We start from the raw sequence: 57,671 nt of genomic DNA on the forward strand, positions 1-57,671 counted from the left end.
TAACAAGGGAATGCAGCCTGAACCCATATGAATGGTGCTGCGCCTTGTTTTGGCCCGACTCCTCGCTAATTGCTTTGCCAACAAAACGTTAATGCGGGCACGCGCGCGAGCCTGTTGCCGGCATATCTATTGAGGGTGCCGATCAATTTGACTCACGGCTTTGAAAGTTGCACACCTTCGCCTGAAGTTTCTGGAGAGCGCATGACCCACGGGGCACAGCTAGTATGACTGCGGATCGCAACGTGATCCGGTCGCTAGGCACGGAACCGCCAATTCTGGCGGAAGGGCGCCGTGCACCCGATCGCCGTGAGATTTCGCTCAGATGGCTTTCCGGCACGTTCCTTACCGGCATTACCTCTTCCATATTGATGGGTGTTGCGCTGTTTGCAGCTCTCGATGGCCGCCAGCAGCTTGCCATTCCGGCCGAGGCCTTCGCCAAGGCGGATATGGGCAACAATACCGCGGAAGCGGCACGCCGCGGCACACGCCTCATTGCGCCCAATATTGCGGCCCGGCCCTCGGACCGCTCGATCATGGAAGTCTCCACCGTTATCAACGAGGGCGACAAGGAAGTGGTCCGCAAGGTTCCCTTTTCCCACGTCAAAATTCCGCTGGCGTCCAACTACGCCAAACAGGACGATTATCCCGCCTTCGATCCCCTGAATATTTTCGCAAGCGGTGACGACAAGGACGCCCCGGCGCCGGCGCCAAGCCGAACGGGCACAATCTACGGCTCCGAGGTCGAATCCGAAGTCAGCCTGAAAACGGTCGCCTTTCCGATCCAGCACTCCAAGTATCCCTTCGCCGGCTCCCTGAGTTTCGACGAGGTGGAGGAGGCAGTGCGCTCGAACGGCTCGATCCTGACAGACGGTAACGAGCAGCTTGCAGCGCTCTATTACATCGACCCCCGTCGTTTCGATAATGATGAGGGTGATGTCGATATCACCGCCGGTCTTGCCGCCCGTGTCGTCGAACAGAATATGTCGGTTTCGACCCCTCAATCGCCCTCGGTTCCGGTCAAGGAATATGCCGACGACGTTATCCCTGCCCGCCAGACCGAAACCATCGAAGCCGCTTTATTCGGCGCGGGTTATTCGAAGGCGCAATCCTCCGAAATCGCTGGCCTGTTGTCACCGCAACTCCAGTCGAACAATGTCGAAAGCGGCGATGTGCTCCGCGTCGGCATTATTCAGGAAGACGACAAAAGCGACATCGTACGCGTAAGCCTTTACCGCAAGGGTCGCCACATGGTCACCATGGCCGTAGACGATCGCAAGAATTTCATCAAGGCCAGCGAACCGCCGAAGCTCGACGCGGTGGCGACGGCCTTTGACAGCACCCCGGCACCGGCCGCCGGCCGCGATCTGCCCAGCGTCTACGATGGCGTTTACCGGGCGGCTCTGGCCTATGGCATGAATCAGGGCATGGTCTCCCAGCTCATCAAGCTTTTGGCCAGTAGCGTTGATTTTCAGGCGCAGTTGAAACCGGCAGATACGCTGGAGGCATTCTTCTCCGTGGAAGATGCGGATGGCAAGGCGACGGACAAGTCCGAGCTGCTCTACGTCAACGCCAAGTTCGGCGATAACGAGACGCGTTTTTACCGGTTCCAGAACCCGGACGATAACAGCATCGACTATTTCGACGAGAACGGTAAGAGCATCCGGCAGTTCCTGTTGCGCAACCCGGTTCCGAACGGCCGTATGACATCAGGTTTCGGCATGCGCCGCCACCCCGTTTTGAAATTCAGCCGCATGCATACCGGCACCGACTGGGCGGCAGCCCGCGGCACGCCGATCATCGCGACAGGCAACGGCACTGTCGAAAAGGCCGGCTGGGCCTCGGGTTACGGCAACCAGACCCTGATCCGCCACGCCAATGGCTACGTCTCCTCCTATAACCACCAGAGCGCCATCGCCAAGGGTGTCACCGAGGGTTCAAAGGTCCGGCAGGGCCAGGTAATCGGTTATGTCGGTTCGACCGGCCTTTCGACCGGCGCGCATCTGCATTACGAGCTGATCGTTAACGGCACGAAAGTGGACGCGATGAAAGTGCGTCTGCCGGGCGGCAAATCGCTTTCCGGCGTAGCGCTCGCGCGGTTCTCCGACGAGAGAAAGCGGATCGACAATCTACTCAACATCGAAGAAAAACCCAATCAGGTGGCGAGCCGTTAGTCCGCCGGGCCTCGTGACCAGAGGGACCGCTATACGAAAAAGGGCTCCGTTACCGGAGCCCTTTCGTTTTATGCCGCATCGGCGGTTTCAGTCTCGGCCTCACCCTTTGGGGGCTTGACCTTGAAAAGCAGCCGGTCGGTGCCAGAGGTCACCTTGACCCGCGATCCGTCCGGGATCTCGCCGCCGAGAATCATTTCGGCGAGCCTGTCCTGAACGGTCTTCTGGATCACACGCTTCAGCGGACGTGCGCCATAGGCCGGATCGTAACCCTTATTGGCAAGCCAGTTGCGGGCATCCTCATCCAGTTCGAGCGTGATCTTGCGATCACCAAGAAGCGAGACGAGGCGCTTGAGCTGGATCTCCACGATTGCACCCATCTCGTCGCGCCGCAGGCGATGGAAGAGGATGATATCGTCGATACGGTTGAGGAATTCCGGCCGGAAATGCGACCGGACCCGTTCCATCACCAGATCGCGAACCGAATCCACATCGTCATTGTCGCCCATCTGCGTCATGAATTCCGAACCGAGGTTCGAGGTCATGATGATGATGGTGTTCTTGAAATCGACGGTGCGGCCCTGACCATCCGTAAGGCGGCCATCATCCAGCACCTGCAACAGGACGTTGAACACATCCGGATGCGCTTTCTCGATCTCGTCAAACAGCACGACCTGATAGGGCCGGCGGCGAACCGCTTCCGTCAACGCACCGCCCTCTTCGTAACCGACATAGCCGGGAGGCGCACCGATAAGCCGGGCAACGGAGTGTTTCTCCATGAATTCCGACATGTCGAGGCGAACCATCGCGGTCTCGTCGTCGAACAGGAACCGGGCGAGCGACTTGGTCAGCTCGGTCTTGCCCACGCCCGTCGGGCCGAGAAAGATGAACGAGCCGATCGGCCGGTTCGGATCCTGAAGACCCGCGCGCGAACGGCGAACCGCCTTGGAAACGGCCTGCACGGCCTCGCCCTGCCCGACCACGGACTTGGCAAGATCGTCTTCCATGCGCAGCAGCTTCTCGCGCTGGCCTTCCAGCATCTTGTCGACAGGAATGCCGGTCCAGCGGGAAACGATGTGGGCGATATTGTCCGCCGTCACCACTTCCTGAACCATCGAGCCAGCACCGGTGCTGTCACGCGCTTCCGCTGCAGCCAGTTCCTTTTCGAGGCCCGGAATGATGCCATAGGTCAATTCACCGGCGCGCTGGAACTGGCCGTTACGCTGGGCACTTGCCAGTTCGTTGCGGGCATCGTCCAGCCGCTTCTTGAGGTCTGCGGCATGGCCCAGCTTCTGCTTTTCCGCCTGCCAGCGGGCCGTCAGGGCATCGGCCTTTTCTTCGGTATCGGCCAGTTCGTCCTCGAGCTTCTTCAGGCGGTCGACGGATGACTGATCCGTCTCCTGCTTCAAGGCTTCTCGTTCGATCTTGAGCTGAATGATCCGGCGATCCAGTTCGTCCAGTTCTTCCGGCTTGGAATCCACCTGCATGCGAAGGCGCGAAGCGGCTTCGTCCATCAAGTCGATTGCCTTGTCGGGCAGGAACCGGTCGGTAATGTAGCGGTTGGAAAGCGTTGCAGCTGCAACCAGGGCCGAATCCGAAATGCGGACCTTGTGGTGCTGTTCGTATTTTTCCTTCAGGCCGCGCAGGATCGAGATCGTGTCCTCAACGGTCGGCTCATCTACGAGCACCGGCTGGAAACGACGGGCAAGGGCGGGATCCTTTTCCACGTGCTTGCGATATTCATCCAGCGTGGTGGCGCCAACGCAGTGCAGTTCACCTCGGGCAAGAGCGGGCTTCAGCAGATTGGACGCATCCATGGCGCCATCGGCCTTGCCGGCACCGACCAGCGTGTGCATCTCGTCGATGAACAGGATAATGCCGCCATTTTCCGCCTGCACTTCGTTCAGGACCGCCTTCAGGCGCTCCTCGAACTCGCCGCGATACTTCGCGCCAGCGATCAGCGCACCCATATCCAGCGCCATAAGCTTCTTGTCTTTAAGGCTTTCGGGCACATCGCCATTGACGATGCGTAGAGCAAGACCTTCGGCAATCGCCGTTTTACCGACGCCGGGTTCACCGATCAGCACGGGATTGTTCTTGGTGCGGCGTGAAAGCACCTGAATTGTCCGGCGGATTTCGTCATCACGGCCAATCACCGGGTCGAGCCTGCCTTCGCGGGCTTCCTCCGTCAGGTCGCGCGCGAACTTCTTCAGAGCGTCGAAGCCCTGTTCGGCATTGGCGCTGTCAGCCGTGCGGCCCTTGCGGATTTCATTGATGACCTGATTGAGCGCCTGCGCCGTCACGCCGCCCTTTTTCAGGGACGCCGAGGTGGAAGCAGAGTTTTCGATCGCCAGCGCCTGCAAAAGACGCTCGACGGTGACGAAACTGTCACCAGCCTTCTTCGCGAGTTCTTCCGCAGTCGAGAACACTTTCGCAAGTGGAGCCGTGAGGGAAAGGCCGCCATTGCCGCCGGAAACCTTGGGCAATTTCGCCAGTGCCGCATCGTTGGCCAGACGCACTTCCTTGGCGTCGCCGCCAGCCCGCTCGATCAGCGATGCCGCCATGCCCTGCTCGTCATCAAGCAGAACTTTCAGCACATGTTCGGCAGAAAATTGCTGGTGATTTTCCGCAAGCGCAAACGTCTGCGCCGATTGCAGAAAACCGCGAACGCGCTCGGAGTATTTTTCAATATTCATAGTCGAACCTCCATATACCGGCCCGCCCGCTTTCGGCACGGATCCGGGTGTTTGGGTTGAGGCTCCCTCAAAGGCAAGCCCCGCTACGGCAGTCGCGTTATACAGATTTCACGATTGCCGCCTCTTGATGGGCGGTTACCGCTGCATGCGGCATCCGTCCTTACTGCACGAATATGGGAGGCATTTTCATCGGTTTAAAGGGGAGGAAAACGACTGCCGGGGAAATTTTAGCCGGACTTGATAAACGTCACGCCTGTTTGCCGCGATTGCCCCCTTCGAACAGCGCCCAAGCTTTTACACCCGACCCCAAAAACAAAAAAAACTCCGGCAAGCCGGAGTTTTTTCAATCGCGTGATATTTTGAAAACCCTGCTTATTCAGCAGCGTTTTCGAGCGTGGCAGGTGTTGCCTCATCACCGGCTGGCGTATCTTCGCCTTCAGCACCCTCAGCACCTTCCGCGGTTGCGGCGCGGCGCGGGCGACGCGGGCGTGGGCCGGTGGCGCGGCGGGCCTTTGGTGCGCGTTCAGTCGCTGGTGCTTCCGTCTGCTGCTGCTGTTCCTCGACGGCCACTTCCATAGGCGTGCCTTCGATGACGGGCTGAGGCGCCTGGCTGGCGTCGTATACCGGCTGCTGCCGTTCGTCCGAAGCCTGCGGCTGGCGCGGCTGGCGCTCCTGCCGTTCACGGCGGTCCGGGCGCTCACGGCGTTCCTGACGCGGCTCGGAACGCTCGGTGCGCTCCTGCCGTTCCTGGCGCTCCGGCTGCTGAACCCGTTCCGGCTGTTCGAACTGCTGCTGCGGTGCACCATCGTCACCGTCGTTCATATCCATATCGTCGGCATCCGAAGCATTGTATTCGCCACGGTCGTCGCGCTGGAAACGCTCCTGCATCTGGGCCTGAGCGGTGGCGATGATACGATTGTAGTGTTCAGCGTGCTGCAGATAGTTTTCAGCGATCACACGGTCGCCAGCACTCTGCGCGTCCCGCGCAAGGGTGGCGTATTTTTCCGCTATGTGCTGGGCTGTGCCACGAATTTTAACATCGGGACCGGAGCTGTCATAAGTCCTGGTGAGCGGGTTACCGCCCTTGCGGTTGAAGTTGTTGTTGTTACCGCCACCATTGTTATTGTTGTTGTTGCTTCCACGCCCCCGGCCGCGCTTGTTTTGCTGTCCTGGCCTCATCAATTGCTCACCTGAATTCTGTTTTGCTGACAATCTGGTTATTTTCATGCAATTCCGGGCGGAAAACCGCTGGAAACTTTTCCTGAAATTGCTCCATTACGCGCCCTGCTGGAGATAACCCCAGACAAGACCCCGCGTATGACGACCGGTCGCGCAAAATGCTGCAACGAGCCACCTGCGAACAAAGTTTACTGATTCACATGCCGGAAACGCCCAGCCTTCAGGGTTCTCAAAAGAACCCGCTTCGGGACTGACCCATACCCTGACGAATCTAAATTCGTCCTCAGCCACCCGGCATGTGGCGGCAAACTATCCCGCTTCATGCGGAAATCCAAGCCTTTTCTTTTGCTGTGCAAAATATCCTTGCAAATAATCCGCAGACGTATCGCGAACAACTATCTCCGGAAGGTCAAAACTCTGTCGTTGCCGCCATAATCCTTCACGGCGTCGAGAAGAGAGAAGCCGTGGGAAGCAAATATAGCGGAAACATCAAGCCTTTGATCGAAACCGATCTCCACACCGACAATCCCGTTTTCCACAAGAAAGCGGCCTGCGTCGGCAGCGATGAGGCGGTACGGTGCAAGGCCGTCCTGACCTCCGTCCAGCGCCGCCATCGGATCGTGATGGCGAACCTCTCGGTCTAGCGTTGTGACGATGTCACTTCTTATATAAGGCGGATTCGACACAATTATGTCAAACCTGCCAGAGATTTTTTTGAACCAGTCGCTACGCATGGTTTCAAAACGCGAGGCGAGACCATTTCGGGCAGCGTTTTTCGCTGCGGTTTCCAGCGCATCGGCGGAGATATCGCTGCCGACGCCAGTTGCTTCCGGACATTCCTTGAGAAGCGCCAGACAGATCGCACCCGTGCCCGTACCCAGATCCAGAATGCGCGCACTGCCCTTGTCGGCAACAATTTTTTTCAACGCAGGCAACAGCGTATCGACGAGAACTTCCGTATCCGGGCGGGGTTCGAGCGTCTCCGTCGATAAAAGAAGATCGAGCCCGTGAAATTCGCGGTGGCCGAGAATACGATGGACTGGCTCTCCGCCTGCGCGTCTTTCGACCATGGCGGCAATGCGGGCGCTTTCTTCCCGAGTGACGGGATGGTCCGGTTTCATCACGAAATCGGTCAGTGAAAAACCGGTAACTTCAGCAACCAGCAGGCGCGCATCAAGCAGCGGATCGGCGATGCCCGCCGCCTGCAGCCGTTTGCGGGCTGCGGCAAGCTCGGTCGAAACGGTCCCGTCAGCGTCGCCACTCAAAGCTGTTGTTCGCCAAGCTGGGCAAGCTGACCGGCCTGATAATCAGCAATCAGCGCGTCCACAAGCTCGTCGATCTCGCCTTCGATCATCCGGTCGAGCTTGTAGAGGGTCAGGTTGATGCGGTGATCAGTGACCCGCCCCTGCGGAAAATTGTAAGTGCGGATGCGCTCGGAACGGTCGCCGGAACCGACCTGGCTCTTGCGGTCGGCTGAACGCTCGCTTTCCACCTTCTGTCGCTCGATGTCGTAAAGACGCGAACGCAGAACCTGCATGGCCTTGGCGCGGTTCTGGTGCTGCGACTTTTCAGAACTGGTAACGATCAAACCCGTCGGAAGATGGGTGATGCGAACGGCGGAGTCAGTGGTATTGACGTGCTGGCCGCCTGCGCCCGAAGCGCGCATCGTGTCGATACGAATGTCTTCCGGGCGAATTTCGACATCGATATCCTCCGCCTCCGGCAGCACGGCAACAGTGGCTGCCGAGGTGTGGATGCGGCCGCTCGCTTCTGTTTCCGGCACGCGCTGCACCCGGTGCACGCCGGATTCGAATTTCAGCTTGGAAAACACCCCTCGCCCGCTGATCGTGGCGATGATTTCCTTGTAACCGCCCGCCTCGCCTTCGCTTGCGGAAAGAACTTCAACTTTCCAGCCCTTGGCTGAAGCGAAGCGCTCATACATGCGAAACAGATCGCCGGCGAAAAGTGCCGCTTCGGATCCGCCCGTGCCGGCGCGGAGTTCGAGGATGGCGCTTTTTTCGTCCGCCGCATCCTTGGGAAGCAGCAGGACCTGCATTTCCTTCTCAAGCTCGCCAATTCGGGCCTCGACCTCCGGCAGCTCCATTTCCGCCAGATCGCGCATGTCCTTGTCGGTTGTCTTGTCGGCAAGCAGCGCCTGCAGATCGGCGGCCTCGGAAACCGCCTTTTCGTATTCGCGGACTTTTTTCACCACCGGCTCAAGTTCGGAATATTCCGAAGCCAGCTTCACATAGACATCCGCTGCCGGACCAGCCGACATCCGCGCTTCGATCTCTCCGAAACGCCTTTCCAACTCGCGCATTTTTTCGACGGGAAGCTTCGCCACCAGTCACTCCGATTATGAAACAGGTCTTTTAAATGGGAATGGAATGCGTCGCGGCAAAGCGTAACAACACCTCGCGCGCGCTTTCCAGCGAATTATGATCGTCGAGCGCAGCGTTCAGCTCATCCGCAAGGCTCGCGGCATCAAGCCCGAGAAGCATGGCCTTGACGGGGCCAATCGCCGTCGGCGACATGGAAACCGAACGGAAACCAAGGCCGATCAAAGCCATGGCCGAAAGTGGCTTGCTTGCCATTTCGCCGCAAAGCGTGACCGAGGTGTGGTGCTTTTCGCCAGCGCGCACGATATCGCGCAGAATGCGAAGGAACGGCTTGCCAAGATTGTCGAAACGATCCGAAACCCTTGCATTGCCGCGATCGACCGCCATCGAAAACTGGAACAGGTCGTTCGAACCGACGGAGACGAAATCCACTTCCTGCATCAGCTCATCGAGCTGCCACATCAGCGAAGGTACTTCCAGCATCGCACCAAATTGCAGCTTTTTCGGAAGCGCATGGCTGAATTTCGAAAGATGCTGCACTTCCTTCTGAAGCAGATCGCGAGCCGCGCGGATTTCGGAAACCTCCGTCACCATCGGCAACATCATGCGTAGTTCAGCACCTGAGGCAGCACGCAGAAGCGCGCGCATCTGCGTGCGCATCAGACCTGGGCGGTCGAGCGACAAGCGGATCGCCCGCCAGCCGAGCGCCGGGTTTTCCTCTTCCTGGCCGCGCATATAGGAAACGACCTTGTCGCCGCCAATATCCAGCGTGCGGAAGGTAACGCTCTTGCCCTTGGCCTGCCGCAAGACGGACCTATAGAACGCTTCCTGCTCCTCGCCCTTGGGCATGTTGGAGGCGATCATGAACTGCAGCTCGGTGCGGAACAGGCCGATGCCATCGGCGCCGGATTCCTCGAGCTGCGGCAGGTCTACGAGAAGACCCGCATTCATCTTGAGGTTGACCTTCTGGCCATCCTTGGTGATCGGCTCGACATTGCGAAGCGCGCGGAACTGCTCCTGGCGCTTGGCACGCAGGCGCACCTTTTCCTCATAGGCGCGCTGCAAATCCGACATCGGGCGCAAATGCACCTGGCCGTCATCGCCGTCGATGATGATGGGATCGTTATTTTCAGCGAGGGCGACGATGCCTGTCGCCTGCCCGATGATCGGAATGCCCATGGCGCGCGCCACGATGACGACGTGGCTCGTCACCGCACCGTCTTCGAGCACCAGGCCGCGCAATTTCTCACGCGGGTAATCCAGCAATTCGGCGGCACCCATGGCGCGCGCCAGAACGATGGCGTCCAGCGGGAAATCATGCTCGGGGCTTCGACCGCCGAAACCGATCAGCTGGCGCAGCAGCCGGTTGGCAAGATCGTCGAAATCATGCATGCGCTCGCGAAGATAGGGATCAGTCAGGCGCATCATGCGCGCCTTTGTGTCGCTCTGCACTTTCTCGACCGCAGCTTCCGCCGTCAGGCCGTTGCGGATAGCTTCTTCCATGCGCCGCACCCAGCCCTGATCGTGGGCGAACATGCGGTAGGTCTCGAGAACCTCGCGATGCTCGCCTTCGGTCGGGACGTCGCGGCGCTGCAACATGTCGTCGATCGACAGGCGCAGCGAACCGATCGCGTCGGCAAGACGCAGGATTTCGGTATCGGCATCCTCATTCAGCAGATTGGTGACAACGATTCGGGGGTCGTGCAGCACGACATGACCAAGACCGATGCCTTCGCCATAAGCATCGCCATCAATGGAAACGGCACGCGTCAGGTCCAGCTCCACACCGGGGCGGGTGATCTTTTTCAATTCACCGCTCGCCACTATTTCAGCGATGAGCATCGCGGTTGTCTCGAGCGCTTCAACTTCATCCTCCCGGTATGTTCGGCTGACCTTGTTCTGGACCACAAGAACGCCAAGAGTGCGACCGGAGCGCAAAATCGGCACGCCGAGGAAGGAATGATAAATTTCCTCACCGGTTTCAGGAAGATAGCGGAAAGCCGGATGCGCCTGCGCATCGGAAAGATTGAGAGGTTGGGCGGAAGCGGCAATGGTACCGACAAGACCCTGCCCCATTTTCAGCTGGGCAAGATGCACGGCATCCTTGTTGAGACCTTCGGTAGCGTAAAGCTCCAGCACGCTGTCGGAACGCAGCACGTAGACCGAGCAAACCTCCGCCACCATGTTGCTGGCTATCTGACGGACGATCTGGTCCAGACGGTCCTGCGGCTCAAGGTGCTCCGCCATCATTTCGCGCAGCCGCTTTAGCAGGACGCGCGGACCTGCAGAAAGGTCTCTCATCGCGTTTGCTCCCCGACGCTTCCGATCCGAATGTCATAATATTCGAGAATCAAAACGTCATTTAAAAAATTTATAGCGCGAGAAGCGCGTCCCGCAAGGGACACGCTTTCATGAAACGCCACATCGGAAAAACGCAACCCCGAAGAATCGGAGCATCGGGAACCGATGTCTCGAACTTAGTTCTTATCGAGACCGTAAGCAGAATGCAAAGTGCGAACGGCCAGTTCGGCATAGGCACCGTCGATCAGGATCGAAATCTTGATCTCGGAGGTGGTGATGGCCTTGATGTTGATGTTCTTCTCGGCAAGCGCCTTGAAGGCGCTGGCAGCAACGCCGGCATGGCTGCGCATGCCGATACCGATGACCGAAACCTTGGCAAGGCCGGTCTCGTTCTGCGCAACGTCAAAGCCGATCTGGGCCTTGTTCTCGTCCAGAACGCGCAGAGCCTTGGCAACGTCGCCAGAAGGAACGGTGAAGGTCATGTCGGTGCGCGACCCATCTTCGGAGATGTTCTGCACGATCATGTCGACATTGATATGCGCTTCGGCCAGTGGCCCGAAGATCGCGGCGGAGACGCCCGGACGGTCGGCCACGCGGCGCAGCGAGATCTGTGCTTCATCCTTGGCATAGGCGATGCCGGTTACGACTTCCTGTTCCACGATTTCTTCCTCGTCACAAATCAAAGTACCGGGCGGGTTGATGAGGTCGCCCATGCCCGGCGCATCGGGATCCTCGAAGCTGGAGCGAACGAAGGTGCGCACCTTGTGTACCATGGCAAGCTCGACGGAGCGAACCTGCAGAACCTTCGCACCGAGAGACGCCATTTCGAGCATTTCCTCGAAAGCGATCTTCTTCATGCGGCGAGCCTTGGGCTCGATGCGCGGATCGGTGGTATAGACGCCATCGACATCGGTATAGATATCGCAACGGTCCGCCTTGACGGCGGCGGCGATGGCAACGGCTGATGTGTCCGAACCGCCGCGACCGAGCGTCGCAATGCGGTTATCCGGGCCGATGCCCTGGAAACCGGCAACAACGGCAACCTGGCCCTCGCCCATGCGGTGAACGATATCCGAACCGTCAATCTCCAGAATGCGGGCGGCACCATGTGCGTTGTCTGTGCGGATCGGAATCTGCCAGCCCTGCCATGAGCGCGCATTGATGCCCATGGATTGCAGCGTTATCGCCAGAAGACCCGATGTCACCTGCTCGCCGGATGCAACGACCGCGTCATATTCGCGTGCATCGTAAAAGGAGGCGGCGTTGGCGCCAGCCACCTTCGCAGCATTCTGCACCCAGTCCACCAACTCGTTGGTTTTACCGGACATGGCGGAAACGACCACGGCCACTTCATGGCCGGCATCCACTTCGCGTTTCACATGCCGTGCGACATTGTGAATGCGTTCGAGGTTCGCGACGGACGTGCCGCCGAATTTCATGACAATGCGAGCCATAGCCTTGACCAGTACCATCCCTTTTTTCCGCCAGCCGTTTTTCAGGTGCGGACAAGAACAAACCCAGTCGGCTCTTTTTGATAAAGAGCCTCAAGTTGCGGGTCTCTTAGCGAAAAGGCGGGGGGCACGCAATGCCGTTTATGAACCATGCGGTACGCCTTTTTTTATAGCCCCGGCGAAAGAAGATGTCGGGATGGAATGGGCGACCGCATGCGGCGCTGTGAAAGAGCGTACCGCAGTGCACTGTACAAACGGGCCTATTCGCAGTATGGAGCGCGGCAATGCAACCGGCCAAATGGCCGTAATGGCCTGCATCGGCTGCCCCGGAGACTTTAGGACCTATTGGTTTCGGGCGGATGCAGGCAGCTTCATATCCGAAAGACGGTAGATGACAGACACCCAGGGTATCGCCCCGGCGATCGCGCAGGCGTTGGAAAAACGCGGCTACAAAGATTTGACCCCCGTGCAGAAGGCCATGCTTTCGCCGGAACTCGCCGACAAGGACGCGCTGGTTTCCGCGCAGACCGGCTCCGGCAAGACAGTTGCCTTCGGCATTGCGCTCGCGACCACGCTACTGTCGGAAAACACCCGTTTCGGCCAGGCTTCCGCGCCGCTGGCACTCGCCATTGCGCCTACCCGCGAACTGGCCATGCAGGTCAAGCGCGAGCTGGAATGGCTTTATGAATTCGCCGGCGTATCGATTGCGTCCTGTGTTGGCGGGATGGATATCCGCAGCGAACGACGCGCACTGGAGCGAGGCGCGCATATTATCGTCGGCACCCCCGGCCGCCTCTGCGACCACATCAAGCGCGGCGCGCTCGATCTGTCGTCGCTACGCGCCGTGGTACTGGACGAGGCCGACGAGATGCTCGATCTCGGCTTCCGCGAAGATCTGGAATTCATTCTGGAAGAATCGCCGGATAACCGCCGCACGCTGATGTTCTCGGCCACCGTTCCGCGCAGCATCGCCAAGCTTGCCGAAAGCTACCAGAAGAACGCCGTTCGCATCGCCACCGCCTCAGAACAGAAGCAGCATGTGGACATCGAATACCGCGCCTTGCTGGTGACCGGCTCCGACCGCGAAAACGCCATCATCAATGCGCTGCGCTTTTACGAAGCCCGCAACGCCATCGTTTTCTGCTCCACACGTGCGGCCGTAAACCATCTGACGGCCCGTCTGAACAATCGCGGCTTTTCCGTCGTGGCGCTTTCAGGCGAACTGACCCAGAACGAACGCACGCATGCGCTTCAGGCAATGCGTGACGGTCGCGCCCGGGTTTGCGTGGCGACTGACGTTGCTGCACGCGGCATCGACCTGCCTGGTCTCGAACTGGTTATCCACGCCGACCTGCCGACCAATTCGGAAACGCTTCTCCACCGTTCCGGCCGTACCGGCCGCGCCGGGCAAAAGGGCGTCAGCGCCATCGTGGTGCCTGTCAACCAGCGCCGCAAGGCCGAACGCCTTCTGGAAGGTGCCAAGGTCAGCGCAGCATGGGTTCGCCCGCCTTCGGTCGAAGAGATCGTTGAACGCGACGGTGCCCGTCTCCTGGCCGATCCGGCTCTCACCGAGGCCGTGGCCGATGACGAGCGTGATTTCGTCAAGCAGCTGCTCGAGCAGCATGGCGCGGAAAAAGTAGCAGCCGCCTTCGTGCGCCTTTATCACGCCGGACGTTCCGCCCCGGAAGACATCACCGAAGTCGCGTTGGACAATACCCGCAAACCGCGCCGCGACAGCTTCGAAACCCCTGAAAACGACGCGCCGCGCCGCGAACGTTCCGACTTTTCCGACAGCGCTTGGTTTTCGCTTTCGGTGGGCCGCAAGCAGAGCGCCGAACCGCGCTGGCTCATCCCCATGCTCTGCCGCTTCGGCAAGATCACCCGTCAGGATATCGGCGCCATCCGCATGCAGCAGACGGAGACCTTCGTGGAACTGGCGGCCGATGCCGTTGATCGTTTCACCTCCGCCATCGGCAAGGACATGATGCTCGAAAAGGGCATTCGTCTGAAGGCGCTGGAAGGCAAGCCGGAAATGACCGGCAGTGTTCGTGAGGACACCCGCCCGGCCACGGCTCAGCGGAAGTTCAACAAACCCAATAATGCTGGCGGCGCAGCCGACGACCGCAAGGGCGACGACAAGCCCTGGAAAAAGAAAAAGACCTTCGGCGACAAGCCCAAATTCGAAGGCAAGAAGGACCGGCCTTTCGAAAAGCGCGGACCGAAGCCGGCAAAGGGCTGATGCGCGGGTCAGTACCGTGCGGTAAATCCTCGGCTTAAGGCCGAGGATGATGCCAAGTAACTGGCAAACTTCATCACAAAAAAAGCCCCGCTTTTGCGGGGCTTTTTATTGTCTTGATGGATCAGAACGTCAGGGCGCGGTCGCCGTTTTCGTCCTTGATACGGCTTGGAAGGCCAATCTTGTTCAGAAGGTTCAGGAAAGGCTGCGGTGGCAGTTCTTCCACATTGGCCATCTGCTTCACATCCCACTCGCCGGTGGCAATCAGCATGGCGGCGGCGACCGGAGGAACGCCGGCGGTGTAGGAAATGCCCTGCGATCCAACTTCCTCGTAGGCTTCCTTGTGGTCGGCCACGTTGTAGATGAAGACTTCGCGTTCCTTGCCATCCTTGATGCCCTTGACGACATCGCCGATGCAGGTCTTGCCGACATAGTCGGGTGCAAGCGAAGACGGATCCGGCAATACGGCCTTGACCACCTTCAACGGCACGACTTCCAGACCTTCGGCAGTCTTGACCGGCTTTTCGGAGAGAAGACCGAGGTTCTTCAGCACGGTAAAGACGTTGATGTAGTGATCGCCGAAGCCCATCCAGAAGCGCACATCGGCGCCATCCATGTTTTTGGATAGCGAATGCACTTCGTCATGGCCGGTCATATAGGCCTTCTGCTTGCCGACAACCGGCAGATCGAATTCCTGGCCGACCTCGAACATCTGGTTCGTCTGCCACTGGCCATTCTGCCAGGAATAGACGACACCGGTGAATTCGCGGAAGTTGATTTCCGGATCGAAGTTGGTGGAGAACCAGCGGCCATGGCTGCCGGCATTGATATCGACGATATCGACCGAAGTGACCTTGTCGAAATATTCATCCTTGGCAAGGCGGGCATAGGCATTGACCACGCCGGGATCGAAACCGACGCCGAGCAGTGCCGTTACGCCCTTTTCCTTGCATTCGGCAGCGCGCTTCCACTCGTAGTTTCCGTACCACGGCGGCGCCTCGCAAATCTTGGTGGGATCCTCGTGGATCGCCGTATCCATATAAGCAACACCCGTGTCCATGCAGGCACGAAGAACGGACATGTTGACGAAAGCCGAACCGACGTTGATGACGATCTCTACGCCGGTTTTCGTAATCAAGGCTTTCGTCGCCTCGATATCCATCGCGTCAAGCGCATGGGCCTCAAGTTTCACATCTGTCTTGAGGCTCTTCTTTTCGCGTACGGACTCGACAATCTTGCGGCACTTTTCAAAAGTCCGTGACGCAATATGAATGTCTCCCAATACATCGCTGTTCTGGGCGCATTTATGCGCCACGACCTGTGCTACGCCACCGGCGCCGATGATCAGAACGTTCTTCTTCATTTCAGGTGATGCCTCCTTTTCCCCGCAGGGATCAGCTTCGTTTCATGTTAAAACAGGGTTTAAGACAGGCTTTGCTCGAAATCGGCAAAGTCGAATTCGCGAACGGCACGCACGCTGCCGTCGAGTTCCTTGATGGCAATCGCCGGCATCTTCACGCCATTGAACCAGTTCTTCTTGACCATGGTGTAGCCGGCCGCATCCTCAAAGGAGATACGATCACCGACCTTCAGCTCCTTGTCGAACCGGAAGTCGCCGAAAATATCGCCGGCAAGGCAGGATTTACCGCAGACCATGTAGGGATGTTCGCCCTCGTTCGGCAAAACCTTGGCGGTTTCGCGGTAGATCAGGAGGTCAAGCATATGCGCTTCGATGGAGCTGTCGACGATGGCGAGGTTCTTGCCATTGAACAGCGTGTCGAGAACCGTCACTTCAAGCGTCGTGCTCTTGGTGATCGACGCTTCGCCGGGCTCAAGATAGACCTGAACGCCGTATTTTTCCGAAAAGGCCGCCAGGCGATCGCAGAACTGGTCGAGCGGATAGTTGTCGCCGGTAAAATGGATGCCGCCGCCGAGGCTGACCCATTCCGCACGCGACAGGAGCGATCCGAATTTCTCTTCGATCTGCGTCAACATGCGGTCGAACAACGAAAAATCGCCGTTTTCGCAATTGTTGTGGATCATGAAGCCAGAAATCCGGTCCATGACCTTGTCGACCTTGGCGACATCCCATTCGCCGAGACGGCTGAAGGGACGTGCGGGATCGGCAAGATCGAAGCTCGAAGAGCTGACCTGCGGATTGAGGCGCAGACCCCGGGTGATACCGGAGGCCTTTTCTGCAAAGCGCTCAAGCTGGCTGATGGAATTGAAGATGATCTTGTCCGCGTTCGAAATCACCTCGTCGATTTCGTAGTCGGCATAAGCGACGGAATAGGCGTGGGTTTCGCCACTGAATTTCTCGCGGCCCAGACGTACTTCATAAAGCGACGACGAGGTGGTGCCGTCCATATATTGCGACATGAAATCGAAAACGGACCATGTTGCAAAGCACTTCAGCGCCAGAAGCGCCTTGGCGCCGGATTTTTCCCGCACATAGGCAATCTTCTCCATGTTGCGAAGAAGTTTTGTCTTGTCGATGAGGTAATAGGGCGTCTGAAGCATGGCGTTTCACATATTGATTGAAGTCAAGGTCCGTCTGGATGATGGGCCTTATATGATGCTTGTTACAGGAAAACAAATGTCCGGCACCGAATTCCCGGAAAATTGCCCCCGCCGCAAAATCCGCGGGAGAAAACTCGCCAAGCCGCGGAACCAAGCGGGCATCGGCGCGTTTGAATGGCGGACAATCGGGTTTACGGCTGCCGCAACGAAAGTTCGTAAGCGTCGGCATTCATCCGCGGCGGCAGTCTTTTTGACCTGACGCCATTTCCATCAACGATGTTCCAGGAAGGACTTCACCCATGGCAAGCGTGCGTAGCAGCGTCAACGACAAGATCCAGCAATCCCTCGAAAACGGCGATGCAGCCGATGTGGCAGCACAGCTTGCCCAACTTCGCGAAGATCTGGCAAATCTTGCCAAGAGCGTTAAGGCGCTGGGCGTTGGAGCCTCGCATGAACTGAAGGCGCAGGCCGCCCGCGTGGCCGACGACGCACTGACCGCTTCCGGCGAGATGGCCGACAGCGTTCGCAACGAAATTTCCTCGCTGAACGACAATCTGACGGATCAGGTCCAGAAGAACCCGCTGCAGTCCCTCGGCATCGCCGTTGGTGTCGGTTTCGTGCTCGCCCTCCTCACACGTCGATAAGGCCGCATCATGCTTGAGGCATTGCTGGTCTATCTGGGAGACACCCAGCGTGAAGGACGCGTCGTGACGCGGCGCCTGCGCGCCACGATAATCCTTTGGGTGCTGACCGGGATATTCTTCCTGATCGCCTTCGTAGCGGCTGTCGTGGCGGGGTCCATCTATCTTGCCCGGCATGTCGGCGCGGGGCCGGCCGCGCTTGTGGTAGCCGGTACGGCGTTTCTGCTTGGTGTCATCATGCTGGTGGCGCTTGCGATCGTCAAACGTCCGAGAGCCTATGCCGCAAGACGACCCGTCGCATCCTTGACGGCGGCTCCCTTGACCGCAGCACCTCTGGCGCTGCAATCACTGCTGACGCTGGCGATCCAGGCGCGCCCCTACGCGACGCTCGCCGTTGCCATGGCTGCCGGCTTTCTGGCAACCAGAGCCAACACCAGGAAAAAGAAATAGGCACGCCTTCGGGCGCGTTTAAGGCTCTTCGTCAAACTCTCATTTGCTGCTGCGCATCCAGACCATGGATGCGCAGTTTTTTTTATGTTACCCGCGATGGATAGACTGGTTGATGGTGCTCAGTGCCACGCCGCCCTTATTTGAACAAAGTGAAATACAGTCTCCCGCACGTCCCGTTTTTTCTGAAAGGCGATTGATGAAGAAGAAAGTCCTTGTCGTCGGCGGTGCCGGCTATATCGGTTCGCATACCTGCCTTCTCCTGTCTGAGCGGGGATATGAACCGGTCGTTTTCGACAATCTGTCCAATGGACATGAGGAATTCGTCCGCTGGGGACCCTTCGAGCAGGGCGATATTCGCGACCGCGCGCGGCTGGACGAGGTTTTCGCCAGGCACCAGCCGGAGGCCGTACTCCACTTTGCGGCGCTGATTGAAGTCGGCGAATCGGTAAAGCAACCCGTGGCCTTCTACGACAACAACGTCATCGGTTCGCTCAACCTGCTGTCTGCCGCCATCGATGCCGGGGTCACGGCATTTGTTTTCTCCTCCACCTGCGCCACCTACGGTTTGCCGGAACAGGTGCCGATTGACGAGACGCACCGCCAGGCGCCGATCAACCCTTACGGCCGCACCAAATGGGTAGTCGAGCAGGCGCTGAAGGATTACAGCACCTATAAGGGGCTGCGCTCGGTGATGCTGCGCTATTTCAACGCCGCAGGTGCAGATTTCGAAGGCCGCATCGGCGAATGGCACAAGCCGGAAACCCACGCAATCCCGCTCGCCATCGAGGCGGCACTCGGTCGGCGTCAGGGCTTCAAGGTGTTCGGCACGGATTATGACACCCGCGACGGCACCTGCGTGCGTGACTACATCCATATTCTCGATCTTGCCGACGCCCATGTGCGGGCAGTGGACTATCTGCTGGCGGGCGGTGAAACGGTTGAACTCAACCTTGGCACCGGCACCGGCACGACTGTGAAAGAGTTGCTGGCGGCGATTTCGGACGTATCCGGCCGCCCCTTCCCGGTGGAATATACCGACCGCCGCGATGGCGATTCCACCACCCTTGTCGCCAATAACGACAAGGCAAAGGCGGTGTTGGGCTGGGAGCCGCGTTATTCCCTGTCTGATATCATCAAATCCGCCTGGGCCTGGCATTCCTCGCGCAACGCCGGGGACTGAGCGAACGCAATTTAAAACAAAAAGACACCGGCCAATGGCCGGTGTCTCTCGCGGGACGCCTGTTGAGGTCGATCCCGCTCCTGCCTCCCAGGTAAGGGGATCAGGGCTTGGTGGCGGACGTGGTGGTGCTGTCCGGAGCTGCAGGCGTTGCCGCGCTCTTTTCGCTGGCCTGCTGTTCCAGCGTCTTGAATTCCGGAGCAGCCTTCAGCGTTTCCGCCGTTTCGGTCGTCGTCAGGCGAATGGTGCCGTCCTGCGTGTTGCGGGTCATCGTTACCTTGTCCATAGGCACCGCGACATCCTTGGCACCGATACCGAGGAAACCGCCGACACCAATCACGGCTGCGACGAGACCACCGTCTTTTTCCATGATGAGGTTGGTGACGTTACCGATGCTCTCGTCGGCTGCGGTATAAACCGACTTGCCGATGTAATCATTGGCGCTGATCTGCGTTTCGCCCTGCTGGGTGATGTAAGCACCGCCCGTCGTCGCGGCCGCGCTATCATTGGCCAGAGGAGCCGCCGGCGCCATCGGGGTGGCGGGAGGCGTTGCCGGTTCGGTCTGAGCACTCGGATTTGCCGGTGCTGGCTGGGTTGTACCCTGGGCGATGGCAAGCGGCGCGAAAGCCGTCGTGCCCATCAGGGCGGCGGTGACGAGTATCGTAAGTTTCTTTGCCATTTTCGTACCTTCCTTTCATCGTTTTCGACTGGCCGGGCGGTGACGAATTTCGCTTTCCACTCCATGACCGGTTCGCTTTGCAAACGGGCTGACCATTGAAATGGTTCCGATTTTTTCAGTCGCATAGACGCGATTGCGACATTTTGCGGCTCCCGAACGAAAAAATCAGGCATTGCTAAAGGAGGATGGCGCGGTATTATCCTTGACGTAACAATGCCGTAACTGCCGGAGTTTTTGCATGCCTCAACCCGGCAAAAAACTGAAAAACACGTTCTCGGCTTTACGTCGACGCAGTGCGAATTTTTTTCCGACGGCCTCCATCGGCACCTATCTGGTGGTGATGGCAACCGTCATCACCCTGCCGCTTATCCTTTTCGGCGGCTACTTGATGCTGCGCCTTGAAAGCGAAAAGCGCGACGACCTGCAACGGGAGACGATCGAGGATGTCAGGGTCGTCAGCCGCAACATCGATAGGCGCCTGCAGGAAATCGCCACCTCCCTCAATCTGCTGTCGCAATTCCCGGAACTCGAGAATGGCAATCTCGCCGCTTTTCAGGGACGTGTTGCCGAAAGCCTGAAACGGGAGGGCCTGTACGCCATTCTGGCTACCAAGGAAGGCGAACAGTATCTCAATACCCGGGTGTCATTTGGCCAGCCTCTCAGCAAGGTGCCGGCCGAGGCCAATCTGGCCAAGGCAATCGAATCCCGTCGGATCACCGTTTCGGACATGTTTTTCGGCGCGACGAGCAAGGAGTGGGTGTTCAACGTTACCTTGCCGCTCGACCCCAATCTGGGGTCCGCCGGAGATGCCCTGATCCTGACGCAGAATACAAGTGACCTGAGCCGGCTCATTCCCACGGAAAACCTGCCGCGCAACTGGGCGGTCGCCATTATCGACGGTAACAATCGTGTTGTCGTTTCCAGTGCGCAGAATGGGGTGGAAGTGGGCAAGCCATTTGCCAGCCCCGCCATTCTTTCAGAAATGCAGGCCTTCAGCGGCAATTTCTTCGACGACAAGGGCAACCTCTTTGCCTATGCCCAATTGCCGGGCTGGCAATGGCGAACCGTGATGTGGGGGCCACTTGCCGCAAGTCAGGCAGCATTGGTCGACACGTGGCGGCAAATGATGATCGGCAGCACGATGCTGGTGCTCATCGCCATCGGCGGCGCCTATCTGGTCGGCCGGCAATTGCGCAGTTCCATTCGCGATCTCACGCTCATGGCTGAACGCATCGGTGAAGGCGAGATCGTGGCGCCCGTCGATACCAAGATCAAGGAAGCCAACCAGGTCGCCGTCGCGCTCTCCAATGCTTCCTTCGACAGAAGCCAGTCGGAAGAACGGCTGCAACTTCTGCTGCACGAACTGGTTCACCGCTCCAAGAATATTCTGACGCTGGTTCAGGCAATGATCCGGCAATTGGGGCGGGAAAACAAAAGCATCCCGGAATTCCAGAAAGAGGTGGACCACCGCCTGCGCGGTCTCGGAATGTCGATCCGGGCATTGGCGGAGGTTCAATGGCAGGGCTTGCCGATCCGTAAGCTGATCGAGACCCACCTCGACGTTTTCGGCACCGTTTCGGAACGCTTCGAGCTGTCTGGGGACGATTTCATGCTTTCTCCGGAAGCGGCGCAAAATTTCGGGCTCGTGGTGCATGAGCTGACGACAAATTCCATCAAATATGGCGCCCTGTCGGTTGCGCTCGGAAAAATCACGGTGAGCTGGAAGCCGCTCGAAAAAGATGGACGTCAGATGATTTATATCGTCTGGACCGAAACGGGCGGGCCGCCGGCGAAGGAACCAAGCCGCAAGGGCTTTGGTACCACGGTAATCAAAAGGCATGCGGAAGGCGCATTCGGCGGACAGGTGGTGACGGAGTATCGCGAAACCGGGTTCGAATGGTCGCTTGAAGCGCCGATGCGCTATTTTATACCCAAGCGACCCGATCAGGCAGGCCCGATTTGAAAAATGGCGTGCTGGATCCCCGTACCTGCAGACGAAAAGCAGCTAATTTCGCCCTCCGCAAAAAAAATACGTTTTAGTGGAACCGAATTAGGGCGGATGCATTTTTACTGCAGGCCAAGCAATTCCCCCGTCCCCGCCTGAAGCTTGGCTGACAATAAACAGGTTTCACCCCTGAAAACCTGTCATATAAAAAAAGCACGGCTCTTTCATGGGCCGTGCTTTTTTATTGCGTTCTCGCAAAAATGGCCGAAGTACTGCCTATGAGGCAGGTCTCCAGCCGAGGGCCATTATTTCGAAATTTCAAATGTCGGTGACGTCCCCGGAAGGAAATTTCAGCCGGTAGACGATCCGCTCCGGCGTGAGGTGATATTCGGCACTCCCGCCCAGTGCGGATGGAACGACCTTTTCCAGCACGACGCTGCCGAAACTGCCGCGCCTCGCCTGCGCCGGCTCTTTCGATGGCATGATCGGCTCTATCCACTCAACGATACAAAAATCGCCTTCCTGTCGGCATTGCAGCGAGATTGGCGGATGATAGGCGAGATTGCCGCTGTGGCTGACCGTATTGACGACCAGCTCATGGAAAGCCAGACCGATATAAAGCGCTCCATTCGGATTGAGCAGCAGGTTTTCACCTTCCATGTGGATGAGATTAGGATATTCCGGCACATAGAGATCGAATTGCTGGCGAAGAAGCTCGAATATGCGAGCACCTCTCCAGTCGGAATCCGTGATGAGATCCTGACTTTGGGCAAGAGCGTGTAACCGGCCCCGAAACTTGCGCAGAAAATCATCCTTGGTGAGGCTGAAACGGGCCGTCTGGCCCGCAAGGCTCTGGATGATCGCCAGGAGGTTCTTGGAACGGTGGCTGACCTCGCGCAGCAGCGAGCGCAAAAGCTGCTCGCGCCGCCGTTCCGCCGTCACCTCGCGAATGGTGGTTTTCATCACCGCCTGCTTCGCCTGGTTGAAGGTGGAATGGATCTGGAACTGGAAAACCCGGTCATTGCCGGCATTAACTTCCAGCATGCCCCGACTGCCCACCACATTCATATCTTTTTTAAGTTCGGCAAGCCGCTCTGAAAGATCGGTGCCAAACACATTTTCATCCGTGGGATGGCTATCGGTCGGCAGACGCCACACATCCGGCAGATTGGCCACGAATATATACTCGCGGTTCCAGTCTTGTAACATGACTGTCTCGCCCGAATCGAGCAAAGCGAGGACGAGCGAATCGTGTAGCTCGCTCTCGTTCCTCTCCGCGTTATGCCATGCCAGCCGATGCAAATTCATCTCCCTGCAAAAAGCCGTGAGATCACCTCACGACCGTAACCGCGAACGTCCGGGTACCGTAGTTGTTCCCGGACAGTCTACGGTTTCGGCAAATTTCACGCCGCGACGCGAGAGCTTTCGTTGAAAAACAGCGCCTGGCTGATAAGCGCTTTCACCATGTCCGGGTTGAACGGCTTCGTAACGAGGAATGTCGGCTCGGGCCGCTCACCCGTCAAAAGACGCTCAGGGAAGGCTGTAATGAAGATCACCGGCAGAGACGTCATCTGAAGGATCTCCTTCATGGCATCAAGCCCGGAGCTACCGTCTGCAAGCTGGATGTCGGCAAGGATCATCTTCGGCTGCGTGCGGTTGAAGAGATCGATCGCCTCCGCATGCGTGCGGGCAATACCCGTAACGCGATGGCCGAGATCGGTGACCATCTGCTCGATATCCATGGCGATCAGAGGTTCGTCCTCGATAATCATGATATCGGTGGCAACCTGACGGGCGATTTCAGAGGCCGCCTCATCGATCAGCTGGCCGATCTGGGCTTCAGTTACCCTCAGAACCTCTGCTGCTTCCGAAGCTGTGAACTCTTCGACCGTGGTCAGAAGGAAAGCCTGGCGGGCGAGCGCTGGTACCGCAGAGAGGTTGGCGGAAGCGCGCTTTTCCCAACCTGACAGGTTTTCATCGGCCTTTATATTGATCGTGACGGAACTAAAAATCGATACGAACAATTGATAAAGCGAAACCCGATCGTTGCTTGTCGGCGGGAAGATGCTGATATCGGCGATCAGAGCTTCAAGTGTTGCTGCAACATAGGCATCGCCAGTGGATTGAGAGCCGCAAACGGCACGCGCGAACCTGCGCAGATATGGCAGGTGCGGTGCGATGCGTGTAGAAACTGACATGGAATTCTCCCCTTTCATGCGGTCTGCAACGCAAACCCACGATAGCAACGTGCGCATCATAAAAAAAGTTCCGGATCGCCGGAACTATTTTTTTCATCGCGCATTCTTGCCACGACACAAAAGGAATACCGGACGTTATGAACATATTTCAATCGGACCAAGATTCTCCGGACAATCCGGCCAACCCTCAGGTCCCGCACTCTGGACGTGCGGTGATTTCCCGCAAGCTCAGGGAACTCTACGATGCTGTTCAGGAAGAAGGCATCCCTGACAAATTCCTCGATCTTCTCGAGAAACTCGATGAAGCCGAAAACAGAGCCAAAGACAAGGCTTCGGGGGAATGATGGCGAAAGAGCCGGAGCAGACAGAATACAATTTCAAACGGGAAATGCTGGCGGCACTGCCAAACCTGCGCGCATTCGCGATCTCACTCATCCGTTCGAGGGATCGCGCTGACGACCTCGTGCAGGATACGATCATGAAGGCCTGGGCGAAACAGGAGAGTTTCCAGCCCGGAACCAACATGCGCGCATGGCTGGTGACGATCCTGCGTAACGAATTCTACAGCCAGATTCGCAAGTCCGGCCGCGAAGTACAGGATACCGACGGGGTTTACACCTCGCGCCTGTCGGTGCCGCCAGAACAGCATGGTTCGGTAGATCTTCAGGATTTTCGTACGGCACTTGCAAAATTGCCCGACGATCAGCGCGAAGCGATATTGCTGATTGGCGCCTCCGGCTTTGCTTACGAAGAAGCAGCCGAGATTTGCGGTTGCCCGGTTGGCACGATCAAGAGCCGTGTCAGCCGCGCGCGATTGCGCCTGCAGGAACTTCTCGGCATCGAAAACGAAAACGAGTTCGGTCCTGACGCGCAGATGAGCGCCGTTACCGCCGCAGCCACCGCGCGCTGAGCTGGCAGAATTCGCAAAGCATTAGACGGGTAGGCTCGTGCCTGCCCGTTTTTCTTCGCCGCTTTGTCAGATACCGGTCTCCTTGACCGACTGCATCACGACGAATGTCGAAGTGTTGGAAACCGATGGAAGGCTGGAGATTTTTTCGCCGAGCACCCTTCGGTATTTGCGGATATCGCTGGTGCGCACCTTCAGTAGATAATCGAAGGCGCCGGCGATCATGTGGCATTCCTCCACCTCCTTGATCTTGCGCACCGCCGTGTTGAATTCCTCAAGTGCCTTTTCGCGTGTGTCGGAAAGCTTGACCTCGGCGAAGGCGATATGGTCGACGCCCAGTTTCTGCGGATTGAGCACCGCACGGAAGCCCAGAATATAACCTTCATCCACCAACCGCTTGAGCCGTGTCTGGCACGGCGTCTTGGAGAGGCCGACCCTTTTCGACAGTTGCAGCACCGACATGCGCCCGTCTTCGCTGAGGGCCTCGAGAATCTTGAGATCGAAGTGGTCCAGATCGTCTGTTTTATGACTATTTGCCATGTGATTTAACGCCAATTTTGAATAATAAAAGTTCATATGGCCTGTTCTATCCTCAAAATAGGACCATAGCAATTTTTACGGCAATGATATTGTACGCAGCAGAATGACAAGCGGCGAGCGGAGGACATGCTGCCGCTGACAGTCTGTCTTCAACAGCTTTTTCAGGATTTTCAGAATGGCCGATGGTGCAAGCAAAGCCGATGTAAACCCGCAGCAGACGGTGAACGGTATTTTCCAGAATTTTGCACCGCCCGTGCGCGAGCAGAGCCCGTTGCGCAAAGCAATTACCGCCGCTTACCGCCGCCCAGAGGAAGAGTGCCTGGCGCCTCTGATCGATGCTGCGACCGTCACGCCCGAGCAGGCCGCAGCCATTCGCACCACGGCAACCAAGCTGATCGAGGCGTTGCGCGCCAAGACGAAAGGCACCGGCGTCGAGGGGCTGGTGCAGGAATATTCGCTGTCCAGCCATGAGGGCGTGGCCCTGATGTGCCTTGCCGAAGCACTGCTGCGCATTCCCGACACCGCCACCCGCGACGCGCTGATCCGCGACAAGATTGCCCGCGGCGACTGGAAGTCCCACATTGGCGGCGGGCGCTCGCTGTTCGTCAACGCCGCAACCTGGGGTCTCGTCATCACCGGCAAGCTGACCTCGACGGTCAATGACAGCGGCCTTTCGGCGGCGCTGACCAAGCTGATCGCCAGGGCTGGCGAACCCGTCATTCGCCGCGGCGTCGATATGGCGATGCGCATGATGGGCGAGCAATTCGTGACCGGCGAAACGATTGGGGAAGCGATCAAGCGCTCGAAACCGCTGGAGGAACAGGGTTTCCAATATTCCTACGACATGCTCGGCGAAGCGGCGACCACCGCCAAGGATGCAGAGCGTTATTACAAGGACTACGAAAACGCGATCCACGCCATCGGCAAGGCCTCCGCCGGGCGTGGCATCTATGGTGGCCCCGGAATTTCCATCAAGCTTTCGGCCCTGCATCCGCGTTATGCCCGTGCGCAGGCAGAGCGGGTAATGGCGGAGCTTCTGCCGCGTGTGAAATCCCTGATGCTGCTCAGCAAGAAATACGATATCGGCCTCAACATTGACGCCGAGGAAGCTGACCGGCTGGAACTGTCGCTCGATCTTCTGGAGGAACTGGCGCTCGACAAGGATCTTGCCGGTTGGAACGGCCTAGGCTTCGTTGTGCAGGCCTATGGCCGCCGCTGCCCCTTTGTTCTCGACTACATCATCGATCTCGCCCGACGTGCCGGTCGCCGCATCATGGTGCGTCTTGTCAAGGGCGCCTACTGGGATGCGGAGATCAAGCGCGCACAGGTGGACGGGCTGGAAGACTTCCCCGTCTTCACCCGCAAAGTGCACACGGATGTCTCCTATATCGCCTGCGCCCGCAAGCTGCTTGCCGCGCGTGACGTCGTGTTCCCGCAATTTGCGACCCACAACGCCCAGTCCATGGCGACCATCTACCATCTCGCCGGTCCGGACTTCAAACTCGGCGATTATGAGTTCCAGTGCCTGCACGGCATGGGCGAACCGCTTTACAGCGAAGTCGTCGGCAAGAAGAAGCTCGATCGTCCCTGCCGCTTTTATGCGCCTGTTGGCACCCACGAGACGCTGCTAGCATATCTTGTCCGCCGTCTGCTGGAAAACGGCGCGAACTCCTCCTTCGTCAACCGCATAGCGGATCCCGCCGTGCCGGTGGCTTCCCTGCTGGAAGATCCGGTCACCGTGGTCAAGGCTTACCCCGTTCCCGGCGCACGGCACGACCGCATTGCTGCACCCGCTGGTCTCTTCGGCCCCGAACGGGCAAATTCCGCCGGCCTCGATCTTTCGAATGAAACGGCACTTGCCGCGCTGGACAACGTCCTTAAGGCAGGTGCGACGACGGAATGGAAAGCCGCAGCACCGCACGCAGGCGGAAAGACACGCCCGGTCCTCAATCCCGGCGACCACAATGATGTCGTCGGTTATGTAACCGAACCCACAGAGGCCGATGTCGAGGCGGCAATGCAACGGGCCGCAGCCTCCAACTGGTCTTCCACGCCGGTCGAGGAGCGCGCCGCCTGCCTGGAGCGCGCTGCCGACCGGATGCAGGCCGAAATGCCGGCCCTGCTTGGCCTCATCATGCGCGAGGCCGGAAAATCCATGCCGAACGCCATTGCCGAGGTGCGCGAGGCGATTGACTTCCTGCGTTATTACGCAGCGGAAGCCCGGAAGACCTTCAAGGCCAACGAGACACCGCTCGGCCCGGTCGTCTGCATCAGCCCGTGGAACTTCCCGCTTGCCATCTTCATCGGCCAGGTAACGGCAGCACTGGTTGCCGGTAATCCGGTACTGGCAAAGCCCGCCGAAGAAACCCCGTTGATCGCAGCGCAGGGTGTGCGCCTGCTGCATGAGGCAGGCGTTCCGCAGGACGCCGTGCAACTTCTGCCAGGTGACGGCAAGACCGGTGCGGCACTTGTCGGCTCAGCGCTCACGGCGGGTGTGATGTTCACCGGATCCACGGAAGTGGCGCGGCTCATCCAGGGTCAACTCGCAGGCCGGGTTCTCGCAAACGGCCAGCCCGTTCCCCTGATTGCCGAGACCGGCGGCCAGAACGCCATGATCGTCGATTCCTCAGCGCTTGCCGAGCAGGTCGTCGCCGACGTCATCGCCTCTGCCTTCGACAGTGCCGGCCAGCGTTGCTCGGCGCTTCGCATTCTCTGCCTGCAGGAAGATGTGGCCGACCGCACCCTGACGATGCTGAAAGGCGCGCTGCACGAACTGCGCATCGGGCGCACCGATAGCCTTTCCGTCGATGTCGGCCCCGTGATCACCGCTGAAGCTAAAGGCATCATCGAAAAACACGTCGACCACATGCGGGCACTCGGCCACCGGATCGAGCAGATTTCGCTTGCCGGCGAAACCGGCAAGGGCACCTTCGTGCCACCGACAATCATCGAGATGAAATCGCTCGCCGATCTGAAGAAAGAGGTCTTCGGGCCGGTGCTGCACGTCATCCGGTTCAAGCGCGACAATCTCGACCGGCTGATCGACGAGATCAACGCCACCGGCTATGGCCTGACCTTCGGCCTGCATACGCGTCTTGACGATACCATCCAGCATGTCCTGTCGCGCGTCGCGGCCGGTAATCTCTATGTGAACCGCAACATCATCGGCGCCGTGGTCGGCGTCCAGCCCTTTGGCGGGCGTGGCCTCTCCGGCACCGGCCCCAAGGCGGGCGGCCCGCTCTATCTCGGCCGCGTCACACAAACCGCGCCGAAGATCGACCGCGTTGCCAGCCAGCAGGACCAGGCGGCTATCGATCTCGCCCGCTGGCTGGATGAAAACGGCCAGAGCGTTGCAGCCGAAGCCGCAAGACAGGCCGCAGCCCTCTCCGGCCTCGGTTTCGAAACCGAACTGGCAGGCCCAGTCGGCGAACGCAACGTCTATGCGCTGCATCCGCGCGGCAAGGTGCTGCTTATTCCGGCCACCGAGCAAGGGCTCTATCGCCAGCTTGCGGCAGCGCTTGCCACCGGCAACTCGGTCGTTATCGATAATGCGTCGGGGCTGGAAAAGTCGATCTACGGATTGCCGGCAACCGTCACCTCGCGCATCACCTGGGCTGACAGCTGGGAAAAATCCGCCCCCTTCGCCGGCGCGCTGATCGAGGGCGATGCGGAACGTGTCGTTGCGATCAACAAGAAAATCGCCGCCCTGCCCGGTCCTCTGGTTCTGGTTCAGGCCGCCACGACGGAAGCGCTTGACCGTGAAACCCAGCCCTACAATCTCGACTGGCTGGTGGAAGAAGTCTCCGTCAGCGTCAACACAACGGCTGCCGGCGGCAATGCCAGCCTGATGAGCATCGGCTGATTATCTGGTTCCGGCAGGGTCTCGACCCTGCCGGTCCATCACATCACCCACCGATTTCACCACGACCGAAAAGCTGGTTCAGAACCTGCTCTTCAAGCCGCGCGAATTCCGGGGTGCCGTGTCGGCGCGGACGCGGCAGTTTCACATCGAGATCAAGGGCGATGCGCCCCTCATCAATCACGACGATGCGGTCTGCAAGTGCGACGGCTTCCGAAACATCGTGCGTAACGAGAACGGCGGTGAATTTCTGCTTGCGCCAGATGCGCTCCAGCAGAAGCTGCATTTCGATGCGGGTGAGCGCATCGAGCGCCCCGAGGGGTTCATCCAACGCCAGAATTTGCGGATGCGCCACCAGCGCGCGTGCCAGCGCCACGCGCTGCTTCTGGCCTCCAGACAGGACATAGGGCCACTCGCCCGCCCGGTCCTTTAGCCCAACCTCTTCGAGAATGGCAAGCGCCTGCTCGTTGGCCGCCTCACCTTTGGCGATGCCGGTCAGGCCCACGGATACATTGTTTGCGATGCGCTCCCATGGCAGAAGGCGCGGCTCCTGAAACATCATGCGAGTGCGGCTCGATGCGTCTTTCGAAACGGTGCCGCTTGTGGGCGCATCAAGACCGGCCAAGATACGCAAAAGCGTGCTCTTGCCGCATCCACTCTTGCCGATAATAGCCAGAAACTCGCCTTCCCGCACATCGAGATCGATGCCGCGCAGAACCGGTTTATCGCCAAAGGTCTTGGTCACATTGCGGAAGCTGAAAGCGACCTTGCTGTCGTCCTGCTTGCCGCGCTGTTCAACCTTGGTCTCTGCCCCGGAAGGGGAGGATGATGGGGCATCGGGGCGTCTCAACGTCGTAACATTGCTGGTCGACATGGGTTACCTCAGACTTTCTTGAAGGCTGGATGCCACTGCAGGAAGATGCTTTCGAGGAAGCGGGCGAAACTGTCCGCCAGCTTGCCAAGAAGCGCGTAAATAAGGATCGACAGCACGACGACATCGATAAGCAGGAACTCGCGCGCCTGCATGGCCATGTAGCCGAGGCCGGAAGAGGAGGAAATCGTTTCCGCCACGATAAGCGTCAGCCACATGATGCCGAGCGCATAACGCAGGCCGGTGAAAATGGACGGCAGCGCGCCGGGCAGGATCACCCGCCGGAACAGGGTGAAGGGCGACATGCCATAGGTACGCCCCATCTCCACCAGTTGCGGATCGACCCCCTGAATGCCGAGCAGCGTGTTGATGTAGATGGGGAAAAACACTCCGAGTGCCACGAGGAAAAGCTTTGCCTCCTCGTCGATGCCGAACCAGAGGATGACGAGCGGAATGAGCGCCAGATGCGGGATGTTGCGGATCATCTGCAGCGTCGTGTCGGTAAAGCTGCGGGAAAACCGCGACAGTCCGTTGGCCAGCCCGAAGATGAAGCCAATCGCGCCGCCAACGGCGAAACCGGCCAGAGCGCGAGCGGAGCTGACGCCGATATTGGCGATGAGTTCCCCCGAAAGCAAAAGCCGCCAGAAGGCTTCCGCGACGGCAGAGGGAGCCGGCAGGACGTTTGCCGAAATGAGGCCGACGCGGGCAGCAAGCTCCCAGCCGGCAAGAATGATGGCAGGAAGCAACCAGCCCGTGATGCTTCCTGCCTCGATACGCCTTCTGATGCTCATCGCGAAGCCCTCCGTATCCGGGATCAGTTGGTGGCGCCTGACCAGACGGCATCCTTGATGCTGATCTGCTTAGGGATCAGGCCCAGGCGATAAAAGCGGTCGGCAGTTTCCTGCTGGCTGGCAATGATCTTGTCATCGATTTTCGAAATACCGAATTCCGAACGGTTCGCAGCCAACGTCTGCGCTTCCAGCGGTACACCTGTCACCTCATGCAGGGCTGCTGCAACCTTGTCGCGGTTGGCGGCGGACCATTTGGCCGCCTCGCCCAGGGCATCAAGCGTGATATTGATGGTGTCGGCATGGGATTTGGCATAGTCGCGGTTGGCGAGGAAATAGGTGCTCACGTTGAGAACCTCGCTGGTGCGGGCCAGAGTGACGGGCTTATAGCGGGTCTCGGCAATTGCATAGAACGGATCCCAGACGGCCCAGGCGTCGATCTTGTCGCTGGCAAAGGCTGCCGCCGCGTCAGCCGGGCTGAGATAGACCACGTCGATATCGCTAAATTTCAGGCCGTTCTTCTCAATTGCCGCCACCAGCAGATTGTGGGCGCTTGTGCCCTTGCCGACGCCGACCTTCTTGCCTTTCAGATCGGCAACCGACTTTATACCGCTCTCGGGCTTGGTGAAGATCGCCTCACCTTTACCGTTCGAGGGAAGAGCCGCAACGTAAACGATGGCCGAACCGGCGGCCTGACCGAAGATTGGCGGCGCATCGCCCGTCCAGCCGACATTGATGGAGCCAACATTCAAGGCCTCCACCAGCGGCGGGCCTGCGGTGAATTCGACCCACGAAACCTTGACGCCCTTGGCCTCAAGCGCCTTTTCGATGACGCCCTGTTGCCTCGCGATCACCGGCAGGCCGGTTTTCTGATAACCGATCTTCAGCTCTTCCGCCGCCTGCGCCTGCAAGGGCAGCACGGATAATGCAGCGGCAACAAGAAAACTGGCGGAGAGGGCACGACGGGTAATGGCTGGCATTTTAGCTCCTTGTCGCCGACCCCCCTGGGGCCGGTTTGCGATATGGAGCAATGCTAGGGTTTTCGATGAAAACGATAGAGAGAGGATAATTCAATATCAGCGATATTGCGGGAATAAAATTCCGCAGAGACGCCTCTTTCCCGCAAATCATCGCAGGAGGCATTAACAAGCCTGCTTAACAGACGAATGCCGGTGCGGACTGGCCGCACCGGCATGATGGATCAATATCGCTATCGAATGCGCAAACTTGCGAAGCGATTTACTCGATATCGAAGGAAACGCCCTGCGCCAAAGGCAGCGCCTTGGAGTAGTTGATCGTGTTGGTGGCGCGGCGCATATAGGCCTTCCATGCATCCGAACCGGATTCGCGGCCACCGCCGGTTTCCTTTTCACCACCGAATGCGCCGCCGATTTCCGCGCCCGAGGTTCCGATATTGACGTTGGCGATGCCGCAATCCGAGCCTTCCGAGGACAGGAAACGTTCCGATTCCTGAATGTCACGGGTGAAGATCGACGACGACAGACCAGCGGCAACGGCGTTATGCGCGTCAATCGCCTGATCGAGATCGCTGTACTTCATCACATAAAGGATCGGCGCGAAGGTCTCTTCCAACACCGGCCCTGCCTGTTCAGGCATTTCGACAAGTGCCGGCTTTACATAATAGGCATCCGGCGCACCCGTATCCACGCGCCCGCCGCCATTCACCACGCCGTCATGCGCCTTGGCCGCTTCGAGCGCCTTCTGCATGCCGTCGAAAGCCGCCTTGTCCACCAGCGGTCCGACAAGCGCCGATGTTTCGAGCGGATTGCCGACGGAGACGGAGGCGTAGGCCTTTTTCAGACGCGGCACGAGCTGGTCGTAAACACTGTCATGCACGAAGAGACGGCGAAGCGTGGTGCAGCGCTGGCCGGCCGTGCCCATGGCGCCGAAGGCAATGGCGCGCAGCGCCATGTCGAGATCGGCAGACGGGCAGACGATGCCGGCATTGTTGCCGCCCAGTTCCAGAATGGCGCGGGCGAAGCGCTTCGCCAGACGCGGGCCGACATCGCGGCCCATGCGGGTGGAACCGGTTGCAGAAACCAGGGGAACCTTGGGGTTGTCCACCAATGCTTCACCAACGGCGCGGTCGCCGATCAGAAGCTGCGACAGCCCTTCCGGCGCATCGCCAAAACGGGCTACGGCACGTTCGAAGATGCCCTGAACCGCAAGTGCCGTCAGCGGGGTCTTTTCAGATGGCTTCCAGACCACCGAATTGCCGCAGACTAGCGCGAGCGCCGCGTTCCACGACCAGACCGCGACCGGAAAATTGAAAGCGGAGATAACGCCGACAACGCCGAGCGGATGCCAGGTTTCCATCATACGGTGGCCGGGGCGTTCGGTGGCGATGGTGAGGCCGTAAAGCTGGCGGGACAAACCGACCGCGAAATCGCAGATATCGATCATCTCCTGCACTTCGCCGAGACCTTCGGACGGGACCTTGCCCGCTTCCAGCGAGACGAGCCGACCGAGATCTGCCTTGAAGGAGCGCAGTTCTTCGCCCAGAAGCCGGATCAGTTCGCCACGGCGCGGAGCAGGCACGTTGCGCCAAATCTTGAAGGCGGCATCGGCCTTGTCGACCACGGCTGCGACACCCTCGACCGAAATGGTCTTGAGGCTAGCGATCTGTTCACCCGTTACCGGGCTGAACGACGCCATATCGCCGCCGGTATAAAGATCGCGGGCGACGCCCATTCTGTCGAGCAGGGCCGCGGCTTCCTGTTTCACGTCAAGCTTCGTGGTCGCATCCATGTCAAATTATCCTTTTTGGCTCAAAGGGGAGGAAAGGCCGTTTTTGATACGGCGCTTTCAACTCCCGTCGCTCTTCTTTCCCCGAATTTATCATTTTGTGAAACGGTGCCTCCGTCGAAGCCGGCAAAACACCATTCCATTCTTTCCCGTAATCATATATGGCCATAATGACCCTTTTCCAATGAGGAAAGCGGGTAAGTTGATGCGAGAATGGTATGGATCCGCGCAGAAGACTGGTCCCTGATATCGTAACCCTGCAAGCATTCGAGTGTGCCGCAAGGCATGGGAATTTTACCCGTGCGGCGGAAGAACTCAACCTCACGCAAAGTGCGGTCAGCCGGCAGATCGGCGAACTCGAGGCGCAGACCGGAATGCAGCTTTTCGAACGCATCCGCCGGCGCGTCGTCCTTTCGGAAGCGGGTCGCAAATTCCTGCCAGACGTGCGGCGCCTGTTGCAGCAATCCGAACAGCTGATGGTGCGCGCGGTCTCGGCCGGAACATCGCATGCATCACTTTCCGTCGCCACCCTGCCAACCTTCGGCAGCCGATGGCTGATGCCCCGTCTTCACCGCTTCATCGACGCCAACCCGGAAATGACCATCACCATCGGCTCGCGCTCGCACCCCTTCGATTTCGATGAGGAAGGTTTCGACCTCGCCATCCATTACGGCCAGCCGGTCTGGGCTCACGGCACCTGCACCTTTTTATGCAACGAAGTGATCGTGCCGGTCGCCAGCCCCGCTCTGCTTCAGCGCGCGGGAATGAGAGAGCCGGAGGATTTTAACCGACAACCGTTGCTACACGTGACCACACGGCCGAAACTATGGACTGAGTGGCTGGAGATGAATGGGGTAACGGCGGAGAATGCCTATAGAGGCAGCCGTTTCGACCAGTTTTCTATGATCATTGAAGCAGCCATAAGCGGCATCGGTTTTGCCCTTCTGCCAAAATATCTGATCGAGGCGGAACTCGTCTCCGGCCGTCTCGAAATCGTCTTCGACATTCCACTGCAAACCGACAAGAGCTATTACGTCGCCTTGCCGGAAGGGCGGCAGGACAATGTCCTTGCCCGCGCCTTCCAGGCATGGCTTCTCGATCAGGTCGGCAAGCCGGCCTAGATATTCACACAGTGCCGCCGATGGAAACCTCGTCAAGCCCCGGCAGATCGGGGCCGACCGGCACGATCCGGGTCGGATTGAGCGCCTTGATCGAATAATAACCGCGCTTGATGTGGTCGATATTGACCGTGTCACGCACGCCCGGAATGTTCAGCACCCGCATCATATAGGCCTGCAGGGCCCGATAGTCGGCAATGCGGCGAAGGTTGCACTTGAAGAGGCCGTAATAGGCGGCATCGAAACGCACCAGCGTCACGAAAAGCCTGACATCCGTTTCCGTCAGGCGATCGCCGAAGAGGAAGGGACCGCCTGATGCCAGGCGAGTTTCAAGTTCCTGAAGTGTCGCGAAGACGTCGGCGAAGGCTTCCTCATAGGCAAGCTGGGTGGTGGCAAAACCGGTTCTGTAGACACCGTTGTTGAGGCGGGGATAGATATGGTCGTTGAGCGCATCAATCGCGTCCCGCAGATCTTCCGGATAAAGATCGATGTCGTTATCGGCCAGATCGCCGAAGCCGGAATTCAGCATGCGGAGAATGTCGGCGGATTCGTTGTTGACGATGGTTTTCGTCTTCTTGTCCCAAAGAACCGGAACGGTGGCACGGCCGGTATAATGCGGATCGGCGCTGGTATAGGCTTCGTGCATATAAGCGAAGCCGTTCAGCCCGTCGCGATCCGAACCTGGATAATCGCCGAATTTCCAACCCTCGTCGGAGAGCGCCGGCTCCACAATTGAGACCGAAATGACATCCTCGAGCTTCTTGAGCTTGCGGCCGATCAGCGTGCGTGAGGCCCATGGACAAATCAGCGCGACATAGAGATGATAGCGCCCAGCCTCGGCCTTGAAACCGCCCTCTCCCGTCGGGCCTGCTGAACCATCAGACGTTACCCAGTTGCGGAAGCCGGATGTCTGGCGAACGAAACCACCCTTCTTGTCGGTCGCCTGCACCGGGTGCCATTCGGCGGTCCACTTTCCATCCACGAGCATTTTGGGCTCTCCATTCATCTATCGATGAAAAGCTTATGGGGCCGTCTGCACCCACCCCGCAAGCCGCGCTTCGGTTGACGCACTGTTTCCGATCGATGGATGACTTCAAAGCCGATTGCGGAAAAACGGATTCCAGCGAACTGTGCCGAGCCTGACCCTTTCGCGGATCATCGTCAGAAGTCCAGATGCGGCGATGACACCCAGCCCAAGCACCGCGATCGCATCTGGATATTCGTGGAAGAAAGTCATGCCGATCGCCACGGCCCAGAGGATCTGAGAATAATGCGAGGGTGCAATCTGGCTGGCCGGCGCGATACGTGTTGCGACGAGCAGCGTTATCTGTCCCGTCGCCGTGCAGAGGCCGATGAAGGCAAAGGCGGCGAACTGGTGCAGATTGGGCATGACGAACTCGGGAATCGAGGCAATGCCGTTGAAGGTGAGGCCGTAGACCAAAAGCACGCCCATTATCGAGGTGCGCTTCTCCTTGCCCGCAAGCGAGCGGAGCAGCACGATGGTCATCGCCGCCAGGAATGCGACACCGATGGCTGCGACGTGCCCGAGTTCCAGCGCCTTGAAGCCGGGCCGCACGACGAGCAGAACACCGACGATGCCGGCCAGAACGGCCGCCCAGCGCCATGGCCCTATATCTTCCTTCAATACGACAGCCGACAGCACTGTCACAAACAGCGGTGAGAGAAAGATCAGCGCATAGGCTTCGGCCAGCGGAATGGTTGTGAAGGCATAGATACCGAGAATACCGGCGAACAGGCCGGAAATCGCCCGCCCGTGCACCGCAAACGGACGGCTCATGCGCCAGAATTCACGCCACCTTTCCTCACGCGGCTTGCTGAAGAAGATGAAGATGCCGGAAAACAGGATGCTGAAAAAGCCGATCTCGAAAACGCTGATCTGTGATCCAAGCGACTTGATCGTGGCATCGCCCAAGGAAAAGGTCGCATAAGCGAACAGACCGAGCAGAAAACCCTTTTGCATTTGAACTTCCCCGAACAGCGACCGCAACGCAAAGCGCACCCCGGCCGCTTAAAGCAACCCGGACGCCCCTTAAGGGACAGACAGTCTGGCAGATTTGATCCTCACCCTATGGCTAGACCCGGCTACCTATGAGTGCAAGCCGCAAAAGCCGCAAAAACACCCGATCCGACCGCATCGATGCAGATGGCAGCAAGGTGCGGCAAATTTGTCCCGCCGACGCCATCATATCACCGTCACGGAAAGAGGTTAGCCCGTGTTGATCGTGGCGCTTGGCGGCAAGCGTGAAGGCGGCTAAACAATGTGGTGTGATTGCACCCGCTGATTTCGCCTGAAGCTTGCTGCGCGAACATCGCCTCACGAACCGAAAGGAAGAAGAATGCGGATAGTGATGATCGGTGCCGGTTATGTCGGCCTTGTTTCCGGTGCGTGTTTTGCCGATTTCGGCCATGACGTGATCTGCGTGGACAAGATGCCGGAGAAGATCGAAGCGCTGAAAAGCGGCCATATCCCGATCTTCGAACCGGGTCTGGAAGTCATCGTTGCCAACAACGCCAAGGCGGGCCGATTGAGCTTCACCACCGATCTCTCCTCCGCGGTTGCCAATGCCGATGTCGTCTTCATCGCGGTCGGCACGCCCTCGCGGCGCGGCGACGGCCACGCCGATCTCGGTTATGTCTATGCGGCGGCGAAAGAAATCGCCCATTCGCTTGAAGGCTTCACCGTCATCGTCACCAAGTCTACCGTTCCCGTCGGCACGGGGGACGAGGTGGAACGCATCATCCGCGAAGAAAACCCTTCGGCCGATTTTGCCGTGGTTTCCAATCCGGAATTTCTCCGGGAAGGCGCGGCCATCGAGGATTTCAAGCGACCGGACCGCATCGTCGTCGGTCTTTCCGACGAGCGCGCCCGCCCGGTGATGACGGAGGTTTACCGTCCGCTCTATCTCAACCAGTCGCCTTTGCTCTTCACCACCAGGCGCACTTCGGAACTGATCAAATATGCCGCCAACGCCTTTCTGGCGATGAAGATCACCTTTATCAACGAAATGGCGGATCTATGCGAAAAGGTCGGCGCCAATGTTCAGGATATTTCGCGCGGCATCGGCCTCGATGGCCGCATCGGCGCGAAGTTCCTGCATGCCGGCCCCGGTTATGGCGGCTCCTGTTTCCCCAAGGATACGCTGGCGCTTGCCAAGACCGCACAGGACTATGACGCCCCTGTGCGGCTGATCGAGACCACCATCGCCATCAACGACAACCGCAAGCGCGCCATGGGCCGCAAGGTCATCAACGCGGTGGGTGGCGACGTGCGCGGCAAGAAGATCGCCGTCCTTGGCCTGACCTTCAAGCCCAATACCGACGATATGCGCGACAGCCCGGCGATTGCCATCATCCAGACCCTCCAGGACGGCGGCGCCAAGGTGGTCGGCTACGATCCGGAGGGAATGGTGAATGCCCGCCATGTGATCGAGGGTATCGACTATGCCAGCGGTCCCTACGAGGCTGCCGAAGGCGCCGATGCCCTCGTGATCGTGACGGAATGGAACCAGTTCCGCGCACTCGATCTGCCGCGCCTGAAGGCCATCATGAAAAACCCCGTTCTGGTTGATCTGCGCAATATCTACCGCACGGACGAGGTCACCGGGCACGGCTTCGTTTATGCCGGCATTGGCCGCCCGCACGACAGCAGTTCCGACAAGGGCCAATAGCGGTTTCGCCTTCGAAGTTTCATTAAAACGGTTTTTGCGCTTCGGTTCGGCCGCAAACGCACCAACGGATGTGGGATATAGTCATCATGCGTTATCTGGTTACCGGCACCGCGGGCTTCATCGGTTTTTACGTTGCCAAACGGCTGCTCGATGCCGGCCATTTCGTAACCGGTTTCGACGGCATGACGAAATATTACGATGTCAGCCTGAAAGAAAAACGCCATGCGATCCTTTCCCGCTCCAACGGTTTCAGGGCCGAAATCGGCATGCTGGAAGACACTGATGCACTGAAGCGCGCGGCAGAGGCTGCCGAACCGGAAATCATAATTCACCTCGCCGCGCAGGCGGGTGTTCGCTACAGCCTCGAAAATCCACGCGCCTATATCGATTCCAATCTCATCGGATCGTGGAACATGCTGGAGCTTGCCAAGAACCTGCGTGTCAAACACCTGATGCTGGCTTCGACTTCCTCCATCTACGGCGCCAATGAAAAAATTCCCTTTGCGGAAAGCGACAAGGCCGACGAGCCGATGACGCTTTATGCGGCCACCAAAAAATCGATGGAATTGATGGCGCACAGCTACGCCCATCTTCACAAATTGCCCACCACAGCCTTCCGTTTCTTCACGGTTTACGGACCGTGGGGACGGCCGGACATGGCTCCGATCAAATTCGTCGACGCCATCTCGAACGGCGAGCCGATCGATATTTACGGCCAAGGCAATATGAGCCGCGACTTCACCTATATCGATGACCTCGTTGAAGGTATCGTCCGGCTGAGCCAGGTCATTCCGTCCGAGGAAAACCGGGTAACTGAGGAAGGCGTCACCGACACGCTGTCGCACCACGCACCCTTCCGCATCGTCAATATTGGCGGCGGCCAGCCGGTAGAGCTGATGCACTTTGTCGAAACGGTCGAAAAGGCGGTCGGCAGGCCGGCAATCCGAAACATGTTGCCGATGCAGCAGGGCGACGTCCCCCGCACCTTCGCTTCACCCGATCTTCTGAGGGCCTTGACGGGCTATGTGCCGCAAACCCCGGTCGAGGAGGGCATCAAGGCCCTCGTCGCCTGGTATCGTGACATGCAGTCGACAGAGCTGCGCGAATAAATCAAAGCGTCGCCAGCAGACGATTGGAAAGCATGCCGCCGGAAGCGCTCTGCATGGCGATCTTGGTTTCCACGGCTTCGATGATCGTATCGCTGAAATCGACATCGGTGAGGTCACGGATGTTGGAGAGACCGCCGGGCGAAAACACGTTGACCTCCAGTATCTTGTCGCCGACAATATCAAGCCCGACCAGGAACATACCGTCTTCCACCAGCTTCGGCCGCATCATTTCGGCAAGCGCCACAATCTCGTCCGTCACCTTCACGGCCTCGGCAGTGCCCTTGGCGTGAATGTTGGAGCGCAGATCGCCTTTTGCCGGAACGCGGCGCAAAGCCGCATATTGTCCGTCGCGCATCAGAGGCTTGCCATTCATCATGAAGAACCGAATATCGCCATCCTTGGCGGCCGGCAGATAGGCCTGTGCGATCAAGTAACCTTCGAGACTGACCGCCTCGAAAATCTGGTTGAGATTGGCCTCCTTGCTGGAGCCGATCTTGAAGACGTTCTTGCCGCCTGAACCCTGCAGCGGCTTGACGATGACACCCTTAGGGTGGGTATCCGCAAATGCGCGGATTTCATCGACATTGCGCGAGATGATCGTGGTCGGGCGTACGATTTCCGGAAAGCTCTGGAAATAGAGCTTGTTCTGCGCCAGCGCCAATCCTTCCGGGTCGTTCAAAACCACAACGCCGCGCTGTTCTGCCAGCCGCCCGAACAGAATGCCGGCATGCACCGCCCATGGCCGCGTCGTCTGATCCAGCGAGGGATCGTTGCGCAGCATCAGCGCGTCGATTTCCTCTACATCCATGGTACGCCGTTCCAGTGCTTTGTCCTGAAGTGCCGCGTGAAAAGCATCGGCTTTCTTGTATTTGGCCTTCGGTAGAACGGTGGCGTGTACGGTCAGGCTATCATCCGAGCGCAAGGTAAAATCGCCAGGCGTCAGATACACCACCTCGTGACCGCGATTGAGCGCCGCCATGGCCAGCAGGCCGGTTGCGAAAGTAGGCCCCTCGGTTTCAATGGAATTGACGAAAAATGCGATACGCATAAGCCCCTCCTGTAATATTACAATGTCGCCAGTTCGGCGATGGATAATCCGGCCCGTATCTTTTCCAGCCGCTCATTGGCCTTGGCCGGCAGCAGAAAAGCGGGACGTACGCCCGGCGGACGCAAGAGGCCGCGCAAGGCAAGCTCCTGCATCACCGGGAAATGGGCAGCGGCAATCTTGCCCATCCAGAACGGATCGAGCGCGCCACCCTTGCGCAGATGCTCCAGCACCTCCGCAAGCCCACGCAGATAGATCGCGTCCTTGGAAAGACCGCCGCCACGATAGATGCGCAAAACCATGTTGAAGGCGCCGGCCTCGTCGAAACCATGATCGCGGGTCATAGTCCGGAACGTCTCAACAAAAGTCGCGCCGTCCAGCATGGCGGCGCAGCCGACGACACGGCCGGCGATCAGCCGCAGGCGCTCGCGCGTCATGCCGCCGGCCAGATGTTCCGCCAGCACTGCCAGCCCTTCCTGCACGCCCTCGTAACCGGAAAGGCCGGTGCGGAAGAGCCGGAGGCCCTGAAACGAACCGTTGAAATAGGTGAGGAGATGCACGCCGATCTCATGCGACAGCAGCGCCTCGACCCGGCGCTGTTCCATGACGGTGTGGCGAGAAATCAGGAGCTTCTCGCCCGTCACCATCAGGCCAGGCGGCAGGTCATCCCTGATCTCGACACGCGCCTTGAATTCGGGCTCCTCTGCCAGATAGGTCTCGATCATCTCGCGCGATTTTTTGGCGACCGCATAACAATCGACCATGGCGATTTCGCCGCTCTCATCCTTGCGTGGGCAATCGGCAAGCACCTTGAGCGCCAGCGTCAGAAGCGCGGGTTCGACGGCACCGTAAAGGGCGCGGGAGAAATCGGTGAAAGTACGGCGATGCAGATTGGCGAGCATGGTCAGTTGCAGATCGATCTCCTGCTGTTTCTCCCGGTAGAGATGATAGAGCACCGGGTCTTCCAGATGATCGAAAACGACGGAATAGAGCTTGCGTTTCTGCTCTTCGACGTCAACGCCGAGCGGCCGGTAAAGCAGGCGCGGCGCATATTGGAAGCTGCCGTCGCGAAATTCCTCGAAGGCCCGGCGGGCATTGATCGGCGTCACGGACAGAAGAAAATCAAAGGACGAGACGATGTCGTCTATTGAACGATCGGCACGCCTGACGGCATCAACGAAGGCCTTGCGGCCGAGCGCGCGATGGCTGGTAACCTTGAGTGCGTCTTTACCGGCAGCGAATGACGAGAAGGCCTGAAGGCCGGCATCGAAAATATCTGCAATCATCGTCTCGCGCAGGCCGGGATAATCGGCGCCGGATTCAGGCTGTCGGTAGATCGGCGCGAAACGCACGCTGATGCAGGGGAAATCAAGCCCGGCATTTTGAAATCTGAGGATCGGATCGGCATCCGGTTCGGGCCGGGTTATGCGGGGCGTGCGGAAACGCACTTCGGCATCACAAACCGCCTTGATGAAAACACGGCGTGCACTTTGCGTTTCCGGCTCAGATGTTGCCGAGACGGAAACCTCATAATGCGGCAGGAAAGGTGAATCGTCAGCGAGCAGAATGTCGTGTTCCAGTTCGCCGATATCGAGAACCATGAAGGCGCCGAAACGTTCGCGCATGGCCGTGCCGACGGCTGCAATCAGGGGTGCAGCCTCCTGAATGCTCGATGCGATCAGATAAGATGCATGCGCAGAGGCGATATCGCGGGCCGCAAGGTCCTTCGTGCCACCAGTCAGATGCAGGCAAAGAAACGGCAGCGGCCGGTCGATATGCAGCCGGCCGTTCTTTCCGACATCACGACGGACGGCTTTGCCGGCCTCAAGGCAGGCGACGACATCGTCTACCAGCTCGATAACCGGTAACGGTTCACTACGCGCCGAGGAGACGTTCATCGCCGCGCCCTCAGGCACTCTTCGAGTACCGGCTGAAGTGCCGTGATAGCGTCGCGAATATCGGAAACGACGCGCTTATCCGGCTTACCGGTCCACTCGTCCATGAAGAATTTCTTGAACTCCACTGCGATGGCGCAGCCGTTCTGCGCAAAACGCTCGTGAATAAACCGGGTCTGCTCACCCTTGCCCTGAAAGGCGACGTTCTCGCGTACATCAAGGCGGCGTCCGCCGATGGTGGCTGTCGCAAAATGATGGCCCACCGCACTGACGACGTCACTCCAGCGGCTGCGATCCATGGAAAATGTGCCGATATTGATATCAGGCGCTTCCGCCTGTGGCGTTGGCGGCGCTGTAGCGCCCTGCCGGCGATGATTGTAGCTGTGTATGTCCAGCACGACAAAAGCACCATGCCGCCGCTCGACGGTTGAAAGAACTGCTTCGAGCATTGCGTAATAGTCGGCATGAAAATCGAGCGATTGCCGGGTGGCCTCTTCCGGCGGCTCCTGTTTCCAGACCTCCAGCCCCCAGGATTGTTCCGGCTTCAGATAAACTGCCTGATCGGCGGACCGGTTGAGATCGATTTCGAAACGCGAATGGTGAACGACAATGCGGTTTGTCATTCCCGCGATCATCTCGCCGGTAAAAGGGTCTTCTTCTCTCAGCCGCTGGTCGGCGGAAAGAGCCATCAGCGAGGCTATGTCCGGGCGAATGAGATGACCATCATGAATGGCCGTGCCGATGATCGGTGAATTGCCGAAGTCGATCGACCAGAAACCCTTGTTTTCGTCGTTGCCGCGGCACTCGCCGTCACTGTGTCTGGCTGTCATGCTGCCTCCCCTGCATCTGGGGTAAAACAGCACGACTTGCCGGTTTGTTCCGATAAAAATTGCGCGCGATACATTTGTCCTCGGCAAGAATCCGCCTGAAAAAATGCGGAACCATACCGGAAAGCTTACGTTGTTCTGGCAGGAGGGCCGCCGTGTCAAACGGACACGATGGCGCTGAAGAACATCGGGATTTTTCCGTTTTCTCCTGGTGGCCAACGAAATGGCAGCCGAGCTTCTTACCTATCCGGCGCCCTCCGTCCCCGCTTTCCACGCACAAGGAACCGCGACATGGAAAAGACCGAAACGCGTAAACTTGCAGAAGAATATCTGCGGCTCGGCGGCACCCGTCAGGTCATGATCGACGACAACAAGACCTTCGTGCGCCAATGGGAAGACGAACCGGCAGAAGCCGAGACCTTCTGGCAAACGAATATCGAAAAGCTCGATCCGGAGCGCCGGGAGGATGTGGAGTTTTTTCTGCCCTCCGTGAATTCGGACAAAGACGAAAACAGATAAACAGGAAGGAAACAGAAATGACTGCCATCAACACTGCAAAAATCGTCATTCTCGCAACGGACGGCTATGAGCGTTCGGAACTGCGCGTGCCCTATGATCAGCTGAAGGCCAAGGGCGCGGACGTCAAGATCGCCTCGATCAAGGATGGTGAGATCAAGAGCTGGGACGAAAAGAACTGGGGCGACAGCATCGCCGTCGATATTTCCGCGAAGAACGTCAGCGCCAATGATTTCGATGCACTCGTCCTGCCCGGCGGCCAGATCAATCCGGACGTATTGCGTCATGACGAAGATGCAATGCGCGTGGTGCGCGATTTCGTCAAATCCGGCAAGGTCGTGGCTGCCATCTGCCATGCCCCTTGGCTTCTGGTTGAAGCAGATGCCCTGCGCGGTCGCGACGCGACCTCATATTGGTCGATCAAAACCGACCTGAAAAATGCCGGCGCCAACTGGAAGGACGAAAAGGTTGTGACCGATAAGGGCATCATCACGTCTCGCAGCCCCGATGATCTGGACGCCTTCGTCGCCAAAATCATCGAGGAGGTCGAAGAAGGCAACCACGAGCGCCGAGCTGCCTAAGGGCAGTAAAGCGGAAAAAAACCAGAGCGCATCCGGCCTATCCAAAATGGCCGGATGCGCTCTCTGTCTTTGTTTGTTCGCATTTTCCAGACGTAACCCGCCAGGCATTTCCACCGTAAATGCCCTGCACCTTTCAGGAAAACTCCATGCCCACATCGGAACTGACGAAGGAACGCGACCTCAGGGAATCGAAACCCCTTTGGGCCGACACGCCACGCATAGGCCTCCGCACCAGAAATACCCCGAGTTCCGACCATTACGATACGATCGTCGTCGGCGCCGGCATCAGCGGCGCGCTTGCCGCCCATGCGTTGCAGAGACCGGGGCAATCCATGCTGATCGTCGACCGGCGTGATCCGGTGATGGGCAGCAGTGTCGCCAGCACTGCGATGATACAGCACGAGATCGACACACCCCTGATCGAGCTCAGAAAGATGATCGGCAAGGATGCTGCTGATCGGGCGTGGCAGCGCTCCGCGCGCGCCGTGTTGCGGCTGGAGGAAATCGTTTCCTCGCTTGGCATTTCCTGCAGCATGGCGCGCAAACAGGCGCTTTATCTTGCCGGAGACGAGATGGGTTTGCGTGCATTGAAGGCCGAAGTGGCAGCGCGCGAAGAGGCCGGGATCGAAGCCCGCTTTCTCGACACCACAGAACTTAAAAACGACTATGCGATTGAGCGGACAGGAGCGATCCTCAGCGATATTTCCGCTTCCGCCAATCCGGCGCAGCTGACGGCGGGCCTGTTGCGCCACACAGCAGGCGCCGGCGCGGAGATCGTTTCACAACTTGAAATCACCGATCTTCGAAATCTCGGTGACGAGGTGGTCGTCGCCACAGCACAGGGCAAAATCATTTCCGCGCGCAATATCGTTTTCTGCACCGGATACGAATTCCTGAAATCGCTCGAAAGCCCGAAACACCAGATCATCTCCACCTGGGCGCTGGCGAGTGCGAAGGGTATCGATCTGCCGGACTGGCTGAGTAGCCATATCCTCTGGGAGGCTTCAGATCCCTATCTCTACCTGCGCACCGACCGGGACGGGCGCCTTATTGCCGGTGGTGAGGATGAAGAGAACTCCACATCCTACCTGTCTGAGAGCAAGCTTGCCTCCAAGGCGGATGCAATCAAACGCAAGATCGAAAAGCTTCTTGGCGTCGACATCGGCGAACCCGAATATCGCTGGGCGGCCGGCTTCGGCACGACCACCACGGGCCTGCCGCTGATCGGCGCGGTTCCCGGCATGAAGAACGTTTATGCCGTCATGGGCTTTGGCGGCAACGGCATCACCTTCAGCCAGATCGCCGCCGAGATAGTCGCCGCCGCCGTTAATGGTGGCAAGGACCCCGACGCCGATCTCTTCCGTTTCGACTGATGCCCCCTCGTCATCCCGTATGCGGCGGAGCGTCTGCTGGAATATAAAACGTTGCGCGCAACAGAGCCGGAACCATAGGGGCTCCGAAAGGTTTGTCTCCAGTGCGCAATGGCGTACATCACGCACTTTCACACCATGGGAGAAGAACCAATGGCCGAGAAAAAACTCGACGACCTGTTTTACGATACGCTGAAGGATATCTATTACGCCGAAAGGCAGATCCTGAAAGCTCTGCCGAAAATGGCGCGCGCAGCGACAGACCCGAAGCTGAAACAGGCCTTCGAAAAGCACAAGGAAGAAACGCAGGGCCAGATCGAACGCCTGCAGGAAGTGTTCGAGATCATCGGCAAGCGGGCGCAGGGTAAGACATGCGAGGCCATCCAGGGCATCATTGCCGAGGGTGAAGAGATCATGGACGATTTCAAGGGTACCGCAGCTCTCGATGCCGGTCTCATTTCCTCGGCTCAGGCGGTCGAACATTACGAAATCGCCCGTTATGGCACCCTGAAGGCATGGGCCGAAAAGCTTGGTCACGCCAATGCCGTTACCCTGCTGGATGCGACGCTGAAGGAAGAGTCCAAGACGGACGATGCGCTGAGCGCGCTTGCCAAGACATCGATCAATGCCGCAGCACAGAAAAAGGCGGCCTGATCGCCTTTTCCAACTGCACAAGCAAAAACCGGAATGGTCACCCATTCCGGTTTTTTTGTTTGATTGAATCCGCCTCGTTTTACGGCAGGGTATAGGCGATCACATAGTCGCCCGGCTTGGTTCCGACAGAGCCGTGACCGCCCGCGACCATCACAACATATTGCTTGCCGCCATCCAGCGCATAGGTCATGGGCGTTGCCTGCCCGCCAGCCGGCAGACGTGCTTCCCAGAGCTGTTTGCCGGTGGTGAGGTTGTAGGCGCGCAGATAGTTGTCGACGGCAGCACCGAGGAAGGCCACGCCACCCTTGGTAATCATCGGCCCGCCAATGCCCGGTACGCCCACCTTGAAGGGCAACGGCAGCGGCGTCATGTCATGGACCGTGCCGTTCTTGTGCTTGTAGGCGATATCGCCGGTGCGCAGGTCGGCACCCGCGACATAACCCCACGGCGGTGCCTGGCAGGGGATTTTCAGCGGACCGAGGAACGGTCCCATGAAGACGCCATAGGGCGCACCGTCATTGCGGTTCAGCCCCTGCTCACTGCCCTTCTCGTCCTGGCCCTTCGGCGGGATGTCGGCGCGCGGCACGAGCTGCGAGGTAAAGGCAAGGTATGTCGGCATGCCGAACATGACCTGACGTTCGGGATCGACCGCGACGCTGCCCCAGTTGAACGTGCCAAAATTGCCGGGATAGATGATGGAGCCGGTCAGCGAGGGCGGCGTGTAGCGGCCCTGATAGTTCAGCTGATGGAAGCGGATGCGGCAGGCGAGCTGATCGAACATGGAGACGCCCCACATGTCCTTTTCCTTCAGCGGCTCCGGCTTGAACGAAAGCGCCGTCGTTGGCTGGGTCGGGGAGCTGAAGTCCTCAGGGATTGTACCGCCCGGTGCCGGTTCTTCTGTAATCGGCAGAAGCGGCTCACCCGTGCGCCGGTCCAAAACGTAGATATCGCCCTGCTTTGTGGGGCCGACGAGTGCGGGAACGCTTTGACCGTTCTTGGTGATGTCGAGCAGCACCGGCTGGGCCGGCACATCCATATCCCAGAGGTCGTGATGAACCGTCTGGCGCACCCAGCGATCCTTGCCGGTATTGATATCGAGCGCCACGATGGAGGAGGAATATTTCTCCACATTCTCGCTGCGACCCATACCGAGCTGGTCCGGCACCTGATTGCCGAGGGGTACGTAAACGAGGCCAAGCCCCTCGTCGTAACTCAACACGGACCAGCTGTTCGGCGAGTTTGTAGTGTAGGTTTCGCCTGCGGCAATCGGCTCGGTCTTTTCCGGATTGCCGGAATCCCAGTTCCAGATGAGTGCGCCGCTGTTCACATCGAAAGCACGGATGACGCCGGACTGTTCCTGCGTGGAGTAGTTATCGTTCACCGCACCGCCGATGATGATCTTGCCCGCCGCGATCACGGGCGGCGAGGTCGAATAATAATAACCGGCAGGATTGTATTTCATGCCCTGTTCCAGATGCAGCACGCCCTGATCCGCAAAGGATGTGCAGATCTGACCGGTCGCTGCATCAAGCGCAATCAGCCGCGCATCCGAGGTCGGCAGGTAAACGCGCTGGGCGCAGGCGGTGCCCTGTGCGGCATTGGGTTCGGCATAATAGGAAACACCGCGGCACGTCTGGTGCTGGCGGTCCGGGTTAAGACCGACATTGGGGTCGTATTTCCATTTTTCCTTGCCGGTGGCGGCATCGATGGCGATCGCCCAATTGTGCGGCGTGCAGATATAAAGCGTATTGCCGATCTTGAGCGGCGTTACCTGATAGGTGGTTTCACCCACATCATCCGGTAGCTTCACGTCGCCGGTCTGGTACCGCCACGCTTCCTTCAGCTGCGAAACATTATCGACATTGACCTGCGTCAGCGGCGAATAGCGCTGGCCATAAGGCGTGCGGCCGTATTGATGCCAATCGCCATCCGGCACGTCGCCGCCATAGATCGGAGCTGACGCCACCTTCTCCTCAGGCAAGGACCCTGCCTGGTCATGCGGATCCTGCGCCATCGAATATCCCGCCACCACAATGGAGGCGAGAACCGAGAGCGCGAGTGGCCAGGCATTCGGGCCGTAATTCAGCCCTGTCGGGCTTGAAAAACCGAGAGGCTTCCTGACCCAGGGCACCAGCAACCACAGGCCGATAAGAATGACGATGCCACCCCGCGGCCCAAGCTGCCACCAGTCGAAACCGACTTCCCAGAGTGCCCAGGCGAGTGTCGCGACAATGAAGACGGCATAGACGTGGAGAGCTGCCCGGTTACGCTTGAACAGCAGAATGGCTGTCAACAGGAAGGCCATACCGGAAAGGACGTAATAGAAGCTCCCGCCCAACATGACGAGCTGAGAGCCGAAACCGAACAGCGCGAGGCCGATCAGCGATAGAATAACCGCAGTAACGGTGACTGCCATGAATGAAACCCCCGATTCCTGTCACTTTGCGTGAAATGAAATTGGGGGCAATCTGGTTCCATACAAACTCAACATTCACCGTGAAAAATTTCACGGCATGCTGGTTATGGGTTTTGTGGCGCCGGGGCCGTCTCCGTCTGAGCGTTTTGCGGCCGGTTCTCGTCGGGTTCAAAAACCGCATATTCGACGACCGTCCAGACCACCAGCGCGAGAAGCAGACTGACAACCAGAATGACAAGAACCGGACGTCCTTTTACCCCTTGCCGCGCCCGCGTTGCCGTTTCATTTTTCGGATCATGGCGACCGCCAAGATAGCTGGTATTTTCTTTGGCCATGTCTCTCACTCCCTGTAACCCTGGTGATTTAATTCACAGGGACACAGTTTGTTCCAGACAGCAAAATCAGCTTAGCCGTACTCTGCGACCGCAAGTCTATCGGAACCGGCACCGTCGAACTCGTCGACCGCACTGAAACTTTGCCCAATCCCCAGCCACGAGAATGGTGGCCGGCGATTGACGTCTTCGGTTTCGCACTGGATTTCCGGCGGGTTTTCAGAAATCGACAGCCACAGCGGTGGTCCCGCCGTTTCAAAGTCGCATTGGTCGCCGGCGGCTTCGAGGTATCTTGTCGTGTCGCGGCGACGCACCCGCCATACGGGCAGCATCTCCAGAAAATTGAGAATTCGTATCATCATGATTGTCAGGCGAAATATCTATTAAAAACAACGTCCGCACTGTGGCACGCCCGCCGCGCAAGCGCATCCCTGCGGAGGTACAAGCGGAACGAATGGTCGGATTGTGCCAATATTCCGTCATACAGTGTCAGATCGGCTTCGAAACAATCGCGTCAGCGACCGAGCTGCACGATCCAGCGTGTCCATTCTGCGCTATCCGGTTTGATAATATCCGGTATGGTATCGCGGTTTTCGGATGCGAAATGCCGCATCTGACGTGGCGACAGGCCGAAGGTCTTCTTGAAAACGCGGCTGAAATTTTCCGGGTTGGTGAAGCCATAGGACGCCGCCACCTCAGCTATCGTCATATGGGCCGACTGCGGCGCCCGCAGGAAATCCATTGCCCGTTCGAGGCGCCTATGGGTGATGCAGGCCGAAAACCCGCCCAGCGGTTCGAAAAGCCGGTAGACGGTGCGTCGCGATACGCCGAACTCGCCCATGACCTTTTCCACCGACAAGGCCGGATCGAGCAGATGATTGTCGATATAGCGCCTGATGGATGCTCGCAGCGCCCGCTGAACACCCTGCGCATTGTCTTCCCGGACATGATTATTGATGGCAGCCGCGGCAAGCTCCAGCAATGGCGAGACCGTGGCCGCGCCGTCATTGGCGTTCATGACGTCAAAGTGGCGGTAAACGCTGGTCATCGTTTCCCGCAGCAGAGATACCAGGGGCAAACCGGCCGGCAGCACGCGCTCGTGATTATTGCCGGAACCGATGAGCCTGCCTTCCAGCAGCCGGCGCGGCACGACAAGGCTCAGATGATCGTGATCGGTTGTGGCTGTGGCCAGCGGCTGCGCCATGTCAATGATGTAGAGATCGCCCGGGCCGGCAGTCTCGCCCGCTCCGCGCCGCGACATGCTTTGGCCGCTGGCGTAAAATTGCAGGAGAAAGCCGTCCATCCCGTCCCGGGCAATCTTGTGGCGCGAGCGGTCGAAATCCTGTGCCGAGGACTGGGTGCGGCCAAGCGCGACATTGCCGATGAAGGCGGCATCGACACTGGCAAAAAACCCGTCATCCTGCGATCTGCGCAGGCGGGCATCAAAAAGCACGTTGATCGAATCCCGCCACAGCGCCATGGCGTCGCGCTTCGGCACATGGCGTGTATCGAAACGCGAGCGCGCTAGCGGAGCTTCCGAAAACCCTGTGTTCATAATACCGCTGTTCCGTGAACACGGCGCTGACCCCGCCGCACGCAAAACTATACAGTATTGAAATCGCCCCACAATACCGGAAGGATGGCAGATCGTTCGCTTGAGCCGGATGCGCGAAAATTATTTAGCGGTCCAGCCGCCATCGATGGAAATGGTGGTGCCGGTGATGGAGCGCGCCATATCGCCGGTGAGGTAAAGCGCCATCTCCGCCACTTCCTCCGGCTGCACGAAACGTCGAGTCGGCTGCGGCGCAAGCATCACCTTCTTCACCACCTCATCCTCGCCCATGCCATGCAGGCGCGCCTGATCGGCAACCTGCGCCGCGACGAGGGGCGTCCAGACGTAACCGGGGCAGATGGCGTTGCAGGTAATGCCAAGTTCGGCCACTTCCAGCGCCACGCTTTTCGTCAGGCCCACCACGGCATGTTTCGTCGCCACATAGGGACCCTTGAAGGGTGAGGCGCGCAACCCATGCGCGGAAGCAATATTGACGATGCGCCCCCAACCCCTTTCCTTCATGCCCGGCAGGGCTGCACGGATCGTATGAAAAGCGCTGTCGAGGGAGATCGCGACAATATGGGAGAAATCGGCGAAATCGAATTCGTCGATCGGCGCGACCTTCTGGATACCGGCATTGTTGACGAGCACGTCGATGTGACCGAATTCGGCAATGACGGTTTCCGGCAGATGTGCACTCTCGTCATAATTGGCGAGGTTGGCGGAAAAATAGACCGGCCGGTGCCGCGCCACCTTCGCAACCGCCTCCAGTGCCTGCGTCGCCGCATCCACGGTTTCTATGCCGTGGACGGCGACGAGAAATCCCGCCTCGGCAAAACGTGTGGCGATGGCAAGGCCAATGCCGCTGGTGGAGCCGGTGACCAGAACGGTTTTCGGTTGATCCTCCATCATCCTAATCCTTCAGTTGCGGCAGGTTGCGGAAAAGCTCGAGCGCTTCGGGATTGGCGAGCGCGTCGGTGTTTTTCACCGGCCTGCCATGAATGGTGTCGCGAACTGCGATTTCGGAAATCTTGCCCGAGCGCGTACGGGGAATGGCCGTGACGGCAATGATCCTTGCCGGAACATGTCGTGGCGTAGCACCCGAGCGGATGCGCGTACGGATGGTCTTTTCGAGGACCTCCGTCAGCGCTGCACCCTCTTTAAGGCGCACGAAGAGGATAACCCGCTGGTCACCGTCAATGTCCTGACCCACGGCAATCGCTTCCTCGACCTCCGGCACTGCTTCCACCTGACGGTAGATTTCCGCCGTACCGATGCGAACCCCACCGGGATTGAGCGTCGTATCCGAGCGCCCGTGGATGACATATCCGCCGGTGGCACGCATTTCGGCAAAATCGCCATGCGCCCAGATGCCTGGGAAGCGATCGAAATAGGCAGCCTGATAACGAGAACCGTCCTCATCGCCCCAGAATTTGACCGGCATGGAAAGATGGGCATTGCGGCAGACGAGCTCACCAGCCACGCCGCGAACGGGATGGCCTTCATCGTCCAGGGTATCGACATCCATACCGAGCATCGCGCCCTGCAGCTCCCCACGGTGAACAGGTTGCAGCGGATTGCCGCCAAGGAAACAGGCGCATATATCCGTGCCGCCGGAAATGGAGGCGAGATGCAGATCGGCCTTCCAGTCGCGATAGATATAATCGAAGGATTGCGGGATGAGCGGCGAGCCGGTGGAAAGGATTGTCCGAAGGGATGAAAGTTCATGGGTTTCGCGCGGTTTCAACCCTGCCTTCAGGCATGCGTCGATAAATTTGGCCGATGTTCCGAAGGTCGCGATCCGTTCGGCGTCAATGAGATCGATCAGCCGCGCGGGCGACGGATAACCCGGGTTGCCGTCATAGGTGACGAGGGTGGCGCCAAGCGCCAGGCCGGACACCTGCCAGTTCCACATCATCCAGCCGCAGGTGGTGAAATAGAAGAAACGTTCGCCTTGCCTGATATCGCATTGCAGCTTCTGCTCCTTCATATGCTGGAGAAGCAGGCCACCGCCGGAATGGGTGATGCATTTCGGCTTGCCGGTGGTGCCGGAGGAATAAAGGATCGCCAGCGGCGCCTTGACCGGCAGCCGGTTGAACGCGATTTCACCCGGCTCAAAGGGCGAAACGAAATCATGCAACGTCACGCAGCCGAGATCGGAAAGGCTGGCGGGAACAACGCCACCAATCAGCACTATCTTTTGAGGGGCAGCGCTTTCCACCACCGCGCGGATGGTCGGTCCGACATCGATCCGCTTGCCGGCATAACCGTATTCCGGCACGGCGATGAGGATTTTCGGATCGATCTGCGAGAGCCGGTCGGACGCTCCCGCCGGGCCGAAATCCGGTGAACAGGACGACCAGATGGCTCCGATGGCGCTCGTTGCCAGATAACCGACGACCGCCTCGATATCGTGGGTGACGATAGCGCCGATACGATCGCCTTCCTTCACGCCTGCGTGGACAAGCGCCTGCACCATGAGGGAGACATCCGCATAAAGCTGCCTGCGGCTGATTTCACGCCGCGTGCCATCATCGCGATGGGCGATGATCGCCAACCGTTCATCGGCATCGCGCAGCAGGTTTTCGGCATAATTGAGCCTCGCGCCGGGATAAAACTCGGCCTCCCGCATGGTCGCGCCAGGCTTGAAGGCCCTTTCGCCGCGCGTACCGATGATCCCCAGCTCGTCCCACAGGGCATTGTAAAAGGCATCCGGTGCCTCAATGGACCAACGCAGCAGGCCGGAATAATCATCAGCCGAAAGCCCATGCAGCGATGCGGTCCTTGTGGCAAAGGCAAAAAGCGCCGAGTGCTCCAGCCTTTCCATTGGCGGTACCCACAGAATATCCGACGGCGTGGCGTCCATCATGCCTCGCCTCCGCGTAGCATTTCGACGATTGCGGAGAAATCACGCGCGCCACCGCCCTCACCCACGAAGTTCTCATAAAGCGTCGATGCTGCGGCGCCGAGTGGAGTGGCAACGCCGGCTCCATTCGCGGCCGCCTGCGAGAGTAGCAAATCCTTCAGCATCAGCGCCGCAGCGAAACCCGGTTGATAATCATTGTTCGCCGGTGATGTCGGCACTGGTCCCGGCACCGGGCAATAGGTGGTGAGCGACCAGCATTGACCCGATGAGGTGGAGGCGACATCGAACAGCGCCTGATGCGAAAGGCCGAGTTTTTCGCCCAGCACGAAGGCCTCGGAAACCGCAATCATGGAAATGCCGAGGATCATGTTGTTACAGATCTTGGCCGCCTGGCCGTTGCCGCCCTTGCCGCAATGGACGATCTTCTTGCCCATGGCTTCCAGCACCGGCTTGGCCGCCGAGAAAGCCTCGGCCTCGCCGCCACACATGAAGGTCAAGGTGCCGGCACTGGCACCGCCCGTACCGCCAGATACAGGCGCGTCGACGGAGGGGCAACCGGCGGAAGCGGCAAGCTCGTGTGCCTTCAGGGCGCTGTCCATATCCACCGTCGAGCAATCGATGAGAAGCGTTCCGGCAGCTATTTTCTGCACCAGATCGCCATATACCGAAACAACATGTTCTCCCTTCGGCAGCATGGTTACGATCACTTCTGCCGCATCAATGGCTTCGGCAGAATCCAAAGCGACGGGAATTCCGGCCTCCCTCGCCGCCGCGCGGCATGCCTCGGAAAGGTCGAAACCCCTGACGGCATAACCGGCCTTGACGAGATTGGCGGCCATCGGCAGGCCCATATGGCCAAGTCCGATAAAAGCGACGGTCTTCATGGGAACGCTCCTCTTAGCGATTATCCGCAAGGATCATGTCGGCAGCCTTTTCGGCAATCATGATCGTTGGCGAATTGGTATTTCCGGACGTGATCCTCGGCATGATGGAGGCGTCCGCCACACGCAGCCCTGCAAGCTTGCGGAATTTCAGCCGCGTATCGACAACACTTTCGGCATCGGAGCCCATGCGCAGGGTGCCGACGGGGTGGAATATGGTCGTGCCGATATCGCCCGCAGCGCGGGCCAGATCGTCGTCATTCTCAAAAGTGGGGCCGGGCCGGTATTCCTGCGGTTTGAACCGCGAAAAGGCGGGCTGGTTAACGATGCGGCGCGTCAGCCGCATGGAATCGATGGCCACCCGGCGGTCGCCTTCCGTCGACAGATAATTCGGTCGGATTTCCGGCTGCATGGCAAAATCCGGTCCTTTCACATGCACTGAGCCTCGGCTTTCCGGCCGCAGATTGCAGACACTTGCTGTAATGGCCGGAAAAGTGTGAACCGGATCACCAAACTTGTCGAGTGACACCGGCTGGACATGATATTCCAGATCCGCGGTCTCCTTTTCCGGAGAGGAACGGGTGAAGACACCAAGCTGGCTCGGCGCCATCGACATCGGCCCGGAGCGGGTCAAAGCATATTCGAGGCCGATACTTGCCTTTCCGAACAGCGTGGAGGCCCTCTCATTCAGCGTCAGGACGCCTGAAACCTTATAGACCATGCGCAATTGCAGATGATCCTGCAGGTTCTCGCCCACACCTTGAACTTCCGTCACTGTGTCGATACCGGCGGCCTGCAACACGTCGCCGCGGCCAACGCCGGAAAGCTCCAGAATGTGCGGTGAACCGACTGCACCTGCCGAAAGCACCGTTTCGCGCCGTGCACGCATCTTTTTCAAGACGCCGTCGTGGTGAAACTCGACGCCTGTGACCAGGCCCTCTTCGACGATGAGACGCTTGACATGGGCCTTGGTCATGACTGTCAAATTCCGGCGGCCAAGCGCCGGTTTCAAAAAGGCCTTGGCCGTGTTCCAGCGCCAGCCCGACCGCTGGTTCACATCGAAATAACCGGCCCCTTCATTGTCGCCCCGGTTGAAATCTTCGGTCGCAGGAATACCGGCCTCACCTGCCGCCTGCTGAAAGGCATCAAGCACATCCCAGCGCACGCGCGCCTTCTCCACCCGCCATTCGCCGCCGGTGGAATGCATGTCGCCCTTGCCGCGATAAAAATCCTCCGACTTCAGGAAATAGGGCAGGATATCATCCCATCCCCAGCCCTCGCAGCCAAGTTGACGCCAGACATCGTAGTCGCGGGCCTGACCGCGCATATAGATCATGCCGTTGATGGAGGAGCAGCCGCCGAGAACCTTGCCGCGAGGATAGATCAACGACCTTCCGTTAAGCCCAGGTTCTTCCGCCGTCTTGAAACACCAGTCGGTGCGCGGATTGTTGATGCAATAGAGATAACCGACCGGAATATGGATCCAGTGATAATTATCGTTGCCGCCCGCTTCCAGCAGCAGGACGCGATTGTTCGGGTCTTTCGAGAGGCGGTTGGCGAGAACGCATCCCGCACTTCCCGCTCCGATGACGATATAGTCAAATTCCGCCATGCTATTCTCCATGGGGCGCCCTTGCCGCGTCGCGCCGGACGCGGAGGAGCCTTCCCCCTGTTTCAAAAAATTCTTATCCCCGGTGCTGAAAACCCAGTCTTCGCCCGAGCCGCGAAGCGTAAAATTCACCGATCAGGCCGCGCCGGAACACCAGAACGCAGGCCATGAAAACGAGGCCGGTGATGATGGTGACCGGGAAATCGGATGTCGCGAGATAGTTCTGCAGTGCGACGACAAGCCCCGCACCGAAGATCGGGCCGATCATGGTGCCAATGCCGCCGAGCAGGGTCATCAGGATAACCTCGCCCGACATCTGCCAGGCCACATCGGTCAAGGTTGCGAACTGGAACACCAGCGCCTTCAGGCCGCCCGCAAGACCGGCAAGCGCCGCCGACATGACGAAAGCACCAAGCTTGTAACGCTGCACGCTGTATCCAAGAGAAATGGCGCGCTGCTCGTTTTCGCGGATGGATTTCAGGATCATGCCGAAGGGCGAGTTGACGAAACGCCAGATGACGAGAAGTGCCAGCACGAAGGCGGCAAGCACCGTGTAGTAAATGTTCAGCGGCGCGTTGAGATCGAGAAGGCCGAAGAGGTGTCCACGCGGCACGCCCTGCAACCCGTCCTCACCATGGGTGAAGGGTGCTTGAAGGCAGAAGAAATAAAACATCTGCGACAAGGCAAGCGTGATCATGGCGAAATAGATGCCCTGCCGGCGAATGGCGAAAAAGCCGATGACGAGGCCAAGAAGGGCGGCACCCGCCATGCCGATGAGGAGGCCGATCTCGGGCGTGACGCCCCATTCCTTCACCGAATAGGCGGTGAAATAGGCAGCGCCGCCGAAAAATGCCGCATGGCCGAAGGAAAGCAGCCCGGTGTAACCGATCAGCAGATTGAAGGCGCAGGCAAACAGCGCGAAGCAAAGCAGCTTCATCAGAAAGATCGGATAAACGAACATCGGTGCAGCGATCAGCACGGCCAGTCCTGCCAGTATCAGCACGGTCTTGATGGTTCCAGCGGTTGCGGAAACCTTCGCCTGCGGCATCGCGCCGGCTGTCGGGTTGTGAGTGGCTTTGGACATATCAGGCGTCCTTTCCGAAAAGTCCGGCGGGGCGGATGAGCAGCACAAAGGCCATGATGACGAAGATGACGATGTTGGACGCTTCCGGGTAGAACACCTTGGTCAGGCCTTCAGCGATACCCAGCATGTAGCCGGTGACGATGGCGCCCATGATCGACCCCATGCCGCCGACCACGACGACGGCGAAGACGACGATGATGAGGTTGGTGCCCATCAGCGGTGAGACCTGATAGATCGGCGCGGCCAGCACGCCGGTGAAGCCGGCAAGGCCCGCACCCAGCGCGTAGGTCAGCGTCAGGAGCACAGGCACGTTGATACCGAAGGCCTGCACCAGTGTCGGATTTTCCGTCGCCGCACGCAGATAGGAGCCGAGCCTCGTCTTTTCGATCAACGCCCAGGTAGCGATGCAGGCGACA

General features: G+C 58.8%; 48 protein-coding genes (1 of these 48 only partly in view). 17 read left to right on the plus strand and 31 right to left on the minus strand.

From position 1 onward, the window contains the following. Positions 1–224: 224 nt before the first annotated feature. Positions 225–2,171, plus strand: a complete 1,947-nt coding sequence (locus ACZ5A6_RS22280; RefSeq protein ID WP_004432116.1) for a M23 family metallopeptidase — start codon at positions 225–227, stop codon at positions 2,169–2,171. Positions 2,172–2,239: 68 nt separating this feature from the next. Here ACZ5A6_RS22280 and clpB read toward each other — a convergent pair whose 3' ends face one another. The 6 genes from clpB to ACZ5A6_RS22310 all read right to left on the minus strand — a co-directional run bounded on the left by clpB (position 2,240) and on the right by ACZ5A6_RS22310 (position 12,137). Further along, positions 2,240–4,864, minus strand: a complete 2,625-nt coding sequence (clpB, locus tag ACZ5A6_RS22285; RefSeq protein ID WP_111799424.1) for an ATP-dependent chaperone ClpB — start codon at positions 4,862–4,864, stop codon at positions 2,240–2,242. Positions 4,865–5,236: 372 nt separating this feature from the next. Then, positions 5,237–6,043: a DUF4167 domain-containing protein gene (locus ACZ5A6_RS22290; protein ID WP_065663270.1), complete on the minus strand. Its 807-nt coding sequence runs from the start codon at positions 6,041–6,043 to the stop codon at positions 5,237–5,239. Between the two features lie 395 nt (positions 6,044–6,438). Beyond that, positions 6,439–7,308 carry a peptide chain release factor N(5)-glutamine methyltransferase gene (gene prmC, locus ACZ5A6_RS22295; RefSeq protein ID WP_111799423.1) on the minus strand — a complete coding sequence of 290 codons (870 nt, stop codon included), beginning with the start codon at positions 7,306–7,308 and terminating at the stop codon, positions 6,439–6,441. Further along, positions 7,305–8,387 (minus strand): peptide chain release factor 1, encoded by a 1,083-nt coding sequence (gene prfA / locus ACZ5A6_RS22300; protein ID WP_464111409.1) that lies wholly within the window; start codon positions 8,385–8,387, stop codon positions 7,305–7,307. Before prfA ends, prmC begins: the two co-directional genes overlap by 4 nt. A 28-nt stretch (positions 8,388–8,415) precedes the next feature. Beyond that, entirely contained in the window at positions 8,416–10,683 is a 2,268-nt protein-coding gene (gene ptsP, locus ACZ5A6_RS22305; RefSeq protein ID WP_004432101.1) for a phosphoenolpyruvate--protein phosphotransferase, read from the minus strand. Between the two features lie 176 nt (positions 10,684–10,859). Continuing rightward, the gene (locus ACZ5A6_RS22310) at positions 10,860–12,137 is read right to left on the minus strand and encodes an aspartate kinase (protein WP_004432098.1); all 1,278 of its coding nucleotides are present in this window, start codon (positions 12,135–12,137) and stop codon (positions 10,860–10,862) included. Positions 12,138–12,525: 388 nt separating this feature from the next. Here ACZ5A6_RS22310 and ACZ5A6_RS22315 point away from each other — a divergent pair, with 388 nt between their 5' ends. Continuing rightward, the gene (locus ACZ5A6_RS22315) at positions 12,526–14,373 is read left to right on the plus strand and encodes a DEAD/DEAH box helicase (protein WP_004432087.1); all 1,848 of its coding nucleotides are present in this window, start codon (positions 12,526–12,528) and stop codon (positions 14,371–14,373) included. Positions 14,374–14,494: 121 nt separating this feature from the next. On the opposite strand, the gene ACZ5A6_RS22320 is transcribed toward ACZ5A6_RS22315, so the two are convergent. Beyond that, positions 14,495–15,733 carry a saccharopine dehydrogenase family protein gene (locus tag ACZ5A6_RS22320; protein WP_111799421.1) on the minus strand — a complete coding sequence of 413 codons (1,239 nt, stop codon included), beginning with the start codon at positions 15,731–15,733 and terminating at the stop codon, positions 14,495–14,497. 59 nt (positions 15,734–15,792) lie between these two features. Continuing rightward, complete coding sequence (gene nspC, locus ACZ5A6_RS22325) at positions 15,793–16,890, minus strand: carboxynorspermidine decarboxylase (protein ID WP_013762135.1); 1,098 nt, start codon at positions 16,888–16,890, stop codon at positions 15,793–15,795. Between nspC and ACZ5A6_RS22330 the strand changes: the two genes are divergently transcribed. From ACZ5A6_RS22330 to galE, 4 genes are all read left to right on the plus strand, one after another. After that, entirely contained in the window at positions 16,889–17,149 is a 261-nt protein-coding gene (locus tag ACZ5A6_RS22330; RefSeq protein ID WP_111799420.1) for a hypothetical protein, read from the plus strand. The two genes, nspC and ACZ5A6_RS22330, sit on opposite strands and share 2 nt — an antisense overlap. A gap of 40 nt (positions 17,150–17,189) precedes the next feature. Then, the gene (locus ACZ5A6_RS22335; protein ID WP_004432077.1) at positions 17,190–17,534 is read left to right on the plus strand and encodes an ElaB/YgaM/YqjD family protein; all 345 of its coding nucleotides are present in this window, start codon (positions 17,190–17,192) and stop codon (positions 17,532–17,534) included. Between the two features lie 9 nt (positions 17,535–17,543). Continuing rightward, complete coding sequence (locus tag ACZ5A6_RS22340; RefSeq protein ID WP_004432075.1) at positions 17,544–17,981, plus strand: hypothetical protein; 438 nt, start codon at positions 17,544–17,546, stop codon at positions 17,979–17,981. 196 nt (positions 17,982–18,177) lie between these two features. After that, positions 18,178–19,161 carry a UDP-glucose 4-epimerase GalE gene (gene galE / locus ACZ5A6_RS22345; protein ID WP_065702975.1) on the plus strand — a complete coding sequence of 328 codons (984 nt, stop codon included), beginning with the start codon at positions 18,178–18,180 and terminating at the stop codon, positions 19,159–19,161. A gap of 100 nt (positions 19,162–19,261) precedes the next feature. Here galE and ACZ5A6_RS22350 read toward each other — a convergent pair whose 3' ends face one another. Next, positions 19,262–19,837: a PRC-barrel domain-containing protein gene (locus ACZ5A6_RS22350; protein WP_004432071.1), complete on the minus strand. Its 576-nt coding sequence runs from the start codon at positions 19,835–19,837 to the stop codon at positions 19,262–19,264. A 238-nt stretch (positions 19,838–20,075) separates the two neighbouring features. On the opposite strand from ACZ5A6_RS22350, the gene ACZ5A6_RS22355 reads away from it, so the two are divergent. Then, positions 20,076–21,800 carry a sensor histidine kinase gene (locus ACZ5A6_RS22355; RefSeq protein ID WP_111799418.1) on the plus strand — a complete coding sequence of 575 codons (1,725 nt, stop codon included), beginning with the start codon at positions 20,076–20,078 and terminating at the stop codon, positions 21,798–21,800. A gap of 300 nt (positions 21,801–22,100) precedes the next feature. Here ACZ5A6_RS22355 and ACZ5A6_RS22360 read toward each other — a convergent pair whose 3' ends face one another. Both ACZ5A6_RS22360 and ACZ5A6_RS22365 read right to left on the minus strand, forming a co-directional pair. Further along, on the minus strand, positions 22,101–23,090 hold the full coding sequence (locus ACZ5A6_RS22360; RefSeq protein ID WP_035252645.1) for a sensor histidine kinase: 990 nt from the start codon (positions 23,088–23,090) through the stop codon (positions 22,101–22,103). A gap of 95 nt (positions 23,091–23,185) precedes the next feature. Then, a complete protein-coding gene (locus ACZ5A6_RS22365; protein WP_004432063.1) occupies positions 23,186–23,980 on the minus strand; it encodes a response regulator in 795 nt (264 codons plus the stop codon). Positions 23,981–24,117: 137 nt separating this feature from the next. Between ACZ5A6_RS22365 and ACZ5A6_RS22370 the strand changes: the two genes are divergently transcribed. Both ACZ5A6_RS22370 and ACZ5A6_RS22375 read left to right on the plus strand, forming a co-directional pair. Continuing rightward, positions 24,118–24,324: a NepR family anti-sigma factor gene (locus ACZ5A6_RS22370; RefSeq protein ID WP_004432062.1), complete on the plus strand. Its 207-nt coding sequence runs from the start codon at positions 24,118–24,120 to the stop codon at positions 24,322–24,324. Then, complete coding sequence (locus tag ACZ5A6_RS22375) at positions 24,324–24,890, plus strand: RNA polymerase sigma factor (RefSeq protein WP_004432061.1); 567 nt, start codon at positions 24,324–24,326, stop codon at positions 24,888–24,890. Before ACZ5A6_RS22370 ends, ACZ5A6_RS22375 begins: the two co-directional genes overlap by 1 nt. A 66-nt stretch (positions 24,891–24,956) precedes the next feature. Here the strand turns inward: ACZ5A6_RS22375 and ACZ5A6_RS22380 are convergent, their stop codons facing one another. Beyond that, the gene (locus ACZ5A6_RS22380) at positions 24,957–25,427 is read right to left on the minus strand and encodes an Lrp/AsnC ligand binding domain-containing protein (RefSeq protein ID WP_004432060.1); all 471 of its coding nucleotides are present in this window, start codon (positions 25,425–25,427) and stop codon (positions 24,957–24,959) included. A 175-nt stretch (positions 25,428–25,602) separates the two neighbouring features. On the opposite strand from ACZ5A6_RS22380, the gene putA reads away from it, so the two are divergent. Continuing rightward, entirely contained in the window at positions 25,603–29,289 is a 3,687-nt protein-coding gene (putA, locus tag ACZ5A6_RS22385) for a trifunctional transcriptional regulator/proline dehydrogenase/L-glutamate gamma-semialdehyde dehydrogenase (RefSeq protein WP_111799417.1), read from the plus strand. 43 nt (positions 29,290–29,332) lie between these two features. Here the strand turns inward: putA and ACZ5A6_RS22390 are convergent, their stop codons facing one another. The 4 genes from ACZ5A6_RS22390 to amaB form a co-directional block, all read right to left on the minus strand. Continuing rightward, positions 29,333–30,160 (minus strand): ABC transporter ATP-binding protein, encoded by an 828-nt coding sequence (locus tag ACZ5A6_RS22390; protein WP_019566504.1) that lies wholly within the window; start codon positions 30,158–30,160, stop codon positions 29,333–29,335. Between the two features lie 8 nt (positions 30,161–30,168). After that, a complete protein-coding gene (locus tag ACZ5A6_RS22395) occupies positions 30,169–30,948 on the minus strand; it encodes an ABC transporter permease subunit (protein ID WP_004432039.1) in 780 nt (259 codons plus the stop codon). A 23-nt stretch (positions 30,949–30,971) separates the two neighbouring features. Beyond that, entirely contained in the window at positions 30,972–31,925 is a 954-nt protein-coding gene (locus tag ACZ5A6_RS22400; RefSeq protein ID WP_004432036.1) for an aliphatic sulfonate ABC transporter substrate-binding protein, read from the minus strand. 259 nt (positions 31,926–32,184) lie between these two features. After that, the gene (gene amaB, locus ACZ5A6_RS22405; protein ID WP_013762124.1) at positions 32,185–33,714 is read right to left on the minus strand and encodes an L-piperidine-6-carboxylate dehydrogenase; all 1,530 of its coding nucleotides are present in this window, start codon (positions 33,712–33,714) and stop codon (positions 32,185–32,187) included. A gap of 215 nt (positions 33,715–33,929) precedes the next feature. On the opposite strand from amaB, the gene ACZ5A6_RS22410 reads away from it, so the two are divergent. Then, positions 33,930–34,832 (plus strand): LysR family transcriptional regulator, encoded by a 903-nt coding sequence (locus ACZ5A6_RS22410; protein ID WP_004432029.1) that lies wholly within the window; start codon positions 33,930–33,932, stop codon positions 34,830–34,832. Positions 34,833–34,836: 4 nt separating this feature from the next. Here ACZ5A6_RS22410 and ACZ5A6_RS22415 read toward each other — a convergent pair whose 3' ends face one another. Both ACZ5A6_RS22415 and ACZ5A6_RS22420 read right to left on the minus strand, forming a co-directional pair. Next, positions 34,837–35,817 (minus strand): glutathione S-transferase family protein, encoded by a 981-nt coding sequence (locus tag ACZ5A6_RS22415; protein ID WP_111799416.1) that lies wholly within the window; start codon positions 35,815–35,817, stop codon positions 34,837–34,839. Positions 35,818–35,922: 105 nt separating this feature from the next. After that, entirely contained in the window at positions 35,923–36,810 is an 888-nt protein-coding gene (locus ACZ5A6_RS22420) for a DMT family transporter (protein WP_004432025.1), read from the minus strand. Between the two features lie 376 nt (positions 36,811–37,186). Between ACZ5A6_RS22420 and ACZ5A6_RS22425 the strand changes: the two genes are divergently transcribed. Continuing rightward, the gene (locus ACZ5A6_RS22425) at positions 37,187–38,518 is read left to right on the plus strand and encodes a UDP-glucose dehydrogenase family protein (protein WP_076844510.1); all 1,332 of its coding nucleotides are present in this window, start codon (positions 37,187–37,189) and stop codon (positions 38,516–38,518) included. A gap of 86 nt (positions 38,519–38,604) precedes the next feature. Next, positions 38,605–39,627, plus strand: coding sequence for an NAD-dependent epimerase (locus tag ACZ5A6_RS22430; RefSeq protein ID WP_013762120.1), 1,023 nt, complete (start codon positions 38,605–38,607; stop codon positions 39,625–39,627). Between the two features lies 1 nt (position 39,628). Here the strand turns inward: ACZ5A6_RS22430 and ACZ5A6_RS22435 are convergent, their stop codons facing one another. The 3 genes from ACZ5A6_RS22435 to ACZ5A6_RS22445 are packed head-to-tail and all read right to left on the minus strand — an operon-like array spanning position 39,629 to position 43,397. Then, entirely contained in the window at positions 39,629–40,675 is a 1,047-nt protein-coding gene (locus ACZ5A6_RS22435; RefSeq protein ID WP_004432010.1) for a glutathione synthase, read from the minus strand. Positions 40,676–40,692: 17 nt separating this feature from the next. Then, positions 40,693–42,570 (minus strand): flavohemoglobin expression-modulating QEGLA motif protein, encoded by a 1,878-nt coding sequence (locus tag ACZ5A6_RS22440; RefSeq protein WP_111799415.1) that lies wholly within the window; start codon positions 42,568–42,570, stop codon positions 40,693–40,695. Next, positions 42,567–43,397, minus strand: a complete 831-nt coding sequence (locus ACZ5A6_RS22445) for an N-formylglutamate amidohydrolase (RefSeq protein ID WP_035199962.1) — start codon at positions 43,395–43,397, stop codon at positions 42,567–42,569. The genes ACZ5A6_RS22440 and ACZ5A6_RS22445 overlap by 4 nt, the downstream gene beginning before the upstream one ends. Positions 43,398–43,685: 288 nt before the next feature. On the opposite strand from ACZ5A6_RS22445, the gene ACZ5A6_RS22450 reads away from it, so the two are divergent. The 4 genes from ACZ5A6_RS22450 (at position 43,686) to ACZ5A6_RS22465 (ending at position 46,515) form a co-directional block, all read left to right on the plus strand. After that, positions 43,686–43,913 carry a hypothetical protein gene (locus tag ACZ5A6_RS22450; RefSeq protein WP_004431991.1) on the plus strand — a complete coding sequence of 76 codons (228 nt, stop codon included), beginning with the start codon at positions 43,686–43,688 and terminating at the stop codon, positions 43,911–43,913. 17 nt (positions 43,914–43,930) lie between these two features. Beyond that, positions 43,931–44,491, plus strand: a complete 561-nt coding sequence (locus ACZ5A6_RS22455) for a type 1 glutamine amidotransferase domain-containing protein (RefSeq protein WP_025595199.1) — start codon at positions 43,931–43,933, stop codon at positions 44,489–44,491. 146 nt (positions 44,492–44,637) lie between these two features. Beyond that, the gene (locus ACZ5A6_RS22460; RefSeq protein WP_111799414.1) at positions 44,638–45,864 is read left to right on the plus strand and encodes an NAD(P)/FAD-dependent oxidoreductase; all 1,227 of its coding nucleotides are present in this window, start codon (positions 44,638–44,640) and stop codon (positions 45,862–45,864) included. Between the two features lie 150 nt (positions 45,865–46,014). Next, complete coding sequence (locus ACZ5A6_RS22465; RefSeq protein WP_004431986.1) at positions 46,015–46,515, plus strand: YciE/YciF ferroxidase family protein; 501 nt, start codon at positions 46,015–46,017, stop codon at positions 46,513–46,515. Between the two features lie 79 nt (positions 46,516–46,594). Here the strand turns inward: ACZ5A6_RS22465 and ACZ5A6_RS22470 are convergent, their stop codons facing one another. The 10 genes from ACZ5A6_RS22470 to ACZ5A6_RS22515 form a co-directional block, all read right to left on the minus strand. Continuing rightward, positions 46,595–48,931 carry a glucose/quinate/shikimate family membrane-bound PQQ-dependent dehydrogenase gene (locus ACZ5A6_RS22470; RefSeq protein WP_111799413.1) on the minus strand — a complete coding sequence of 779 codons (2,337 nt, stop codon included), beginning with the start codon at positions 48,929–48,931 and terminating at the stop codon, positions 46,595–46,597. A gap of 104 nt (positions 48,932–49,035) precedes the next feature. After that, positions 49,036–49,266 (minus strand): hypothetical protein, encoded by a 231-nt coding sequence (locus ACZ5A6_RS22475; RefSeq protein ID WP_111783887.1) that lies wholly within the window; start codon positions 49,264–49,266, stop codon positions 49,036–49,038. A 71-nt stretch (positions 49,267–49,337) separates the two neighbouring features. After that, a complete protein-coding gene (locus ACZ5A6_RS22480; protein ID WP_236763043.1) occupies positions 49,338–49,625 on the minus strand; it encodes a hypothetical protein in 288 nt (95 codons plus the stop codon). Between the two features lie 152 nt (positions 49,626–49,777). Further along, a complete protein-coding gene (locus ACZ5A6_RS22485; RefSeq protein ID WP_050923926.1) occupies positions 49,778–50,821 on the minus strand; it encodes a helix-turn-helix domain-containing protein in 1,044 nt (347 codons plus the stop codon). 117 nt (positions 50,822–50,938) lie between these two features. Beyond that, positions 50,939–51,724 carry a 3-hydroxybutyrate dehydrogenase gene (locus ACZ5A6_RS22490; protein ID WP_065663276.1) on the minus strand — a complete coding sequence of 262 codons (786 nt, stop codon included), beginning with the start codon at positions 51,722–51,724 and terminating at the stop codon, positions 50,939–50,941. Between the two features lie 4 nt (positions 51,725–51,728). Then, the gene (locus ACZ5A6_RS22495; RefSeq protein WP_464111410.1) at positions 51,729–53,684 is read right to left on the minus strand and encodes an acetoacetate--CoA ligase; all 1,956 of its coding nucleotides are present in this window, start codon (positions 53,682–53,684) and stop codon (positions 51,729–51,731) included. Then, positions 53,681–54,565: a 3-hydroxyisobutyrate dehydrogenase gene (gene mmsB / locus ACZ5A6_RS22500; RefSeq protein ID WP_013762107.1), complete on the minus strand. Its 885-nt coding sequence runs from the start codon at positions 54,563–54,565 to the stop codon at positions 53,681–53,683. Before mmsB ends, ACZ5A6_RS22495 begins: the two co-directional genes overlap by 4 nt. Before the next feature lie 13 nt (positions 54,566–54,578). After that, positions 54,579–56,174 (minus strand): GMC family oxidoreductase, encoded by a 1,596-nt coding sequence (locus tag ACZ5A6_RS22505; protein ID WP_464111411.1) that lies wholly within the window; start codon positions 56,172–56,174, stop codon positions 54,579–54,581. Between the two features lie 73 nt (positions 56,175–56,247). Beyond that, positions 56,248–57,255 (minus strand): branched-chain amino acid ABC transporter permease, encoded by a 1,008-nt coding sequence (locus tag ACZ5A6_RS22510; protein ID WP_111799411.1) that lies wholly within the window; start codon positions 57,253–57,255, stop codon positions 56,248–56,250. Position 57,256: 1 nt separating this feature from the next. After that, on the minus strand, positions 57,257–57,671 hold the 3' portion of the coding sequence (locus tag ACZ5A6_RS22515; RefSeq protein ID WP_019566514.1) for a branched-chain amino acid ABC transporter permease. It continues 473 nt past the right edge of the window; the window shows 415 of its 888 coding nt (coding positions 474–888); the start codon falls outside the window, past its right edge; the stop codon is at positions 57,257–57,259.

It is taken from the genome of Agrobacterium sp. 6Ca8, from assembly GCF_055382765.1.

Coding starts and splice junctions, on each gene's coding strand:
- ACZ5A6_RS22280 (WP_004432116.1), top strand. CDS start 225: ATGACTGCGGATCGCAACGTGATCCGGTCGCTAGGCACGGAACCGCCA.
- clpB (WP_111799424.1), bottom strand. CDS start 4,864: ATGAATATTGAAAAATACTCCGAGCGCGTTCGCGGTTTTCTGCAATCG.
- ACZ5A6_RS22290 (WP_065663270.1), bottom strand. CDS start 6,043: ATGAGGCCAGGACAGCAAAACAAGCGCGGCCGGGGGCGTGGAAGCAAC.
- ptsP (WP_004432101.1), bottom strand. CDS start 10,683: ATGAGAGACCTTTCTGCAGGTCCGCGCGTCCTGCTAAAGCGGCTGCGC.
- ACZ5A6_RS22310 (WP_004432098.1), bottom strand. CDS start 12,137: ATGGCTCGCATTGTCATGAAATTCGGCGGCACGTCCGTCGCGAACCTC.
- ACZ5A6_RS22315 (WP_004432087.1), top strand. CDS start 12,526: ATGACAGACACCCAGGGTATCGCCCCGGCGATCGCGCAGGCGTTGGAA.
- ACZ5A6_RS22320 (WP_111799421.1), bottom strand. CDS start 15,733: ATGAAGAAGAACGTTCTGATCATCGGCGCCGGTGGCGTAGCACAGGTC.
- ACZ5A6_RS22330 (WP_111799420.1), top strand. CDS start 16,889: ATGGCGTTTCACATATTGATTGAAGTCAAGGTCCGTCTGGATGATGGG.
- nspC (WP_013762135.1), bottom strand. CDS start 16,890: ATGCTTCAGACGCCCTATTACCTCATCGACAAGACAAAACTTCTTCGC.
- ACZ5A6_RS22335 (WP_004432077.1), top strand. CDS start 17,190: ATGGCAAGCGTGCGTAGCAGCGTCAACGACAAGATCCAGCAATCCCTC.
- ACZ5A6_RS22340 (WP_004432075.1), top strand. CDS start 17,544: ATGCTTGAGGCATTGCTGGTCTATCTGGGAGACACCCAGCGTGAAGGA.
- galE (WP_065702975.1), top strand. CDS start 18,178: ATGAAGAAGAAAGTCCTTGTCGTCGGCGGTGCCGGCTATATCGGTTCG.
- ACZ5A6_RS22350 (WP_004432071.1), bottom strand. CDS start 19,837: ATGGCAAAGAAACTTACGATACTCGTCACCGCCGCCCTGATGGGCACG.
- ACZ5A6_RS22355 (WP_111799418.1), top strand. CDS start 20,076: ATGCCTCAACCCGGCAAAAAACTGAAAAACACGTTCTCGGCTTTACGT.
- ACZ5A6_RS22360 (WP_035252645.1), bottom strand. CDS start 23,090: ATGAATTTGCATCGGCTGGCATGGCATAACGCGGAGAGGAACGAGAGC.
- ACZ5A6_RS22365 (WP_004432063.1), bottom strand. CDS start 23,980: ATGTCAGTTTCTACACGCATCGCACCGCACCTGCCATATCTGCGCAGG.
- ACZ5A6_RS22370 (WP_004432062.1), top strand. CDS start 24,118: ATGAACATATTTCAATCGGACCAAGATTCTCCGGACAATCCGGCCAAC.
- ACZ5A6_RS22375 (WP_004432061.1), top strand. CDS start 24,324: ATGGCGAAAGAGCCGGAGCAGACAGAATACAATTTCAAACGGGAAATG.
- ACZ5A6_RS22380 (WP_004432060.1), bottom strand. CDS start 25,427: ATGGCAAATAGTCATAAAACAGACGATCTGGACCACTTCGATCTCAAG.
- putA (WP_111799417.1), top strand. CDS start 25,603: ATGGCCGATGGTGCAAGCAAAGCCGATGTAAACCCGCAGCAGACGGTG.
- ACZ5A6_RS22390 (WP_019566504.1), bottom strand. CDS start 30,160: ATGTCGACCAGCAATGTTACGACGTTGAGACGCCCCGATGCCCCATCA.
- ACZ5A6_RS22395 (WP_004432039.1), bottom strand. CDS start 30,948: ATGAGCATCAGAAGGCGTATCGAGGCAGGAAGCATCACGGGCTGGTTG.
- ACZ5A6_RS22400 (WP_004432036.1), bottom strand. CDS start 31,925: ATGCCAGCCATTACCCGTCGTGCCCTCTCCGCCAGTTTTCTTGTTGCC.
- amaB (WP_013762124.1), bottom strand. CDS start 33,714: ATGGATGCGACCACGAAGCTTGACGTGAAACAGGAAGCCGCGGCCCTG.
- ACZ5A6_RS22410 (WP_004432029.1), top strand. CDS start 33,930: ATGGATCCGCGCAGAAGACTGGTCCCTGATATCGTAACCCTGCAAGCA.
- ACZ5A6_RS22415 (WP_111799416.1), bottom strand. CDS start 35,817: ATGCTCGTGGATGGAAAGTGGACCGCCGAATGGCACCCGGTGCAGGCG.
- ACZ5A6_RS22420 (WP_004432025.1), bottom strand. CDS start 36,810: ATGCAAAAGGGTTTTCTGCTCGGTCTGTTCGCTTATGCGACCTTTTCC.
- ACZ5A6_RS22425 (WP_076844510.1), top strand. CDS start 37,187: ATGCGGATAGTGATGATCGGTGCCGGTTATGTCGGCCTTGTTTCCGGT.
- ACZ5A6_RS22430 (WP_013762120.1), top strand. CDS start 38,605: ATGCGTTATCTGGTTACCGGCACCGCGGGCTTCATCGGTTTTTACGTT.
- ACZ5A6_RS22435 (WP_004432010.1), bottom strand. CDS start 40,675: ATGCGTATCGCATTTTTCGTCAATTCCATTGAAACCGAGGGGCCTACT.
- ACZ5A6_RS22440 (WP_111799415.1), bottom strand. CDS start 42,570: ATGAACGTCTCCTCGGCGCGTAGTGAACCGTTACCGGTTATCGAGCTG.
- ACZ5A6_RS22445 (WP_035199962.1), bottom strand. CDS start 43,397: ATGACAGCCAGACACAGTGACGGCGAGTGCCGCGGCAACGACGAAAAC.
- ACZ5A6_RS22450 (WP_004431991.1), top strand. CDS start 43,686: ATGGAAAAGACCGAAACGCGTAAACTTGCAGAAGAATATCTGCGGCTC.
- ACZ5A6_RS22455 (WP_025595199.1), top strand. CDS start 43,931: ATGACTGCCATCAACACTGCAAAAATCGTCATTCTCGCAACGGACGGC.
- ACZ5A6_RS22460 (WP_111799414.1), top strand. CDS start 44,638: ATGCCCACATCGGAACTGACGAAGGAACGCGACCTCAGGGAATCGAAA.
- ACZ5A6_RS22465 (WP_004431986.1), top strand. CDS start 46,015: ATGGCCGAGAAAAAACTCGACGACCTGTTTTACGATACGCTGAAGGAT.
- ACZ5A6_RS22470 (WP_111799413.1), bottom strand. CDS start 48,931: ATGGCAGTCACCGTTACTGCGGTTATTCTATCGCTGATCGGCCTCGCG.
- ACZ5A6_RS22475 (WP_111783887.1), bottom strand. CDS start 49,266: ATGGCCAAAGAAAATACCAGCTATCTTGGCGGTCGCCATGATCCGAAA.
- ACZ5A6_RS22480 (WP_236763043.1), bottom strand. CDS start 49,625: ATGATGATACGAATTCTCAATTTTCTGGAGATGCTGCCCGTATGGCGG.
- ACZ5A6_RS22490 (WP_065663276.1), bottom strand. CDS start 51,724: ATGGAGGATCAACCGAAAACCGTTCTGGTCACCGGCTCCACCAGCGGC.
- ACZ5A6_RS22495 (WP_464111410.1), bottom strand. CDS start 53,684: ATGATGGACGCCACGCCGTCGGATATTCTGTGGGTACCGCCAATGGAA.
- mmsB (WP_013762107.1), bottom strand. CDS start 54,565: ATGAAGACCGTCGCTTTTATCGGACTTGGCCATATGGGCCTGCCGATG.
- ACZ5A6_RS22505 (WP_464111411.1), bottom strand. CDS start 56,174: ATGGCGGAATTTGACTATATCGTCATCGGAGCGGGAAGTGCGGGATGC.
- ACZ5A6_RS22510 (WP_111799411.1), bottom strand. CDS start 57,255: ATGTCCAAAGCCACTCACAACCCGACAGCCGGCGCGATGCCGCAGGCG.